The following is a 51169-nucleotide window of genomic DNA, read 5'->3' on the forward strand; positions in this document are numbered from 1 at the left end:
ACCAGCGGCGCAGTCGTGGTCAACGCCGCGACTTTTGCGGCGAACCAGACCATTCTGGACAAATTCGCGGGCGGTTTTTCGGTCGTGGACGCCGGCGCGAATCTTCTGGCGCAGGTTGACGTGTTGAATAGCCATGCCGGCCATATCAATGCGGTGACCTCAACCAGCGGCCCGGTCGCGGTCAATGCCGCCACTCTTGTGAAGGACCGGACCATTCTGGACAAATTCGTCGGCGGTTTTTCGGTGGTGGACGCCGGCGTGAATCTTCTGGCGCAGATCGGCGCGCTCAATAGCGATGCCGGCCATATCAATGCGGTGACCTCGACCAGCGGCCCGATCGCGGTCAATGTCGCCACTTTCCTGGCGGACCGGACCATTTTGGATAAAGTCGTCGGCGGCTTCGTCGTCAGCGACACCGGCGCGAATATTCTGGCGCGGATCGGCGCGCTCACTAGCGATGCCAGCCATATCAATGCGCTCAACTCGACCAGCGGGGTCCTTGGGGTCTCTGCCGCGACTTTTGCGGCGAACCAGACCATCCTGGACAAAACCACCGGCGGCTTCGCCGTTGTCGACACGGGCGCCTATATCATGGCGCAGATCGGCGCGCTCAAAAGCGATGCCGGCCATATCAGTGCGGTGACCTCGACCAACGGCCCGATCTTGGTCACTTCGGCGACTTTTGTGGCGGACCAGATCGTTCTGGACAAATGCGCCGCCGGTTCCGCCGTAAAGGACACCGGCGCGAATGTTCTGGCGCAGATCGCCACGCTGGCGAAGGACGCCGGCTCGATCGCGTCGGTCACGCTGTGCGATTCCACTGCGGGGTCGCCCGACGTTCTGAAGCTTTCGGCAGCCAATGCGGCGGCCGACGCGGCCGTTCTCGCCAAGATCAATTCGCCCTATATCCTCGATACGATCGACGTTTCCGGAACGGCCGCGACCGGGCATGGCTCGAATCTCACCTTCTGCATTGGCGGCGCCGCGCTCTCAAGCGGCCCCGGTCAGCCAAAACTGACGGTCACGGGCGGAGGTTCAGGCGATACGTTCCTGTTTACCTCGAATTTCGGGTCGGTCGAAATAACCGATTTCGCGAAATACCAGGGCGCCGCCGCCCCGGACAAGATTTATCTTTCGACCGCGGATTTCGCCAACTGGCCGACGCTGCTGGCGCACGGGCAGCAGATTGGCGCCAATACGGTGTTCACCGCCGGCAACGGCTCCAGCCTGACCCTTGACGGGGTTTCGCTGACAAGCCTAACCGCCAGCGGGGCCGCGCAAACGGGGATCAAATTCTACCACGCCTGACTCGGCGCTGGATTTTCGCGATCCGCCGCTTTCTCTCCGGGCGCCCAGTTCAGGCGCCCGGATTTTTTTCGCCCGCCTCGATTCCCCTCGGCGCAACGGCGCTCCGTGCGGCGGTTCGCGCGCCCGTCACGCCGACGTTCCCGTTGAGCGCCCTTGGACGGATGCTGCGTTTCCATGCAACGTACGGATGAAAAGGCCAATTCATCGCGTTCCGTCCAACCGGAGGCGAAGGAAGTCATCGAAACAATAATGGCTTCTTGTGGCTGCGGACAATGGGAACAAAAATCCCCGATGCGCTGGCGCGTGCGTCCAACGGTGTTTTCAGCAGCGTTTTAAGAATTATGGCAGAGGGGCCTTATTTCGGTTCGCATCGCCTCATGAGCATCCAAGGTCAATAGGCGTTCTTGCCGTGCAGAACGACAATGACGGTGCGGAACAGGATCGAAAAATCGAGCGCCAGGCTCCAGTGCTTGACGTACCAGAGATCGAGGTCCACGCGACGCTGAATTTTCTCTACCGTGTCGGTTTCTCCCCGCGCGCCATGGACCTGCGCCCAGCCCGTCATCCCGGCCTTGACATGATGACGGAAGACGTAATTGTAAGCGTATTCGGCAAATTCCTTGTCATGCGCCATGGCGTGAGGGCGCGGCCCGACGACCGACATTTCTCCGCGCAAAACATTGAATAATTGAGGCAATTCGTCGAGGCTGGACTTTCGCAGGAAGCCGCCGAGCCGGGTGACGCGTTTGTCGTTCTTGGTGGCCTGACCGACCTTTTCCCCATCTTCGGCGACGGTCATCGAGCGGAACTTGAAAATCTTGAAGGGCCGACCGTTAAATCCGCTTCGTGTCTGGCGGAAAAACACCGGGCCGGGCGAATCGAGCTTGATCGCCAGGGCGACCAAGCCGAGCAGGGGCGCCAGCAGCACCAAAGCAGTGGCAGCCACGACAATGTCGAAGGCCCGTTTTGCCGCCCTTTCGCCGAGACCAAGGGGTTGGCGCTGGATTTCCAGCGCGATGGAAGAGCCGAGTTCGTAGCGCGGATTGGAAACAAGGTCCGCCAGCACGGGGTCGGGAAGCATGGTGACGGAAATCGGCAGCGCGCGCAGCGCAGTAGCCGCGGCCACGAGATCGACAATGCTGCCGGCGCGAGGCGCCAGGAAAATATCGTCGATATCCTGGCCGCGCACGAAAGCAATGACTTCCTCAAGCGTAGCGGCGCTATCCTCGGCGCTCGGGCCGAGCTGAAAAATCTTGAAGACAAGATAACCGTGCCGGAGGAGAAGATTGGAAGATTTTCCCGACTGTGGCTCGTCCCAGACAATGATGACGGCCTTGCGTCCCTTGATTGCGCCGTTGGCCAGCGCCCTGGGCAGATAAATCCGCCACAATTGCCGATGCACCAGCAAGGCCGCCCCGCCAATCGCCCAGAACGACCAGATCGTTTCGCGTGAAAGCTCCTTGCCGACTCCCCAGGTGAAGACGCCGCTCGCCAGCAGCAGGAAGGCGCCGCACCAGGTGCCTAAAAGGCCGCGCACCTGGTCGCCGAACTCGATCAGGCGCGGCGGCTCGTAGAGTTTGCGGGCCCACATCGACCCGACAAACAGTACGGCGACAAACACCGCCCCCGCCATGTTGCGCGAAACCTCGCTTTCCGTCTCAGAATCGGTGAAATGAAACAGGGAGCCGGAAATCAAGGCGGCGACGATGACAATAAGAATATCGGCGCCAGCCGCAAACAATGGGATTCCACGATAGGTGACGGGCAGTCGAAACGAGAAAGGCCCCTTGCCATCATCCTTGGACGCGCCACCCTCGGGATGGGAGCTTGCATCGGTTGTCAATTCGGACCTCGTAGGCTTGGGAGTTATGTCGGTCATGGCGCCAATCGGTCATGGCGCCAATCGGTCATGGCGCCAATCGGTCATGGTTGGCCTGCGTTTGGGGTCGGCGCCCCACCGTTTTCGAGTCTCAAATTTACCTCTTCTTCTTTCTATACGACTATTTTTGGGATAAGCGAAGACACGGACTCGTCAAGAGCCTTTTGCCGGTTATTGTGCGGTCGTTCTGTCGCCCGCCGTGGCGCGACAGCGCCGTCGATGGCGGCGCTTCGTGATTTTGGGTGAAAAGCCATGAATTCGATCTTCGACATCGTTTCCGTTGCGTTATTTTTTTGCGGCGTTGCGGCATTTGTCTTTTTGACGGACCGGCAACCGGCAACCGTCAGCCGGCTGCTGGTTTCCGGCGTCGCCGTCGCCGTCGGCAACCAGCTCGGCAATGCCGACCATGCGTTCCTGGCCGGCGCTCTGTTCGTCGCGGCCGCCGTTTACGCCTACATCGTCGTCCATTCGCATCCCGCCTGACCGCCGGCGGTCGACCAGAGCCTAACGCGCGCTGATTTTGCAATTCGTATCATTTTTTCGTTAATTCATCTCAATACGCGCCGCCTCGGTTGAACCCGGGGCGATGCAATGGCTAGACTCAAAAATAGATTCTCGGTCCGGCTTGGCCGGCACTGAAAATTTTCGATTTCAGCGATTGGGTGGAGAGCGGCGATGGCGGCGAATACATATACATGGGGCGGCGGAAGCGGCAACTGGACCGTCCCCGGCAACTGGACTCCGTTGCGCCCCAGCTATCCTGGACAGAGCGGCACGAGCGACATTGTCACGATCGGCAGCGTCGGGCCCGGAACCATAACCTACGACCCGTCGTCGGCGACCATCGGGTGGCTGACGCTGTCCGGCTCAAGCGAAACGCTCGATTTCAGCGGTACGAACAATTCGCTGACCATTAATATCACCGCATTTCGGAATCCCGCTTCAAACGCGCTGATCGCCGGTACGAACAATACGCTGTCGATGAGCGGCACGAACCAGACGCTGACCATCAATCTCGGCGGCTGGTCGACGACGCTGCTGAGAGGCGCCGGGGATGTGCTGGCTCTCGGCTCCAACACGCTGAGGGTCGACAGCGCCAGCGGGACGCCCGATTTCTATCTGTCCAGTGGCTTGCTCACGCTCGCCGGCGGCTCGGTCAATATCACCAGAGCCACGTTGAGGTTGGAGTCGGGGGCCACGATTTCGGGCCACGGAACCCTCTACTCCGACAGCATCATCTCTACCGGGAGCGGCACCGGCGGCGCGCTCACCGCGAGCGGCGGCGTTCTGAACGTCTCGACGACCAACCTCATTCAAAACCATATCGTGCTCGGGGTCGACGCCAGCGTCGCCAGCGATCTCGAAATTTTCGGCATCGCGAATCAAGCCGCCGCGATCGACCTGCATGACGGCAATCAGACGCTGGGACTCGGCAACACCGGCGCCCTGACCATTACCGCGAAGCAAGTGGTGACCGGCGGAACCGTCAAGCTCGATGGCGGGACGGCGTCGTTGACCGATACATATGGTGTCAATCTCGGCGGCGGAAGCTTCCTGTCCGGCGCCGGCACGGTGACGGTCGGGTCAGGAACCGGAGTTCCTGGACCCGGATCGGGTTTCAACGGCGGCGGAACCGTTACTGCAAAATTTGTGTCGCCCTTGTCATATACGCTCACCTTCAACGGAGGCGTCGATCAGACCGGTTCGGCGACCAACTTCAGCATTGAAAGCGGGGCGACCCTGGCCTTCAAGGGGTTGGTAGGGACGAGCGGCGGCATCTCCCCGACCGTCAGCTTCCAGACGGACTTCACTGCTGTCGAGACACTGGATCTGTCCGCCGCGCCCTTGGGCTCGTTTTTCGGGAATATCCAGAATTTTTACAAAATCAATTTGATCGGCAGCGATCGGATCCTGATCGGCGGCTCCGCCACAACCAACCAACTCTTCTACACGGACGTCAACGGCAACGTCTATACAGGCGGCGATGACACCGCCTATACCTATGTTACCGTAAAGGACGGCTCGACGCTCATCGACCGCATCAACATGGGTTCTTATCACAACGCGACGAGTGTCGGATTTAAGGGTATTACGGAACGAACGACTCTGGAGACGACCGATACCATCTGCTTCATGGCCGGCACGATGATTCGCACCCCCGGCGGCGAAGTCGCGGTCGAGACGCTCAAGCGCGGCGATCTCGTGCTGACCGCCGACGGGCGCGCCGAGCCGGTCTCCTGGCTCGGACGGCAGACCGTCTCGACGCGATTCGCCGATCCGCTGCGCGTCTTGCCGATTCGCATCATGGCCGGCGCGCTGGCCGAGAACGTGCCCGCTCGCGATCTGCTGGTGTCGCCCGATCACGCCCTGCTCGTCGATGGCGCGCTGATCAACGCCGGCGCGCTGGTCAACGATGCGTCGATCCTGCGCGAGACGGCGGTTCCCGTGATCTTCACCTATTATCATGTCGAACTCGACGATCATTCGCTGATTCTCGCCGAAAACACTCCGGCGGAAACCTTCGTCGACAATGTCGAGCGGCTGGCCTTCGACAATTGGGCCGAGCACGAGGCGCTTTATCCCGAGGGCAAGTCGATCACGGAATTGCCCTATCCGCGGGCGAAAGGCCGCCGCCAGGTCCCGGTCTATGTTCGTGTCCAGTTGGCCGAGCGCGCGGAAATCATCGGCGCCTCGGTCGCGGTCGCCAGCGTCGCCTGACGCCAACCTCTTCGGCTGAGGCGGGAACGAGGAAAAATAGCAAGGCGGCGCCGAAAGGGGCCGCTTTTTTTTGCGCCTGCACAAAGTGTCGCCAGTCCGACGAAAGGCAAAAATCCCAGGATTTCCGATTTTCGCGCGCTTGCTGGCCCGGCCGCGGAAATTTTGGCGACGAGGCCCTCGCGGTCCGGCCCGCCCGATTCCGGACGTCGCCAGCGGCCGGGGGCCGGGCCGACCCAGACAGGGCGGCGCCTGTTTATCGTCGGCAAAAGGTCTGGCGTTCGATGGCGCCGCCCCGACGGCGATGGTTTGTCACCGCTCCGGCGGGTCCATTCCGCGGTCGCCGTTTATCGCCTCGCGGCCGGAACAGCGTCCGTAACATATTGAATTATAAGTATAACTGGCAAATTTTGCGGCTCGAGCCGCGAGTCAATCAAGCTTCGGCTCAGGGAATTTACGTAGCGGCCTTTTAGGTAGAAAAAAACGATTGTTTTTCAGTATGTTAGAATTTTTCTACTGGACGTTGCCGGGGCCGGCGATGCGTTTGGCGGCAATTATGCCCGGGCGGCCTTGACCTAAGGCCAGGTAATCGATAATTTGGTTTTAAAGGCGATGGTTTATCTTCTGGTAGGCAAACCGCGCTGAAATTGGGACTGGGGGTCAATATGAAATACGGATTACTCGCGGGCGTCGCTTTGCTCGCCACAGGGTTGGCTGTGGCCGCTCCGGCGCAAGCTACCACGATCATCACATTCGACGGTTATTCCACCTCCGCTGGCAGCCCTAACTCGGGCGTGGACGCGCAGGGAAACCCTTGGCTCTGGAATCATACGGGCTCAGGCTTCTCGGCCTGGGGCGCCCCGGGACTTTACCAGGGCACCTCGGTTTTCAACACCACGACCGGCTATATCGCAGAAGACTTCGCGGTCTCCTTCGTCGACTTCGCCGGCGCCAAGATCGACACGAGCCCTTCGCCGGGCCCTACCGGTGTTAACGATCACACCCGGTTCTCGTCCTATGTCGGCGGCGTTTGGTATGCGTGGATACCCACATACGATGGCAACAAAAATGTGACCTTCAACGCCCCGTCGCTCGCCGCCGATCTTCACAACGGCGACTTGTACTTCGTCAACGTCGTCTTCCAGGAAAAGAACTTGTCCGGCGCGAATGTCGGCTTTACCGCCGCATTCTCGGCCGCCGTTCCGGAAATCTCGACCTGGGCGATGTTGGTCGCGGGCTTTGCCGGTCTGGGCTTTGTCGGGCTTGGCCGCAATAAAAAGGCGCGCATCGCCGACGCGTGATCTTTAACGCAAAATACGGAAAAAGGCCGATGATCCATCGGCCTTTTTTTTGTGCCTTCGCCCGAAGCCGGGGCGAACCCTTTAATCCGCTGGCTTGCCCGAGGCTGGCGAGGCAGCGCCGGCGCGGCCCGGAACCGGTGTACTTTGACCGGGAACTGATCTAGTTTGTCGCCGGTTCGCGGGTCCCGCGCCATGCGAGACAGGTCCCTCGCAAGGTTCCGGCGACTCGTCAGGCCGGGAGGCGGCCGCGCCGGGGGTTTTAAATAACATTGGTCGCGATTCTGGAAGGTTTGGAGTTCGGTTCATGGCGGAAGTGCTCAATACCCAGCAGCCCCCCGAAATCGGGGGGAGACATTTGCTGGATAATGCCGCCCAGGAGTTGGTGCGGCTCGCCAAGCTCTCCGACCAGCAGATCGGTCAGATCGAAGCTTATGGCAAGGCGCATGGCGTCAGCTTTCTCGAAGCCGCCGTCGCCATCGGCGCCGTGAAGCGCGAAAATCTGATGACCGCTCTCTCCCGGCAGTATAATTATCCGATCATTGGCGACGATGTCGGTCTGCCGGAGCTTTCGCGCGAACTTGTCATCGGTCATGAGCCTTTTGGCGCCGCCGCCGAAATCATTCGTTCCATCAGAACGTCGATTGTGTCGTCGGCCGTCGCGCAGGGAGTAAGGTCTTTCGTCATCATCGGCTCCCGCGAAGGCCAGGGCGTCAGTTTCGTCGCCGGCAATCTCGCCGTGGCTTTCGCGCAAATGGCGGTGAACACCTTGCTGGTCGATGCAAATCTTCGCGACCCGCGAATCGCCGGCATGTTCGGCCTGGACCCCAATCGGGAGGGACTTTCGGACGTCCTGTTGGGCATGGGGATGGACCATCCCGCGATCGCCAAGGATGTTCTGCCCGGGCTTTCGGTCCTCCCAGCCGGAGGCGTTCCTCCGAATCCGCAAGAACTGTTGTGCGGCGGCGAATTCATGGCCCTGACCGCCAAATTTTCGGTCGATTATGGCATCGTGATCTATGATTCATCCAATGCGATGGATTACAGCGACGCCTATGTCATCGCCTCCCGGGTCGGCGCGGCCATCGTCGTCGGGCGCCAAAATCATGCGAGTTTCAAGGACTTGAAGCTGGTGTCCGAAAAGCTGCGGGAGCATCAGTGCACGATCGTCGGCGCGATCGTCAACGACTTCTGAGCGAGCTGAAGATCAATCGGGCGCCACTGAAGCCTGGCTGGCCAGCCGGTTCAGATAATGATCGGGACGCCCGGTTTCGCCGATCACGCCCGCGCGCCAGCCCGACAGCGCCGCGCGGAAATTGCGCTTGGAGCCAACCGCCAGAAACTCCGCCGAACGCGCCAGGACCATGGCGACGGTCCAGAAATACCAGCCGGGGTAGTTCTTGCGCACGAACAGCAGGCGGTTGCGAAAATCCAGATAGACCGCCAGCTGGGAACGGGAGGCCCTTCCGCTCGCCGAACCGATGGTGGTGCCGCCGGCATGAGGAACCACCGATCGGTAGGCGTAGCCGACGCCGTGGGTCGCCTTGGCGTGCAGACCCCAGTCGAGATCCTCGAAATAAAGGAAGTAACGCTCGTCCATCAGACCAATTTTTTCGAGACACGGACGGGTGATATAGAACGAAGCGCCATGGGGGCTGTCGATCCGGCGCTCGACATCCAGTCGATCGGGCGCCGGCGTCGCCGGAGCGTAGATATCGACGCCGGTGGTGCGCGCATGCCAGCAGTTCCAGCTCAGGCCGCGCGAACCGACGACATCGGGCCGGTCCATGAACATGATGCGGCTGCCGACCATGCCCTTGCTATATTCTTGCGCGTAATCGACCAGTTCGGCCAAGGCGGCGGGCGTCGGCTCTGTGTCGGGATTGAGCACCCAAAGCCCCGGCCAGCCGTTCTGTTGCAGCAAAAAGCGGATCCAGGCGTTGATCCCGCCGGCGTATCCGAGATTCTCCCGCGCCTCGCCAATTGTGACGTCGATGGTTTGCGCCAGTTGGAGCCGGCAGGCCCGCAGGAAGGGAGCCCCGGGACCGTCGAGCGCCACAGGGGCGCCAGGGCAGGGGACATCCTCGGCGGAAAGCGTGGCCAGCAGCTTTTCATAGGCCTCGCGGCCGCCGTTTTCGCAAATGAACACCGAGAATTCCGGTTCACGCGGCGCTTTCGCCAGGGCGCGCAGGCAGGCGGCGACGTCCGAGGGATTGCGAAATCCGACGATGACGATAGGTATGGCCGCGTTGGGCAAAATGACGTTCCCTTATAATGACGTTCTCTTGTAATCACGCGTCGGTGCAATGACGCGGCTTTCACCCGAGCAGAAGGCGGAAACCCTCGCGGAAGCGCCAGAACCGGATGGCGAACAGGATGGCGATCGCCTTCAATTTGAACTGAAGGCCTTTTTCGCCGTCATAGGCAAGCGCCTGCGGCACATGGGCGAAGGCCGACGCCGGCAGCGCCAGAGTCCGCACGATCCAGCGAAGCCGCCAGCCGGATTTCTCCTGCATGCCGACGAAGGATTCCTTCGCCAGCCGTCGCCATTTCCGTGTCAGTTCGCTCCAGTTGCGGCGCGCGGGATGGCTGACGCCCGCTTCGGCGGCGCACACCCAGCTGTAACCCATCTTTCCGGCGCGCTTGCCCCAGTCGAGATCCTCGGCGTAACCGGCGCGAAAACCGCCGACCCGGTCGAAAACGGCGCGCGGCGCGAACATGTTCGCGGTCACGGCGTAGCCTTCCTTTTCGATATAGCGGCGGTAGTTGAAGGCGAAAATCTTTTCAAAAGCCTCAACCGCCGTCGGATGGGCCGGATCGGCGACATCGACATCGACGCGGCCGCCGACCAGATCCGCCTTGGCCAGGGCGGCGACGCCGTTACGCAGCCAGTCCGCTTCGGGGCGGCAATCGGAATCGATAAACGCCAGAATGGCGCCGCGCGATTCGCGAACGGCGGCGTTGCGCGCCTCGGCGGCCCCCTGCAAGGCCGCGTGGATCACCCTGACGCCGGGGCCGCAGGCTTCTATCACGGCATCCATGCCGCAGGCCGAATTGTTCTCCGCGACGATGATTTCGAACCGGTCGCGCGGAAAGCTCTGCTTCTCCAGCAGAGCGATGCAGACCTTCAGATTGTCGAGGTCGTTATAGTGGGGAAGGATGATGGAAACGAACGCGTCGTCACCTTTTGAAGATGACGGCGCTTTTTCCGCGCCGGCTTGCCATTGGGACGAAGTTTGCAGCATGAAATCACGCCTTGATGTCGGATTCTTGCCCAAAAAGCTATTCCGGGAAGGGCGGCAGGCGCTCCCGGAGGAATTCAATCGCGGCTCCACAATTTCTGGCTGCGGCGACGATCAGAAGCCGCCCCTCAGCGCCCGATCCGGATCCCCGATGAGGAACCGCCGCGTTTCGCTATCGACCGAATGGAGGAAATCTTTCAGAAAACGGGTTTGCAGTGCATAGGCCTGGTCCTCGGGCAATCCGACGGTCGAAAGGCGAACCAGCGCGCCGTCCGAGATATATCCGCGCAATCCATATTCGACTTTCAGGACCTGCCGCTCCACGGCGTTGGTTGCGACCGTGTCCCCGATCCGCATCCAGTAGGTGATAGGCTCTTGCCGGTTCTCGCGCTCCGCCAGAAGATGTCTGACCGGAAGATTGGGGAGACCGTCGCCCAGGTCGAGGTTTACGGTGGTCAATCGCTCGACCCGGAATCCCTGCGCCGCGTAGCAGATTTCCGGGCGATGCAGCTGCAGCCGATCGCTCTGGCTGGCGCCATAGGCGACGAGAAACATGACCAGACGACCCTCGGGATCTCGATAGCCTCGCGCCAGTTCGGCATTGTAGATCTGTTTGGACAGGGTGTCGGAGCCTGGCGGCTCGACCATTCTGACCTGCGGCTCGTAAGTCCATTGTCCGAAGCTCTTCGGGATCATCCGCTCGAGCTCTTCCTGCGTTGGCGCCTTCCCGAGCTTACGCTGGGGGATCATCGCCTGGGCGGCCACTGCGGCCCCCAGGATCAAGGCGATGGCGGCGATTATGTTGACGCTCCGAATGTTCATCACAACTCCCGACAAGCCAACTCCAGGATTTTCAAATCGATCTCGCGGGAAGGGGATGCGAGCCGTTGATCTCTACGACCGCCGGCTCCAGTTCGCTCAGTCATCCATTTCCACAGCGACCTTAAGCAAAATTTCGTTGGCTCGCCAACCGAAATTTTTCTGGATCATCTTGTTTCAGATGGACTTTTCCCGAAAACCGGCTGTCAAAAGATTTCAGGTCGAAACAATCCACCCGGTTCACGACCGCGCCAGAGCGTCGCCGGACGCGGGCGGACGCGGACCGCGCCAGCGTGGCAGCCGAATCCGACGGATCAGGTTCGACCAGCGCGAAGGCTTCTTGGGTTTTATGTCGATCATGACGCCGAGCAGGGGCGCATTGGTGGCGAAGGGAAGATCGTCCGCCGCGCGCAGCCGGCGGTCGAGCGCTTCCGCGATCAGAGCGAGCAACAGGCCAAGTCCGAGCCCCAATATCGCCGCCAGGGGGACGATGATGAACGGCTTGGGAAAGGCGATGCTGGTCGGCGGCGCCGCAGGATCGATCAAGGCGATATTGGAGAAGGAAAGTTGACTTTGCAGCCGCGCCTGGCTCGCCGCCCGCTGCAACCGCTCGAGTTCATCCTGATGGAACGCCACTTCCCTGGTCAAGGAAATCAGCTGTTCCCTTTGCCCCTGGACGCCGATCATATTGTTCAAGCGATCTGTGTAGACTTTTTGCAGCGTCGCCACGCGTTCGGTTTGGTTGGCGATGCGCTCGGCGAGCTTGCGGCGGTAATCTTCGATCGCCTGCTGGGTTTGTTTCTGCAGCGACGCGCGCAGGGCGAGCTTCTCGAGCAGCTTTGGGTTGTTGACGCCGACGTCGACTTGCAGCCGGGCGACATCGGCTTCGATGTTGGAAAGGCTGGCATGAAGATTGTTGATCGTCACAATGTCGATCGACTGGGGGTCGCTCGCGGCGGCGGTGGTCGGAGCCGGCGCGCTATATTGGTTCTGCAGCGCGACCAGCCCGGCCTTGGCCTGGGTCAATTCGGTGGTCGCGGCCATGAGCTGCTCGTTTTCCGTATCCCCGGCGGTAGGAATGAGCGTCTTGCTGTCGCTCTGGAATTTCGCCAGTCGATTACGCGCCGCCGCGAGGCGGTCGCGGACGTTTTCGAGCTGAGGCGCATACCAGTCCGAGGCTTTCGTCGACGCAGCGACCTTCGCTGCGATCGCGGCGTCGTTGAAGGCGGACATGAAGGCATTCGCCAGCGAGGCCGACTGTTGAGGGGAAGCGCCTTTGTAAGTGATGGTGAGAACGTTCGATCCCAGCATGAACTCCGCTTTGACATGTTCGCCGAGCTGATTGGCCAGCCACTGCTGGATATCGATCAGTCCTGAATCCGCCGAGCCGGCATAGTTGGCCTGCGCCCCGGGATCGGACGCCATGTTCAGACGTTTCACGACTGAGACCGCGACCTGGTTGCTCTTCGCCAAAGCGATGAGATTGCCCTGCATGATCATGACGCTGTTCGCCGCGCTCCCGCCGGCAACGCCGCTGACCGGATCGACCTGGCCCGGATCGATGCTCGCCATCGCCGTTGCATCGTAACGGGAAGGAATAAGCAGCAGCAGCAGCAGGGCGCCGGCCATGGTCGCGAGGAAGGTCAAGCCGACAATCCAGCTTCGCCGCTGCAGGATTTTCAGAACCAGATTGAGTGACATGGGAGCGACGCCCTCGTGTTAGAAAATGCGTTCATTGACGATGATTGTGTCGTTAGGAAGGACCGGGTCGTCGAGACCGGCGGAAATTTCTTCGATCACCCCATTATTGATGCGGCGAATTTTCAAACGCCACCAATCCGACCCGAGCGGCGCGACGCCGCCGCCCACCGCGAGCGCCTGACGAACCGTCAAATGAGGCCGGTTGATCGGAAATTGTCCCGGCCTGTTGACGTAACCATAAAGATAGAAGACCGAACCCGGCTCGACATAGATGGAGGCGTTGTTTTCGAGAATCAATCCCGAACTGGAGCGACCCGAGAACAAATCGAGGGCATTCATTCTCACGGTCCTGCCGCCGTTATGAACGACAATGGTTCCGGCGCCGGCCTCTTCCCGGATCCCGCCCGCGCGGGCGAGAACCTGGAGAACCGTGGACGGACGATCAAACGTAAAGGTTCCCGGCGTTCCGACGGCTCCGAGCACGGAGACCTCCAGGCCGAAAGTCGCCAGTTCGACCGAGACCTTGGGATTCTTCACCAATCCCTTCTGGAGGAGAATATTGGCTATTTTCTCGCTCAGGGCGCCGGTTGTGAGGCCGGCCGCCCGGACCCGCCCCGCATAGGGAAGGGAAATCGTTCCGTCGGGCTCAACGCGCGTCGTTACGTTGAGTTCCGCCTGGTAGAGCACGGAAATCTGAAGCACGTCATTGGTGGTCACGACCCGGCCCCGGTCAGCCAGGACGGGCGCGGAACTCCAAAGGCAGCAGAGCAGCGCAACGACCCATGGCAAGATTATGTTTCGCATTTCGCGGCGTCCTTCTGACACTGCCTGTTTCCTTCTTTTGTTTAGCCTCTATCGAGGCCGATAGTCGAGACCTAACGTCACAATGCTGGAATTGACGTTGCCGCTGCCGTTCAATGCGCTGGTCCCCGTGGATTGGCGCTTCGTTTGGTACAACGACAAAACCAGCGAAGTGAAAGGCGTTATGGTGTATGCGGCGCCGAGCGTAACGTTCATGACATTACTGGGTCCATAATAGAGGTTGCCGAAGTTTCCTCCCGCCGTCCTTCCGGGGGCGGTCGACGTCGACATGCCGAGCGACGCCGACAAATTCACTTTCGGCGTCAAGGCATAACTGAAGCTCGCCGCCTGCGCCGTGGAGGTCTGCGTCGCCGAAGTCGTGAGGATCGACGTCGGCGCGGCGACGGTGCGACTCGAACTGAGCGTCAGGGCCCATTTCGACGTCGGGTGATAACTCAGGGAGATCGAATAAACCGGCGACAATGGTCCGTTGGTTCGGTTGCCTGACGCTGACGTCAAATCGAGACTTTCCGAAACTCCACCCATGATGGAAAAATTAAAAATTTGAGAGGATTGGTTGGTGTAGACTACAGTATAATATGCCATATGCACAAATTGAGGGGCTCCCGTAATAAGGGTTGTTAAAGGCGTCCTGTTTGTATAATTTGTATTTGAATATTTTATAAGGGCTTGAACGCTATCCAAAGAGGGCCATTGATACTGCAAGCCGCTTTGAAAAGAATTTGTATTATTGTTCAAAGGTATTGACTGAAATTGTGAATGACGCGTTGAAAGCGCATTGGCGTTCAAAATGACATCGATGTTTTGATAAAAATGGCATTGGCCGCTTTCGTTGAACGATTGCGTTGTCAAATTATCTATGCCTGGGCCAAGCTGCTCCTCCTGCAGAGCTTGCGTCAGCGCGTTTACGACCATCAATTTTCCGTCGCAATGAGAACCCCACTTCCAGTTGACGCCGCCGTCGAACGAATGATTGTGAATATCGTCGATGGTGTCGTGGTGATAATTGGTCGTGGTTTGAGTCAAATCGAAAAAGAACTGTTGATTTTCTATATAGAATTTGCTCGAGACGCCGAGATTGGTCCGCACAAAGTAGTCGCCCCTGAGCTGGCCCGGCGGCAGGCAACCGAAGAACGGCAGGGTAGTGCAGCGTCCAAGGGACAGCTGGGACTGGGATAAATTATAAATATTGCTGTTATAGCCGCCCGATTCACGCGCGAAAATCTGGATCGGCAAATCCGACCAGTTGAAGTTCACCGGGAACCAGGCCAAGCGCGCGGGCGACAGCCAGTCAAAGCCAGATGTGACAAAGCCTCCGCCGGACGCGGCAGCGGCGTCCTGGCCGAAGGCGATTCCGTTCGTATAAAGAACCGTCGCCAACAGAACACCGAACCTTCTAAGCCACATATTTTCCCTGCCGCCATCGTCCACAGCGATGGAAGAGCCCATCCCGATCCAGAACCGTACCGGATCGGCCAGGATCGCGTCTGGCCAACCCGATGGCGAATTTACGCGTGCGCGATCGCCAGCCTTGGCATTGGATACCACAAAACGCAATGGGTTGGAGCAAAAAGCAAACCTTTGGTTGATGTAAAGCGGAGGCTGTGTCGTTGGCGCAACGATTCGTGCAACGCTCCCACGAGGATTAACATGTCGGAAAAATTGTGCGAATCTTTGGCTCAATTTGACGTGTTAACCTTAAAATGTAGTGTTTTTTCGACGCCGCCAGAGCCGCGGCGAGCAATCCATTCGGTCGCTGGCCACTCCGCGCGCGTTCGGGTTCGATCGGCGGAATAAGGGCGATGACAGGCGACGAAACCATGGAGCGGGCGGGCGGCGTGACGCAGGCAAAAAGATGATTTTTGTTGTGGTTTCGGTCATTCGACGGTAGACGACAGCCGTTCTGGTCTTTATTGGCTTGGTCATAACAAAGTACGGGCGGTCTTCTCGCCTCACCGGCCGCTGTGATTCAGGGAGTCGCAAAAAATGGCGTTCAGGTTCAAAACATCTGGCACTATGTCCAGGGGGGCGCTGGTCGCCGCGTCGGTCGCGATTTTGTTGCTCGCCGGATGCGGAAAAAAGAACGCGGAACATCCGGTCGGCCAAGTGATCGCCCACGTAGGCCAGGACGAGGTCACTCTGCAGGAACTCGAAAACGAATTCCGGCTGGCCAATGTTCCCGCCGACAAGCGCGACGATGGGGTCACGAAGAGGGCTCTCATGGAAATCGTGACGCGAAAAGCGGTCGCTCGCCAGGCCGTCGCCGCGAAGATCGATCGCGAGCCGACGATTCAGCTGGATTTGTTGCGCGACAAGGAGCAGATGCTCGCGCGCTCCCTGATGCAGCGGAGGCTTTCCGGTTTGGTGGCGGGCGTCGGCCAGTCCGACCTCGATCAATATATTACCGCGCATCCGACGCAATTCGCCAAGCGGGTGGTTTTCCTCACCGACCAGATCGAGATTCCCCCGCAGGCCCTGACGGCGGAGCTTGGAGCCGCCACCAAGGACGCCAAGTCGTTGGCGCAGGTAGATCAGGCGCTGACCGGACTGAAGATCGCGTTCCGGCGCTCCACGGGCGCGCTCGACAGCGCCAGTCTTCCGCCTCAGGTGTTGCAGCAATTGCAGTCCAAAAATAGCGATGACGTTTTCTTCGTCCGGACAGGCGGCGGTGGCGTCTTCTTCAAGATCACGGAAACGCAAAACAAGCCATTGACCGGAGCGGACGCCAATAATCTGGCGCGTCAGTTGATCGGCAAGGAAAAAGCAGAGACCCTTTCCCAGCAGGTCAGCGCGGACGCCCTCAAATCGGCGACCTATGAGGGCAATTACGCAAAGATAATGAGTGATGCGGCCAAGGATGGGTCGAAAGACGCGTCGCCCAAGGATGCGTCGAAAGATGCCGCGCCCGCCGGCGCGCCGGCGAAATAGCGACGCCAACCAGCGCGGCGGAATCAATCCGGGGGGAGAGCGGATTTTCTCTCTCCCCGGAACCGCGCCGGCAAGCGACCCGCAGACACGTCATTTTGAGGTTCAAGCCTATTAACGAAAAGAGTGGGATTTTTGGACGAGAACCGCGGGGCGCCATAGGCCTGAAAATGTTTTCGGTAGTTTTTTCAAACAAGGTGGATGTCGTTTGGCGTGATCCCAAGGGCGCGTTAGCGAACAAGACGCCAGCTATCAGAAGACCTGGAGCACGTTCGGTGAACGGAAGTGTTTTGAACGCTGTTGGGAAGTCCTGGAACCCATTCCTTTGTTGAGTTTTTTTGAACGGGCTCGATGCCTTCCCGGTCGGCCGGATCGTGCGCGCACCCGGACGCGACGCAACGGTTTCGGAATTTAGCGTTGACGGCCCCGCTGTCATTTGGCTGTAAAAATTGCGCTGAATGGATGAGTGCGCGCGCCTTGCGGCGCAAGGGCGGTTCGCCGCGAACGCGCGGAAGGTTCAGCGCCTCGCCGTCTCACCCGCCGCATTCGCTGCCGGCGTCACGAAATGGATCGAAATGAAAATATCGCTCATTGGCTCTGGTTATGTGGGCCTTGTTTCCGGCGTATGTTTTGCCGATTTCGGCCATATCGTGACCTGCGTGGACAAGGATGCGTCGAAAATCGAGGCGTTGCGCCGCGGCGAAATTCCGATTTACGAACCGGGGCTCGACGATCTTGTCGCGCGCAACGTCAAGCAGCAGCGGCTGGTTTTCTCGACGGACCTGCCGACGGCGGTGGCTGAATCCGACGCCGTCTTCATCGCCGTCGGCACCCCGTCGCGGCGCGGCGACGGCTATGCGGATCTCTCCTATGTCTATGCCGTCGCAAGGGAAATAGCTGCGGCGATCAAGGGGTTCACTGTCGTCGTCACCAAATCGACTGTTCCGGTCGGCACCGGCGACGAGGTCGAGCGCATCATTTCGAGCGCGCGGCCCGACGCCGATTTCGTCGTGGTCTCAAATCCGGAGTTCTTGCGCGAAGGTGCGGCGATCGACGATTTCAAACGGCCGGACCGGGTCATCATCGGCACCCTGGATCCGCGCGCGCGCGACGTGATGAGCGAAGTCTACCGACCGCTGAATCTCAACCGTCCCCCGCTGTTCTTCGTCGACCGGCGGACCTCCGAACTGATCAAATATGCCGCCAACGCCTTTCTGGCGACCAAGATCACCTTCATCAACGAAATGGCCGACCTGTGCGAGAAAACCGGCGCCAATGTGCAGGATCTCGCGCGCGGCATCGGCATGGACAATCGCATCGGCTCGAAGTTCCTTCACGCCGGTCCCGGTTACGGCGGCTCTTGTTTCCCTAAGGATACGACGGCGATCGTCAAGACCGGCCATGACTACGACTCGCCGCTGCGCATCATTGAAACCGTGGCTCTGGTCAACGAGCAGCGCAAGCGCGGCATGGCCAAAAAGGTCGTCGCCGCCTGCGACGGATCGGTCCGCGGCAAGTCCATCGCCTTGCTGGGCCTGTCGTTCAAGCCCAATACCGACGACATGCGCGACGCGCCGTCGCTCGCGCTGGTCACGGCGCTGGAGGATTCCGGCGCCCGGGTGCGCGCTTTCGACCCTGTCGCCATGGAGCAGGCAAAGCCGCTGATGCCGAATGTGACTTTCTGCGACGATCCCTATTCCTGCGCCAGGGGCGCGGAAGCTTTGGTGATCGTGACCGAATGGGACGCCTTCCGCGCTCTCGACCTGGACCGTCTCAAGCAGGAACTGGCCAGCCCGACCATGGTCGATCTGCGTAATGTGTACCGCCCGGAGGAATTGCGTCGGCGCGGCTTCCGATACGCAAGCATCGGCCGCGTCTGAGGCCCTTCGCGATTCCCGCGCTGCGGAGCGCGAGAGGGGCCTTGGCCGGAGCTTTCGGGCAGGCGGGACACAACCGGGAGTAGCGCGAATGAGGCTTGCGGCGCCCGCCGGCCGGCTCAGGTTGCGGTGTCTCAGCCGAACAGCCAGCCTTTGCCGGCGCCGAGCTTGCGGTAATCCGCGTAGCTTGTGACCGCGCGGTGCGGCGCGAACTGGATTTTCGTTTCCCGCGCTCCGAATTGGAACGCAAAGGCGCCGGTTTCGAGGCCTTCCGCCCGCCATTTGACGGGCCATGCCAGGATGCGCGCCGCTTCGAGCATTGGCGAGCGTAGGGATGATGACAACATGGGAAATCCTCACTATTGGGGATCGCAAGCCGAAAATGGTTTGGCTATCGGGCTTGCTGTTGTTCAAAAATTAGCTTGTGCCTGTTGAAAATTGTGTAAGTAAAAATATAAAATTATGTCATGCGCCTTGCATCACGTATTCTTTCAATTGAAGGGATTAATATATTTATGATAAGGTAAAATATATGAAATATCAATGAAATTTTGCAAAAAAATAAAATAAAATGTGACAAATAAGCATAAATATTATGTATTATTGTATAAAACTTAGAAAGCGTCCTGTTTGTCACGCGAATCTGGCGGCGACAGTCGTGAAAGCGATTGGCTGCCGACCCCTTGTCGGCGGCGATACCGGTTTATATTTCATTGTTTTACGGCAGGAGCGGCTGTGCGGTCGCCGCCTGGGCGACGGTCCGGGCATTCCAGCGGATCGGAAGCCTAATCTATGCTGTGACTGGGCCGCGAAAAAGCCGATTGCGGACCCGGCCCGAAAAAAGCCTTGCTCCATCCGTAAAAATACTTATGCCACAAAAGGAATGACGCTTGAACGGGTATTCACGATGGACGCAGCGCATTGGTTTGGTTATAAACTGTGCTGTTTTTCCGGTCCCGCCGAGTGAAAGTCGGTTGCACGGCGGCAAAGTCAGGACGAAGCTTGGCGCGGGCGCATCTTTGAGCGTTGTCTGAACGATCGGCGGGGAAGGCATCGGCGGTCGAGGCAGCGGGAAATGGCGAATTCAGCGCCTGGATAGACGAGGTTTGGGTCTAAGAGGTTTGGATTGAAGAGGTTTGGATCGACCGGACTTTTCAAAACGAATGTTCAAAACGATGAATTTATTGGGCGCCCCGTGCGCCGCTCGGGCGAGGAACGATGGCGCTGACAGATCGTAAAGGCATAGAGGCTTCAGTCGGATTGGGCGCCCGGCTTTCGGCTTCGTGGCCGAGCTTGGCCATGGGCGCCGCCGTTTTCGCAGCTTTCATTCCCACCTTGATCCGGCTCTACAACGGTCCCTGGCAAACCGAGCAGGAGGGGCATGGTCCGATCGTGATCGCGGCGGCAGGCTGGCTGGCCTGGCAGGCCTATCGGAACTTCCGCCCCGAAAATTCCCGGCCGGCCTATGTCGCGGGATGGCTGGTCCTGTTGCTGGGACTGGCGGTTCTGGTGGTGATGCGCTCGCAGGACGTGCTGATGCTCGAAACAGCGGCGCAAATCCCGATCATCTGCGGGGCCGTGCTGCTGGTCTCGGGCTGGCAGGGGTTGAAAGCCTTTGCCTTTCCGATCGCCTTCCTGCTGTTCGCGGTGCCGCCTCCCGGCTGGATGATGGATATTTTCACCGTCCCGATGAAGCTGATCGTTTCCGACTGGGCTACCGAACTGCTCTATCGCCTGGATTTCCCCATTGCCCAGAATGGCGTGATGATCATGGTCGGGCCCTATCAGCTAATGGTCAAGGACGCCTGTTCCGGGATGAACTCGGTTTTCGCGCTTTCGGCGATCGGCTTTTTCTACGTCCACGAATTCATCCGCAATTCTCCGGTGCGCGTGGCCGTCATGCTGGCCTCGATCATCCCGATCACGGTAGCAGCCAATTTCGTTCGGGTGCTGGCGCTGATCCTGATCGCCTATTATTTCGGGGTCGAAGCGGTCGAGGGCGTGTTTCACGATCTCACCGGCTTCCTGCTGTTTGCCGTCGCGCTCGCCCTGTTCTTTCTGCTCGACGTGATCCTGATCGGCGTCGGCGCGTTGTTCCGTCGGCTTACGGGCAAGGGACGCCCAGCAAGCAAGGCGGCCTGATACCGTCGGCTCTTGAGAAAAGCGATGTCGTCCGCTCGGACTGGAGCGGCGCAGACTGACGCCGCCTTCGCCAGCGAGACAAAGGGCATGATCGTCCGGTTCAGGCTTTTTCGAGATAGCTCGGGTCGTGCGTGGCGAGATCGTTCCAGCGGCCGAACGTTTCGGCAAGATCGTCCGCCAAAGGCTGGAAGGCGTAATCGAACTTTTCTCCTCCGGCGAGGCGCCGCGCGACATCATTGACCTGCGCGGCGCACAGGCAGAGGCGCAAGGCCTGCATCTGGCCTATGGCGACGGGTTCGCCAAGATGGATGATCCTCTGGCCATGGCTGCGCTCGAAGTGGAGGCGCGATTGCCTGGGCCATTTCTCGGGCCATTTCTTGGGCCGCCGTCCGGGTCGCGCGGTTGCAGGCGTCGCCTGAGTCGTTTTAGGGTTGCGCAAGGCGCGAAAAAGCTTTTCGGCCGAAATGGCGGCGCCGCGATCGTCGAAAGTCAGGATCGGAAATATTGTCCGGACATGGGCGTTTGGACGCCAATCGTAGTCGGCGAGTTTCAATTGCGGCGACGCCGCAAGATGGGAATGGACCTCCTGCGCAAAACGCGCGGCGATCCGCTCGCGCAAGGCGGCGTCGAGGGCGAAATAGGCTTCGAGTTCCGCCAGTGCGCATTCCCAGCGCAGGCCGAGTCCGATATTGGCAAGTGTCGAAAAATTTCCGCGCAGATTTTCGCGCAGCAGCGGCGACCAGTCGAGCGCCGCCGAATAATCGGCGAGGCCTTCCGGCAGAACCATGTCCTTGAGGCGCGCGGCGAGCGCCGGCGGAACCAGCACGGCGCCAGAAAAAGGCGGTCCGCCGGCGAATTTCGATCCGCTCAGCAGCACGATGCAACCGGCGTCGAGGTCGGCGCGAAGGGTCTCGCGCGGGCAGCGCAATTGCCCGGCGTCCACCACGACCAGCAGGTTTTCGGGGAAAGCCCGGGCGAGCGCCGCCGCCGCGCGACGCGACGGGCCGGACTGGCCGGTTTCCGAACAATCGGCGATATGCAGAATCACATCCCGGCCGGCCGCGACCAGCACCGTGACCTGTGCCGTGACTTGTCCTTCGATTTCGGCGGCCTCCAACGGCGCGCCATAACGGTCGCGCAATTCGAAACGCTCCAATTGCCGTCCGGCGACCGGAAAGCCCGCGAGCGCCGCGCCGCTTGAAACCTGCGATGCGAAGGGGGCGGAGCCGAGGAAATGCCGGCCATCGGCGGCGAGCGCGACGCCCGTGTCGGCTTCGCGCGACGCGACGACGAGGTTGGTCAGCGGACGGACAAGAAGCTTCTGTGCCATTGCGAGCAGGATCAGTTCGGCCTCGGCGCTTGAGGCGCAAAGCGCTATTTCGCCGCCGGGCGGGGAAAATAGATCGAACAGCCGCCGCCGGATGTCGTCGAACCAGGCGGGAAGGGACTTGCCGTCCTTGCCACCATGGCGTTCTTTTGCGCGCATCGTCAGTTCGAACGCCCGCAGGGCCGCAGCTTTGCCATGCGGCGAGACGGCGGTCGCCGTCGCCGAGGACAGGAAGATTTCGCTCCCCTCGGGGCCGGCGGAGAAGCCGAGTCCGTTGCGTCCGGTCTTGGGTTCATGGCCCAGCCTTTCATCGCCGCCGCTCGCCAGTAGTGTTTCGAAAAGCGCGGTTTCGCCACCCGTGGAGGGGTGAGATGCCGGGTTCGAGGCTTGCGCCTGTCGCGACATTTCGGTCAGTTGCATCGATTTTGCGAGATTTTTCACTGGGATCCACCGTTTGGCGCGCCCGAATTGATAAGAACGTCTAACCGTCTCCAGCCTTAAAATTCGTTAATTTTATTTACCGATGGGCGAAAGGCGAAGCGCCGGGTGCTGCCCGGCGGCGTTCGGGCTTTGGCGGATTGGCCGCTAAGGCCTATTAATTAAACGAATTTTCCGAAACGGCCTGGCCGCGAAAAATTCCCTGTGGGTGACCTGTGGAAAGGTTGCGCTCCGGCGCCCGCCGCTGGCGGCCCGCCTTCCGGCGCCACAAGGGGCCGTTTGGCGCGCCGCAAGGGCGAAGGGGGGGCGCCTTGCGTTCTGTCGATTATTACGCATAGGTTGCGACCCCATGTTGACTGCCTCCATTGCCAAGCTCATCGCCTTCTGCGTCCGTCACGCCCGCGTCGTCACGGCGGGCGTGTTGCTGGCCGGCCTGCTGGCGACCGCCTACGCGGCGGTCCATTTCAAAATCACTTCCGACACCAACGCCCTGCTGTCCGAGCATCTCGACTGGCGACAGCGCGAAAAGGCGATTGAAAACGCCTTTCATCGTTTCGAGGCGCTCTATGCCGTGGTCGACGCGCCGACGCCCGAACTCACGGCGCAGGCGGCCGCCGAATTGACGCGGCGTCTGCAGGCCGACAAAACGCACTTCGTCGAGGCCGTCAATCTCGCCGGTTCGGCGTTTTTCGCCCGCAACGGCCTGTTGTATCTGCCACTGGACGCCCTGCGGACCAGCCTGTCCGGGTTGGAGGAAGGCGCGCCGCTGATCCAGGATCTCGCCTCCGACATGAGCCTGCGCGGCCTTGTCGCGGGTCTCGAAGACGGGCTGATCGGGGTCAATGCCGGGCGAACGACGCTCGACGGCATGGCGGGCCTGTTCGACGCGGCCTCCGCCACGGTCGAGGCGGAACTGGCGGGGCGTCCCGCCTTTTTTTCATGGCGCGTCCTCGCCCAGGGACGCCCGGCGACGGCCAGCGAGTTGCGCGAGGTGATCCAGATTCGCCCGGTGCTCGATTTCGCTCAGGTGCAGCCGGGGCTCGGCGCCAGCGAGGCGCTGCGAGCGACCGCCGCCGAAGTGGCGCCGCTATATCATGCGCGGGTGCGGCTCACCGGCCCGGTCGCGATGGCCGACGAGGAATTCGGCACGATCAAGGAAAACGCCGCGCGCAATGGACTCATCACCGCCGCCATTGTGCTGCTGATCTTGTGGCGCGCGCTGCGCTCCTGGCGGCTGATCGGCGCGGTCGCGCTCAATATCGTGGTCGGACTGGCGATCACGGCGGCGGTCGGTCTCGCCATGGTCGGCGCGTTCAACCTGATTTCGGTCTATTTCGCCGTGCTGTTTGTCGGCATAGGCATAGATTTCGGCATTCAATTCGCGGTGCGCGCCCGCGCCGAGAGGCACGAAATCGATAATGTCGCCGAGGCGGTGAAGCGCGCCGGCCTGCATGTCGGAGCGCCGCTGACCCTTGCCGGCCTCGCCACCGCCGCCGGCTTTCTCTCCTTCCTGCCCACCGATTACAAGGGTGTGTCCGAACTCGGGCTGATCGCCGGCGTCGGCATGCTGATCGCCTTCGGGGTCTCGGTGACATTGCTGCCGGCGCTGATTGTGTTGTTCGGGGCCCCCGGCGAGCCGGAGCCGCTCGGCTATGCCGCGCTCGCGCCCGTCGACGCGTGGATGGCGCGCCATCGCAAGGCGATCCTCGTGACGACCGGCGTGGCCGTGGTCGCCGGCCTGCCGCTGTTCACCCGGCTGCGCTTCGATTTCAACCCGATCAACCTGCGCGACCAGCGAACGGAGGCGGTGGCGACCTATCTCGAATTGTCGCGCGATCCGCAGGCCGGGGTCAATTCCATCGAGGTTCTCGCGCCTTCGCTGAGCGAGGCGGACCGGCGCGGCCTTGTCGTCGCGCAATTGCCCGAGGTCGCCCAGGCGCGCACGCTGTCGAATTTCGTCCCCGAACAGCAGGAGATGAAACTGCCGCTGATCGCCGCCGCCGCCAAAATCCTGGGCCCGGCGCTTTCGCCGGCGCGGACCGAGACGCCGCCGACCGACTCGGAAAATATCGACGCGCTCAAGGAGGCGGCGGAACGCCTCGTCGAGGCCGCCGACGATCCGCACAACAGCGGGCAGACCAAGGGGATCGCGGCGGCGAAGCGCCTGGCGCTGGCGCTCGGCGCGCTGTCGCGTGAAAATCCCGGCCAGCGCGAGCAGGTCGCCATGGCGCTGCTTCAGCCTTTGAGTCTCGATCTCGAGGGGCTGCGCGCGGCGCTGGCCGCCGAGCCCGTGACTCTGGCGACGCTGCCGCCGGAACTCAAGCGCGACTGGATCGCCGCCAACGGCGCGGCGCGGCTGTCCATTGCCCCCAGCAATCTTTCGGACGACAACGAGGTTTTGCGCCAGTTCGCCCGCGCCGTGCTCAAGGTCGAGCCCGACGCGACCGAGGGGCCGGTGTCGATCTTGCAGGCGGGCGACACCATCGTGCGCGCCTTTTTCGAGGCCGGGGCATGGGCGATGCTGTCGATCGCGCTTCTGCTCTTTGTGGTGCTTCGCCGCGTGAGCGATGTGGCCCTGACGCTGATTCCGCTGATTCTCGCGGGCGTGGTGACGCTGGAGATCACGGTTCTGATCGGCATGCCGCTCAATTTCGCCAATATCATCGCCTTGCCGCTGCTGCTCGGAGTTGGAGTCGCGTTCAAGATTTACTACATCATGGCCTGGCGAGAGGGGCAGACCAACCTGTTGCAGACCAGCTTGACCCGCGCGGTGATGTTTTCGGCGGCGACTACGGCCACGGCTTTCGGCAGCCTATGGTTTTCGAGCCATCCCGGCACGTCGAGCATGGGCAAGCTGCTCGCGTTGTCGCTGGTCTGTACCCTGGCCGCCGCTGTGCTGTTCCAGCCGATACTGATGGGCAAGCCGAGAGAGACGGCCGCCGACCCGGACGAACTCTCATGAACAAGGTCTTATGACGAGGAAAATGGGCATGAAATTCAGGCTTATTCTGCTGCCACTGCTGCTTGCGGCCGCAGCCCCGGCCCTCGCCGGTTCGGGCACGGCGGAACAGCAGGACGCCTGCCGGCCGGATGTGCGCCGCTTCTGCCATAAGATTCGAGCCGACGCCGGCGACGGCGAATTTCTCGCTTGCCTCCAGGCCAACCGCGCCCGACTATCCGTCAATTGCCGCGCCGTGCTGGAAAGTCACGGCATGTAGGTTGTCGGCGCTTTGGCCCGAAATTTTCCACAGACTTGGGGCACAGTTTTGCAGGATTGCGATTCGTAGCGGCGCCAAAGCCAACACAGGCGTGGTTTTTGCGCCGCATCATGCCGGGGCTGCGGTCTGCAGGCGGCTCCGGCGATCCGCCGGTCGATGGATTGGCGCAGCAGGAGATTGACGATGGGGCTGTTTTCCGATTTCGCGGTCAAACCGAAACTTTCCCGTACCCCTTCGATCGCAGGCTTGCTGCTCGCCGTCCTTGCGGCGCTGGCGTTTGGCGGCGGTCGGGCTTTGGCCGAATCGCCGCCGGGTCCGAGCGCCGTCGGTTTCTGGCAATCCACTTCCGACGACGGCAATCCGAGCGGCTGGTTCTTTTTCACCGAAAAGAACGGCGTAGCCGAGGGACGGTTGGTCAAGATGTTCAAGAAGGCCGGCGAAGCCCATCCGGTGGATACCTGCGTCAATTGTCCCGGCGCGATGAAAGGCGCGCCCATGCTCGGCCTCACCATCGTGACCGGCATGAAGCGCCACGGCCTCAAATATGACGAAGGCCATGTTCTCGATCCGCGCGACGGCTCGGTCTATAACGCCCAGATGGAAATCAGCCCGGATGGGCAGAAGCTTTTCCTGCACGGCTATATCGGCATGCCGGTGCTGGGGCAGACCAAAACCTGGACAAGGCTTCCCGACGACGCCATTCCGGCCGCCGCCCTGCCTCCCGACCCGATGGCGACGGTCGGGAAGAAGTCCGCCGCGCCAGCCAAGGCGCCGTGACCGACGCATTGCTCGACCGCGAATGCTTCAACTCGCGGCCGGCGCCGATTCCGCCAGCAATGACATGCGGACCAGTTCCGAAAGGCTCGCCACCTCAGCCTTGGCCATCAGATTGGCGCGATGCGTTTCGACCGTGCGCACGCTGATGCCCAACTCGAAGGCGATCGTCTTGTTGAGCTTGCCCTTCAGCAGTCCGGCCAGCACATCCCTTTCGCGCACGCTCAGCCCCCCGAGCTTTTCGCGCGCCGCCAGGGCCTCGGCATCGCCGACGCGCCAATCGCCGCGCCGCGCCAGGGCCGAGCGCACCAGCGAGACGATCAATTCGTCGTCGAATGGCTTTTCGATGAAATCCACCGCGCCGAGCTTCATCGCCTTGACTGCCTGGGGCACGTCGGCGTAGGCGGTCATGAGGATAGTCGGCAGCAGGACGCGCCGGCTTTTCATTTCCTCCAGCAATTCGAGGCCAGTCATGCCGGGCATGACGATATCGCTGACCACGCAACCCTTGGGCTCCGGATTCTTTTCGAGAAATTCCGGGGCCGAGGCGTAAAGCCTGACGGGGAGGGAGTCGCCCTTCAGCAGCAGCGCCAGCGATTCGCGCACGGCGGGATCGTCCTCTATGATGTGAACCGTTCGCTCATCGGGCATGGGCAGGCTCTTTCGTCAAAAAGCGCGCGGACGCCGGCTACTCTGCCCGGTCGGTGAGGGCAGGAAGCCGGAGGTTTTTTTGCAACCGCTACATATGCATATTGCACGAAATTTTCCAGAACTTCGTGCCAACAAGTTGAATCGGCTGACAATAAATTATCGCTTTGCCGTGGACGGGATGCTTTCCGGCGTCGACCGAACCAAACAGCGCCGCTCCGGCCGGCTCTTCGGCTGGCGTTGGGGGAGGACGATCCATTGAGCGGCGAAAATTCCCCCACCGAAGCCGGGTCGCGATCCGGCGGCGCGCTGGGCCTGCGCTTTTTCGAGGGCTTGACAGGCCTGCCGCTGCACTGGCGCATCGTCGCCTCTGTTCTGGTCACCGTGGCCGCCTGTCTGGTTCGCCTTGCGGTAAGCCAACAGCTTGGCGATCGGCTGTTCTACTTCTCCTTTTATCCGGCCATAGCCGTCACCGCCGTCCTGCTCGGCTCCATTCCAGCATTTGCGGTTGTGGTGCTGGCGATCCTCGCCAACCATTGGCGGTTGGGCGCCGCGTCTTTGCCGCCCCTGAACGATCAGACCAATCAGTTGCTGCTCGGGGTTTTCATCCTCAACAGCATGGTTGTGATCTTCATGGCGCGGCTGCTGTTCGATCTGGCCCGGGCGCGGCGCGCCGGCGAGGACCTGATCCGCATCAACGCCGAACAGCTCGGGCAATTCGTCGAACAGGCGCCGGCGGCCATGGCCATGTTCGACCGCGACATGCATTATGTCGCCGCGAGCGCGCAATGGCGCCTCGTCCATCGCCTGCCGCGCGACCTCATCGGCAAGTCGCATTACGATTCGACGCCGGGAATCAAGGACGAATGGCGGCAGGCTCACCAGCGCGCCCTGGCGGGTGAAACGGTGGAAAACGAACAGGATCTTTTCGTCCGCAGCGATGGCGTCGAGCTTTGGCTGCGCTGGGAAGTGCGTCCCTGGCGCTTGGCGCAGGATGGCATTGGCGGAGTCGTCATCTTCGCCGAGGATATTACCGAGCGGATTAGAATTCAGGAAGCCCTGCGCGCCAACGAAAGGCGGCTCAACGCCATCGTCGATGCGGCGATGGAGGCGATCGTTTCGTTCGACGCTTCCGGCGCGATCCAGTCCGCAAATCCGACGGCGCTGGAAATGTTCGGCTATGAAAGGGAAGAACTGCTTGGCCGCAACGTCCAGATGCTGCGTTCGGAGCTTCATCTGGCGGAACAGGACAGGCCGTTCGCCCCTGACCATGGCGAGGGCGGCAAAAGGGTCGCCGGACTGCGGCGCAGGATCGAGGGCCAGCGCAAGGACGGCTCGGCTTTCCCGCTCGAACTGACGATCTGCGAGGCCCCGATCGACCAGAACATGCTGTTTGTCGGCTTCCTGCGCGATCTCAGCCCGATAGAGGAGGAAAAGCGCCGCGTCAACGCCCTGCGCGATGAGTTGGTGCATATCGCCCGGCTCAACGACATGGGCGAGGTCGTCGCGAGCCTCGCCCATGAAGTCGGCCAGCCCATCGCCGCGATCCTCAATTTCTCCGCGGCGCACCGCCGCGCGATGGCAGCGACCGGAAAGTCGCCGGAACCCGACCTCATCGCCAAGATCGAGGCGCAGGCCCGCCGCGCCGCCGAAATATTGAAACGCCTGCGCGGCTTCATCGAAAAGCGCCCGCCCGAACAAAAGGCCGAGAGAATCCACGACCTGGTCGACGATGCGATCCGGCTGGCCCTGTTGCGTTCACGCGCCGAGGTTGTGCATGTTCCGCCGGCCAAGGGCGACGGCGACTTTCTGGTCTTTGCCGACGCCACCCAGATTGGACAGGTGTTGATCAACCTGTTGCGCAACGCCGACGACGCGGTGTTCGACGAGGCAGAGCCGGAAATTCTTATCGAAATCTCCGCCGACGGGCCGGACAAAGTTCGCGTCAGCGTCGCCGACAATGGCGCCGGCGTCGATCAGGAAGCGCTCGAACAACTTTTCGCGCCGTTTTACAGCACCAAGAAATTCGGCATGGGCGTCGGCCTGTCGATCAGCAAATCGATTGTCGAAAGCCACAATGGCGCCATTTCCTACCGTCCCAATGCGCCGCGCGGCTCGATTTTCGAATTCACTTTGCCGATCGACCGCCCGGACGGCAAACCGCCGGCAGGGGCCTGAAACCGCCAAGAGGCGGCGTCAGTTCGGGGCCGGTTTTTTGGGCAAGAGCGGGGCCGCCGCGTCGGAACGATGGATCAGCCCGAGGGCGTCTGGGACCAGGGTTGCGTCGTCCCACGCACCCGAGAGGTTGAAACCCAGTTGCAGCGGTTTGGCGTCGGGATCGCCGGGGGGCTGATGGCTGGCGACGGCGCGCAGGTCGACGGTTCGTTCGGCGATTTGCGCCTTGCCGGAAAAATTGGCCGTGAGGCGCTCGCCGCGCGCGAACCCTTCCTCGACGTCGGCCTGTCCTTGTTGAATGCCGAATTTCGCGCCGAGTTGCTCGAAGGCGGTGCGGCCCGAACGCAGTTCGACGCCGGCGGTCAGCGGCCGGCGCTCCATGCGGCGGAAGGCGAGGCTGAGGTCGAGCCCGTAGATTTCGCCCTTCTCGACCGCCAGTTCGCCGCGCGCGTCGAGGCGGCTCGCCAGTTCATACCAGGAGTCGCCGGAGGTTTCGAAACTGAGGGTGGCGCGCGCCGTTCCGCTCAGCGACTGGCGCTTGAACCCGTCCCACAGCAGCGCGGCGACATCGACTTTTTCCGCGAAGGCCGACCCGCGAATGTCGAGTCCACCGGCGTTTTCGGCGATGATGGCGCGCGCCCGGACCTGTCCCGAATAGGCCGAGGCCTGCGCCAGCGACAGGTCGAGCCGGCCGTTTTTCAATATGGCGGAGAGGGCGGCGTCGTCGAACTGGAAATCGCCGAGACGGGCGTGCGCAGCCGACAGGCGCAGATCGAGATCGGCGGCGGCGAGATGCGAGGGCCAGAAAATTTCATGGCTCCACTGGCCGCTGGCGGAGGCCGCGGGCAGGGCCTCGATCAGCGGCTCCAGATTGACTGAAGCCCCCGCGAGGGTGGCGGAGATCAACGGCCGTTGTCCGTCGAGACGGATCGAAGCGGCGCCATCGAGGGCGTTGCCGTCAATCGATACCGCGATGGCGGGAAAGGCGATGAGGTCGGGATCGAGGATCGCCTCGCCCTTGATCGAGAGCGCGCCATAGCGGCCGGGCAGGGGCAGGGTCAGGTCGAGCCATTGCGCGGCCTGGCGAAGCGAGGGCGCGGCGCCCGAAACCCGTCCCTTGAAATGCGGGCGCGGCGCCAGGGCGAGGGCGCCGTTGATGTCGATCTGGAAGGCGTCGGCGTCGACGCGCAGGGTGACCTTGCTTTCCTTGCCACGCGGCCATTGGTCGGGCTGCGCCGCCCAGAGCGCGAACCGCGCCGGTGGACGATTCTCGCCGAAAGCAGGCAACTGGCAATGGCCGATCAGCGACAGAGGCGCGCCGGCGCGGCTCCAGTCGAGACGCGCCTCGATGGCCTCGGCCGCCAGATCGGTCTTTTCCGCTCCCGGCCGGCGCAGCAGCAGCTTGCCGCCGACGACCTGCACCTCTCCCAGCGCCATTTCCGGCGCCGATCCGACACCGCCGGGCGTTTGGCCGGCTGGGGCGAAGAAGGCATGGGCCAGGTCGATGGTGAAGACGGCGTCGGCAAGGATAGCGCGCGCCAGTTCGAGGCGGCCGGTCAAAAGGCCAGCGAGGCCGAGATCGACGCGCAGGCTGGAGGTCGATATCTGCATCCCGCCTGAGCCCTGTTCGAGTTCGGCGTCGTAGATGCGGATATGCGGGCGCGGCAGCACCGCGAAAACCGAACGCCCGTGTGACGCCAGCCTCATGCCGGAGGCGCCCGCGATCTGGCTTTCGATGGCGAGAATCTGGGCGTTTTGCGACACGGTCCAGGGCGCGGCGGCCAGGGCGGCCAAGAGCGCGACGAAGGCGGCCAGAAACCATTTTACATTGAATTTCATCCGGGCACGATAAACGTCCGGACTGCCGCCGCAAACAGCAAAAAAGGAGTTTGTGTCATCGCCGGACCGGAGCGGTCGCGACCCGGGATTTCCTCGCGTCCGCCGGCATGGTTTGTTCGATGGCGGGTCCCGTGACCGGGCGGCTGGCGAGAGCGCCCTGGCCCTCGCCGCCGCGCGGGGCGAGGCGGGCGGTTTCGGCCTCGACGATGGCCATGAATTTCTCGCGGAAAACAGCGCGGGAAAAACGCTGTGCGTTGGCGCGGCAGTTTTCCGGGCTGAACCGGGCGCCAAGCCGCTCGAATTTCTCCACCGCCTCGATAATCGCGACCTCGCTCTGCTCGAAAAAAAACAGACCGGTGGACCGCGCCCGATCCGGCCCGAGCACGGTTTCGAGCGCGCCGCCACGTCCAAAGGCGATCACCGGCGCGCCGCAGGCCTGCGCCTCGACCGGCATGATGCCGAAATCTTCCTCCGCCGCGAAAACGAAGGCGCGGGCGCGGCGCATGTGGTCCCGCAGGCTGGCGTCGTCCTGAAATCCCAGGATTTCGACATTGGGGGTCGCGATCCGGCGCACCGTCGCCATTTCCGGCCCGTCGCCGATCACCACCAGCCGGCGTTGCGGCATCAGAGCGAAGGCGGCGACGATCAGCGCCATGCGCTTGTAGGGCGCCATTCGCGACGCCGCGAGGTAGAAACCTTCCCGCTGCGCGCCGAAAGGCAGGTTCGCCAGATCGATGGGCGGGTAAACCACGTCGGCCTCGCGCCGATAGGCTTTGGCGATGCGCCGCGCGATATAGGCGGAATTGGCGATCATCCGGTCCGGACCATAGGCGGTGCGCACGTCCCACAGGCGCAGATAATGCAGCAGCGCGCGCGCCAGCAGGGAGCGAAAGCCTCGGGAAAACCCGGATTCGGCGAGATAGGTGTGCTGAAGATCCCAGGCGTAGCGCATCGGCGAATGAATATAGGACAGGTGGACCTGATCCGGTCCGGTGATGACGCCCTTGGCCACGGCGTGCGACGAGGAAATGATCAGATCGTAGCCGGACAGGTCGAATTGCTCGATGGCGCAGGGCATCAGCGGCATCAACAGGCGATGCCGCGTTTTCGCCCCCCAAATGTTTTGCAAGAAACTCGTGGTCACCTTGCGACCGCGCAAAAAATCGGCCTGGCCGGGGGGCAGGGCGCAGATCAGGGTGAAAAGGTCGGCCTCCGGAAACAGGCCGAGGATCTCCTCCACGACCTTTTCCGAGCCCGCGCGCGTCACCAGCCATTCATGAACGATTGCAACCTTCATTTCCGGCCCGCGCGTCAATGCAACCGGAAGTATAGGCGCGCGGCGTTAATTAACGGTAGCGCCGGAAAAATCCGGCGAGGCCGGCGGCGCTGGCGAGGAGCCAGCCCGCGATCATGGTCATGCCGCCGGTCGGCGCGGCCATGGGGAACAGCCGCGCGCCGCGCAAGGTCAAGAGCGCGACATCGGCGGAAAACAGCGTCGCGCCAAAGGCCAGCGCCAGCGCCGAGGCGAGCCAGAGCCGGCTGCTTCCCGAGGTTTCCTTCGCCCGCGCGGAAAGGGCGAGCACCGCCGCCGCATGGACCAGCAGGATCATCGCGACATTGGCCAGACGCGCGCCGCCGCCGATATGGGCGGCGACCGCCGCCGCCGCGACTCCGCCCGCGCCCATCAGGCCGGCGAGCGCGGACAGGGCGTCGATGATTTTCTGCATGGGGGGCCTTTATCGATCGGCTAAGAAATTGCGCGTCATGGTTGTATCGGTCCGGCAGGGCGTCCAGGTCCGGCGCGGGGGGCATTCATGAGCGAAGCGGAACCCAAGATCAATATCGTCCTTGCGGTCGATCACGCCTCCGTCACCGGCGGCCAGGCGAAAGTGGCGCTGGAAAGCGCGCTCGGCCTCAAGCGGGCGGGATTCAATCCTGTGGTCTTCGCCGCCGCTTCGCCGGTCGATCCGCGTCTGGCGCTGGCGGCAGTCGAGGTGGTCTGCCTCGACCAGCCCGACCTGCTCGCCAACAGCTCAAAAGCCGCCGCCGCGCTGCAGGGAACATGGAATTTTCACGCCGCCGAACAATTGCGGCTGGTGTTGGCGCGGCTGCCGCGAGAAAACACCATTGTCCATGTCCATGGCTGGGCCAAGGCGCTGTCAGCCTCGATCGCCCGGCCGATCCGGCGGTCCGGCTTGCCCGCCATCTATACGATGCACGAATATTTCATGTTCTGCCCCAATGGCGGCTTCTATGATTACCAGCGCCATGACGTCTGCCAATTGGCGCCCCTCTCGCCGCAATGCTGGGCGACCCATTGCGATTCCCGCACCTATCCGCGCAAGATCTGGCGCGGCCTGCGTCAGACGGTGATGCAGCGCGTCGCCCGCCTGCCGGAGATTTTCGACGATTTCATCCTGATCTCGCGCTTTCAGGAGAACGTCGTCGCCGGCCGCCTGCCGTTGGGCGCGCGCGTCCACGCCCTTTCCAACCCGATCGATTGCGTGGATCTCGGCCGCAAGAGCGAACCGGCTTCCGGCGATTTCCTGTTCGTCGGACGCCTGTCGCCCGAAAAAGGGCTGTTCTGTTTCGCGGAAGCCGCGCGAAAAGCCGGGATCGTTCCGGTTTTCGCCGGCGACGGCCCGGCAGCCGAGGCGTTGCGCGCCCGCTATCCCGAAGCGCGGCTGCTTGGCTGGAAATCGCCTTTGGAGGTCAAGGCGCTGATGCGCAAGGCCCGCATCCTGGTTTTCCCCTCGCTGTGGTTCGAGGGCCAACCGCTGACCGTGTTGGAGGCCATGGCGATGGGAACGCCGGTCATCGTCTCCGACGGCTGCGCCGGACGCGAGGAAGTCGAAGATGGCGTCACCGGCCTGTGGTTCGAGAGCGCCAATGCGGATAGACTGGCGCGGGCGCTGGAAATGGCCCGGGACGACGCGCTGGTCGCGCGGATGTCCGACGCCGCCTATGACCAATTCTGGAGCGATCCGCCGACGCTGGCGCGCCATGTCGAGCGCCTGGGACGGGTCTATCGGGAGATGTTGGCGCGGCGCCGCGCGGCGGCCTGAACCGGCCTTTGGCCGATTCTGGGCTGTCTGGAGACGGAACGGGGAGAAAATGGCGCGTTGGCCGCAGGGAGGTCCAATTCTGGCGATTTTGGCGGCGGCGGCCGGCATTTTCGCGCTTTATTCGGTCTATCTGGCGCGTGAGGCCTGGATCGCCGGCAGGATCGCGGCGCTCTCCGGCGCCCCTGCGGGCGGCCATTCCTGCGCGGGGGCGGAAAGCGGCCTGCGCCGCCTCTATCTGATTGGCGATTCGACGCTGGCGCGATGGCCGGCGAAAAGTTTCGGCGCCGGCTGGGAGGTGATCAATTGCGGCATTGGCGGCGAAACGGCGGCGCAATTGGCGCGCCGTTTCGAAAATTTCGATTTCGTCCGTCCACAGGACGCGGTCCTGATTGCCGCCGGACTGAACGATCTCGTCGCGGCGGCTTTTTTCGATGGCGCCAAGGCGAAGGAAATACGTGAACAAACGACCCGGGGACTGACGGGCCTGGCGCATGCGGCGAGCCTGCGAAGCCGGCATGTCTTGCTCGCAACCCTTGTCCCGCCTTCGCGCCCGGATCTCATGCGTTGGCTGGTGTGGAAGGAATCCGTGCGCGATCTGGTTGCCGAAGCCAATGGCGCGTTGCGCGGGGCAAAGCTGGACGGGCGGATCGAAATCGTCGATTTCGCCGCCGCGCTCGACAGCGCCGACCGGCGCACGCCCGACATTTTTCGCGCCGACACGCTGCATTTGAATGAGGCTGGCTACGCCAGACTGGCGGAGGCCGTCCGTCGCGCCCTCCCGGACCCATGAATTCCCGGTTAAATCGCTGCGATCCGGTTTCGCTCCATGCGGGATCGCCCGATCCGTCAACCTGCCGGCCAGCGCTCTTTCCCCGCGCCCTCGTCACCGCGCCGGCAGGAAGCCGAGCTTGTGCAGCAGCAGGGGCATGGTCAGACCCTGCGCCACGACGGAGAACACCACCACTGCGAAAGCGGCGACAATGATTTCGTCATGGTAGGGAAAGGACAAGGGCAGCGAAAGCGCCAGCGCCAGAGCCAGCGCCCCCCGCAGCCCGCCCCACCACAGCACATGCTGCTCCGCCAGCGGAATGGCCCTCGGCGAAGGACGCAACATCAGGCAGAGCGGATAGACCGCAAGCGCCCGGCCGACCACAACCAGCGCGATGGCGATGGCGATGGCCGCGACGGGAAAGCCCTGGAACGGAATGGCCGCCACCCTCAGGCCGATCAGCAGGAAAATCAAGGAATTGGCGATGAAAGCGGCGAATTCCCAAAAGGCGATGGTGAAGGCGCGGCCTTCCGAGGAAATCTTGTTGTCCTGGGCTTCGGGGCGCAGCACGCCTAGATTGCCCATCAACAGGCCGGCGGCGACGGTGGCGAGAACGCCCGAGGCGTGAAAACTTTCTGCGAGCAGGAACGAGCCATAGGCCGCAACAGTGGTCAGGGCGGTCTCCACCAGATGGTCGTCGATCCGCCCGGCGATCAGAATCGCCAGTCCGCCGCAGGCAAGGCCGACCGTTACGCCGCCGCCGATCATCGAGGCGACGATTTTGGCCATTTTCAAAGGAGAGAGCGGGTCGCCCGCCGTCGCCGCCACAAAGGTCAGCGCCAGCGCGAACAACACCGCCGCCGCCGCGTCGTTGAACAGGCTCTCGCTCTCGACCAGCAGTTTCAAACGGCCCCCGATGCCGGTGTCCTTGAACATGGCGAGGACGGCGATCGGATCGGTCGCGGCGATCAGGGCGCCGAACACCATTGCCGGGCCAATCGGCCATGCCAGCAGCTTGATCATTCCGAGCGCCACCACCCCGGCGGAAACGAGGACGCCGAGCGTGGCGAGAACGAGCACGGGCGCCATGTCGCGCCGCAGTTCGCTCCAGTGGATGGAGAGCGCGGCCTCGAACAGCAGCGGCGGCAGAATGATCTCGAAAATGAAATCGTGCGTCAGCATGGCGCCGGTTTCGACGCCTGTCAGGGCCATGACGACGCCGGTGAACACCAGCCCGACTGTGTAGGGCAGATGAACCCGCCGGGCCAGGATCGCGACGACGATGCCCACGCAAAGATAGCCGATGGTGTGGGCCAGAATATCGTCCATGAAAAACCCTTCGTCCGGCCCTCGACAGGGAATCGGCACCGCACGTTACGAAGCGATGAAAAAGATGCAAGTTCGATCGGGGCTTTGGTCTGCGGGAACGTCAATCCCTGCAAGCCGGCCCGCCCTGCGACAGCCAGCGGCGGCGGGCCGCCTCTATGCCCCAGACCGCGCCAAGCGACACGTAGAACATCCGCCAATGGTCGAGATCGATCTGAAAACCCTGCAGGAAAAACACGAAAGTCGCGGCAAACAGCACCTGCGCCGGCCGCGTCCAGGGATGGTGGGTCAGCGACTGGCGGAAGCCGACGAAAATCGTCGTCAGGGTGAGCAGGATAAAGCTGAAGCCGCCGAGCCAGCCGTTGGAGGCGAAGGCGTTGATATAGGAATTATGCGGCTCCAGCCCGAAGGTCAGCCGGAATCGCAGCGGCCCGAAACCGTTCGGGCGCTCCAGCAGCATCGGGATCGAGCGAATCTGGTTGCCGAAACGCCCGTTCGGCCCCTGGTCATAATCCTGCGCGACGGCGGCGCGCTGGAAGAAGAAGTCGCGCACGCTGTCCACCGACAGCGCCGCCATCAGAGCCGCCGCCGCCAGCAGCGCCACGCCGGCGGCGCCCGAGACGATGCGCAGCCGCATTTTGGTCGAATCCGCCGTCTTGAACAAAAAGGCGACGACCAGGACCAGCGACACGATGGCCGCGCCCCAAGAGCCGCGCGAAAACGAAAGGAACAGCGCGGCGAGGATCAGGGCGAGTCCTGGCAGCGCAAGCCAGATCCAGCGCCAGCGCCCGAGCAGCAGCCTTTGCGTCAGATAAAGCAGGCCGGTGACGAGATAGGAGCCCAGCACATTGGGGTCCTTGAACGGGGCCATGGCGCGGCCGTCCTTGATCCATTCCTCGCCGGCGCCGAAAGCGCCAAACCAGCTGACGACGGCGATGGCGGCGGCGATGACGCAGGAAATCGTATAGCCGACCAGCAGCAGGTCGAGCCGCCGGCAGGTATTTTGCGACAGAAACAAAGCAAAAAACACCCCCGTCGAGGTGATGAACGTCGTGTGGGCCATGAAGTCGATCGGATCGGCCTCGTTCCACCAAGGAATCAGCGAGAGGAAGCCGCCAAAAGTCCAAAGTTCAAGGAACAGGATGAAGGGAAACACCGCGCGATGCAGCGTGAACCCGCCCAAAATCCATAGTCCGGCCGTGATCAGGATCAAGAAGTCATAGGGCGAGGGCTCGATGAAGACGATCGAGCCAGCGCTGACGGTCAGAAAGAAAAACCCGTCCACCAGCCGGCCATAGTCGAATCTCCGCCGCGCGCCGCGCGGCGTCGGCCCCGGCATCGCCAGATCGGTCACGGCGCGGCCTCCCACGCCGGCGCCTTGAACGTGGCCCGGCGCTCCAGCGCTTCGTCATAGGCTTCGAGGATGGCGTCGACCATGGCGGGGAGCGCGAATTTCCCGGCGACATGGCGCGTCAGCAGCGCATGTTGTTCGGCCTCGATCGGCGGGTCGGCGTCGATCGCCGCGATCATCGCTAGCGCCAGCGCGGCAACATCGTCAGGCGGGATCAGTTTTTCGCGCAGCGGGCCGAAAATCTCGGGCAGGCCGCCGACATTGGTCGCGATGACGGTTTTTCCCGCGGCGATGGCTTCCAGCACGATATAGGGCAGGGATTCGCGGCGGCTCGGCGCGACCACGACGCGGCCAAGCGCAAAAGCCGCCCGCGCCTCGCGCGGCGCGGCGAAAGAGACGGGACCGGCTAGGCCGTAAAGTGCGACAAGCGAGGTCAGCCGCTCCCGTTCGGCGCCCGATCCGACCACGACGAGGCGCGGCTTCCGCTTCCCGCCGGCATGGATTTGCGCCATGGCCTCGATCAGAAGGTCGACGCCCTTGAAGACGGATAATTCGCCGACATAGACGAAATCGGCGGCGTCCGGCGCGGCTTTTACACTGGCGAATTCCTCGCGCCGCAGGCCGTTCCTGACGACGCGCTGCAAGGCGGCCGTCGGTCCGACGCCTTGCCGGAAGGCCCGGGCGATGAAATCGCTTTCGAACAGCACGAGGTCGGTCCGTTTCGCCGCCAGCCGCTCGACCGACATATAGAAGCCATGGCCCTGCTGGCGGTGAAAACTGCCGCCATGCGGCGTGTAGACCCGGATCGCGCCGCCGGCGCCAGGCAAGAAGCCGAGCGCCCGCGCGTAAAGCCCGCCTTTCGAGCCGTGGCCGTGGACGATATCGGGCGCAAGGTCGAGGGTTTGGCGATAGACATGGACGGTGGCCGGGAAGTCGCTCCAATGGGGTTCGCGGCGCATCGGCAAGCGGGTCACGCCGAGGCTCAGATGGGGCGTCAGTTCGTCGAAGCGCCGACGCGCGACTTCTCCGCCGGTGTCCGCGTCGGCGATGACGCCGACCGTATGGCCGCGCGCCGCCTGTTCGCGACAAAGGTCGGCGACATGGCGGAACAGGCCGCCGACCGGGGCCCTCAGCACATGGAGAATGCGCAGGCTGCGCTGACGGGAGTGCATCTGTCCGGCTTCCTGAAACCGGATGGTTTTATCGCTGGAACATTAAAAAACCGGGCGCCGGACAGGCGCGCGATCGCGTTCAGAAAAACCGCTCCTGAATAAGAATCGTGTCGCCGGGTCTGACCGGCTGGTTGATCGGCGCCTCGAAGGTGATCGTGCGACTGTCCTCGTTGCGCGTCAGTTGCGCGCTGTCCTTGCGGGCGCGCGGCGAAAAACCGCCGGCGATGGCCACCGCCGTCTCGACCGTCATGCCGTTGACGAAGGGATATTGGCCCGATGTCGTGACTTCGCCGAGCACGAAGAACGGCCGGTAGGCCTCGACTTCGACCGAGACGCGCGGCTCGCGCACATAGCCGTCGCGCAATTTTCGTTCGATTTCGCGCGAAAGCTGCGCGGTGGTGCGGCCATTGGCGGGAACCAGCCCGATCAACGGCATGGCGATCTGGCCGGAACTGTCCACCGCGAAGGAATTGCTGAGCGAATCCTGGCCGAACACAATGACGCGGACCCGGTCGCCGGGGGCCAAAGTATAGACCGTGCGGGGCTGCGACTGGATCTCGACGACGTCGTTGCGCGGATTGGCGCAGCCTTGCAGCGTCGCGGCCATGGCGAGGCAGATCAACAGAATGGCTCGGCGCATGGGCAGTGACCTGATCATTAAAGCGTTTTTTACGGATAAAAGCGCTCTGGCGACCGCCGTGGCCTCGCGATTTTTCAGCCACACTATCGGCTTATGGTTAACCGAACCTTGTTGGCGGACCGGTCTCCATTAACCCGGTTTCAACCATGATCGACCTAGGCTGGGGCAGGGCGACGGAGTGGGCGATGGGTACGAAACAGCTTGAATTCCGGGCGGAGGAAGGACCCGACGAAGTCGATCTCGACGGCGTGCTGGCGGCTCTTCGCCGCAACAGCGCGCGGATCGCCGCCGTGACGCTCGCCGCGACGGCGGCGGCGCTGCTGTTCTGCCTGATGGTCAAGCCGCGCTATCTCGCCGAATCGCGGATTCTCGTCGAGAATCAGGAAAGCTATTTCACCCGGGCTGATCCCGACGGCTCGCGCCTGGCCGATGCGCCGGCGCTGCTCGACGCCGAGGAGATCAACAGCCAGATTCAACTCCTTACCTCGCGCGATCTTGCCCGCAAGGCCATTGCCGTCCTCGGGCTCAAGGGCGATGCGGAATTCGACGCCGCCGCCGAGCAAGACAATTTCTTAAAGCGCGTTTTGTCGGCGCTGGGGGCGGGCGCGTCCGACCGGGCGCTTGAAGACCGGTTGCTGACCCGTTTCTTCGACCATCTGACCGTGATGTCGCCGGCCAAGACCCGGGTGCTGCAGGTTGAGTTCACCTCGCGCGATCCCGATCTCGCGGCGAGGGCCGCCAATGTCGTCGCCGATCTCTATATCGAGCTCAAGGGCGAGGCCAAGCGCGACAGCGCCATCCAGGCGGCGCGCAACCTGAAGCCGCTGATCGCCGCGCTGGAGGCGCGCGCCGCGCAAGCGGACGCCAGGGTCGAGGAATATCGCGCGGAAAACGGCCTGTTCGACAATGGCCAGAACGCCACCGTGCCGGCGCAGCAATTGGGCGAAATCGCCGCGAAGCTCGCTGAGGCGCGCGCCGCGCAATCGGAAGCCGAGGCGCGGGCGCGGTCCTTGCGCGACTTGCTGCGCGAGGGCCGTCTCGCCGACGCCGGCGACATATCGAGCAACGATCTGGTGCGCCGCATCGCCGAGCAAAGGGTGGTCGCGCGCTCCCAGCTCGCCTCCGAATCGCGCACGTTATTGCCGGCCCATCCGCGCATCAAGGAGCTGAAGGCGCAACTGGCCGAACTCGACAAGCAATTGCGGCTGGCGGTCGACAAGGCGGCGCGCGGCCTCGATAATGACGCGCGCGTCGCCGGCGGGCGGGTCGATAATCTCGCCGCGCTGTTGGAGGACCAGAAACGCGCGGTCGCCGTGTCCAGCGCCAGCGAGACGCGGCTGCGCGAATTGCAGCGCGAAGACAAGATTCTCAAGGACCAGCTCGCCAGCGAGGCGGCGAAATATCAGGCGGCGCTGGCGCGCGCCGATTCCGGGTCGGCGCCGCCCGACGCGCGCATCATTTCGCGCGCCTTGGCGCCAAGCCAACCGGTGTTTCCAAAAAAAGGACCGATCGTGATTTTTGCCGCCTTGGCCGGGCTGGCGTTCTCGGTCGGCTTCCTCGCGGCGCGCGAAATGACCCGGCAGCGCCGGGAGGAGGCGCCTTTGGCGCCGCCGGCGCCGCGCGAAACGGTTGGCGCGCCGGCCGCCGCGCCCGAAGCCGACCTTCCCGCACCGCCCGAGCCGGCGCCTGTGTTGCAGCGGCTCAAACAGGCGGTCTCCGATTTTTCGACGCCAGCTTTGGCGCTCGAAGGCGCGGAGGCGGTTCTCGACGCGCCGGAACCTCAGGCGGAGGGGCAAGCGGCTATGCCCGACGGCCAAAAAATTTCGGCGCCGGTTCTTGCTGAGCTCACGGCGGCCTTGCCATCCGAGCCGCCTGTCGCACAAGCGGCCCCGGCGACGCGCGAGGCCCGGAAATGTTCGCCGGTCCTCACCGAGCGGATCGCCCGGGCGGCGATTTCCGGCGGCGTCAAGGTGCTGATCGTCTGCGCCGAGGACAGCGCGCCCGCGCGCCCCAGCCTCAAAATCGCGCGGGCTCTGGCGAGGGAAGGCCGCGCCATGCTCACGCAGGTTGACGAGGAGGATGTTTTCCTGCACGCCGCCCTCGAACAGGCCGACGGCGCGGGAATCGCCGGAGAATCGCAACCGGGTCTGGCGCAATTGCTCAAGGGCGAGGCCTCCTTCGCGCAGGCCATCTACCGCGACGCGGCGTCGCGCCTGCACATCGTCCAGGCGGGCGGCCCGGTCGAGACCGAAGACGGCGATCTCGGGCTTGTTCTCGACGCGCTGGCCGCGACCTATGATTTCGTGCTGATCGCCGGGGGCCGGGGCCTGGCCGCGACCTCGCTCGCCGCCGAGGCCGACCTGACGGTGATTTTTGCCGGCGACGCGCGGATGCGGGAATATCTGCGCGACGATTTCACGGAGGCCGGAGCGCGGGAAGTCATCCTCGCCGCGTTGGATTCGGGCGGCGAGGCGGTCGAAATCGCGGCGTGAGATATGATCCCGGCGACTTTGACTTGGACGCCCGCCCAGCCTTTAATGGCCGCCATCAAACCGGAGGCCTCCATGAGCGAATTCGCCGATATCCAGGTCGAGACCATCGACGGCGCGCAGCAGAAACTGGGCGATTACGCGGGCAAAGTCCTGCTGATCGTCAATGTCGCCAGCAAATGCGGCTTTACGCCGCAATATGCCGGGCTGGAGGCGCTGCAACGCCGCTTTGCCGCGAAAGGCTTCGACGTGCTGGGCTTTCCCTGCGACCAGTTCGGCCATCAGGAGCCCGGCGACGAGAAGGAAATCAAGAGCTTCTGCACGCTCAAATATGACGTGACCTTCCCGCTGTTCGCCAAGATCGAGGTCAATGGCGAGGGCGCGCATCCGCTTTATCGCTACTTGAAGAAACAGGCCCCCGGCCTGCTCGGCACCGAGGGCATCAAATGGAATTTCAGCAAGTTTCTGGTCGGTCGCGACGGCCGGGTCCTGAAGCGCTACGCCCCGACCGAAAAGCCGGAGGATATTGCGGGCGACATTGAAAAGGCGCTGGGGTGAAAGCCTTCACTCGCCCCTTCGCGCGCCAAGATCGCGGTAATAGTCGGAAATCTGCTCGAACCAGATGTGGCGCGATTCGAGATGGTCGGCGCCAGCGACGCGTTCGGGCAGGCGCAGATCGCTGACCAGGGCGTCGATTTCGCGCCGCGCCGATTTCTGCGAGGCCGTCAGGGTGTGATGGAACTCTTCGAGCGCGTCGAGCGCGGTCAGGCCGAGCGGAAACAATTCGCGAAAGATCACGCGGTCATGCAGCCCTTCGGCGACGCGGAACCGCAATTCCACCGCGAGTTTGCGAAGGGTCTGGTCGACCTGGCGCGCATTGTTGGTTTGCAGCGTCGCCACGCGATTGCGCACCATGATCCAGTCGATCAGGCCATTGTCGACGAGGCGGCGCTTGCGTCGCGCCTCCAGCACGATTTCGGCATATTGCGCCACCATGCCGCGCTGGCTGCGGTCGTGATGCACCCGCGACAGCACGTCCATGTCGATAAAGCTGTCGTTCATCGGCGAAATCAGCGTGTCGGCGAGCGAATGGGCGAGTCGCATCAGATAGGAATCGCTGGCCGGCGTGTCGATCACGACAAATTCATAATCATGCTCGACCTCGCCGATGGCTTCGGCGAAGACCGCGAATTCGGCGGTCTCGCTGTCCTGCCGGTTGGGTGATTCGCTGCGGTCGGGGGCGAAATGTTTCGGCAATTCGACCTTCCATGGCGCGGTCCTGGCCCAGGAGGCGCGATTTTCGAAAAACCGCGTCAGCGTGCGCTGGCGGATGTCGAGGTCGATGGTGGCGACGCGATAGCCTGCCTTCATCAGCGCGACGGCAAGATGGATCGACAGGGTGGACTTGCCGGAGCCGCCCTTTTCATTGGCGACGACAATCACATGGGCGGCGCGCAGTTCGGGCGCTTCGTCAGCGTCGAAGGTCATTATCCGATTTGCGCTCCAGAATGGTTAACCGTTGCTTAACGCCAAAGGCTTCGCGCGGCAACGGGACTTCAGGCCGAATAGATCCAGTTCTGACGCCTGAGCAGCCGGTCCGGGCCGGACGCGCGCATCACGAGGTCGCGGGCGAACGCCTTGAACCCGGACAGGTGATAAATCTCGCCCTGGTCGCGCGAAGCCTGCTGGATGCGGCCCGCGCGGGCTTTTCGCGCGGAGGAATATTCCGCCAGCGCGCCCGCCGCGTCTTTCGGTCGGGCCTTGACCGCGCCCGCCAGGGCGCGCGCATCCTCGATCGCCTGCGCCGCGCCCTGCGCCAGATAGGGCAGCATGGGATGGGCGGCGTCGCCGAGCACGGCGGTGCGGCCCCGCGCCCAGGGATCGATCGGCGGCCGGTCGAACAGCGGCCAGCGCAGCCAATTGTCGCCGGCGCCGATCAGGTCGAGCGCCTCGCGCGTCCAGTTCCTGAAACGGTTGAGCAAAAATTTCCGGTCGCCCTGATTGTTCCAGAAATCGCCGGCCTCGCCATCGCCGCGCCAGCTGTCCTCGACCAGAGCGACGACATTGACCACCTGGCCGCCGCGCAGCGGATAATGAACGAGATGCGCCCTGTCGCCGAGCCACAGATTGGAGGCGGGGCGGCGCATTGCCTCCGGCAGGCCGTCGGCGGGCAGCAGGGTTCGCCATGCGGTATGGCCGGTATAGACGGGCCTGTCGTTTTCATCGCCAAGCAAGCGCGAGCGCACCACCGAGCGCAGGCCGTCCGCGCCGATCAGCGCTTCGCCGGCGGCGCGACGGAAATCGTCGTTGTCGCGATAGGTGACGGCGACGCCGCGCTCGTCTTCGATGAAACCGGTCAGCGTGGCGTCGGTGCGGATTTCGATGAGGGGGCTTTTTTGCGCCTGTTGCAGCAGGGCCGAAAGCAGGTCGGCGCGATGCACGTTCAGATAGGGCGCGCCCCAGCGTTGTTCGGAGTTTTCAAGCGACAGACGGGCCAGATCGGCGCCATCGGTCCCGCGCCGGATGCGCACCATTTGCGGGGCGACGGCGGCGCCGTCAAGCAGTTCCAGTACGCCCCAGTCGCGCAGGATGCGGCAGGCGTTGGGCGCGAGCTGCAGGCCGGCCCCGACCTCGCGGAACGCCGGCGCGCGCTCCAGCACGAGGCAGGCGCGATCGATTTGCGCGAGCGCCAGCGCCGCCGACAGACCGCCGACGCCGCCGCCGGCGATCACAATGGGGTCACGCGAAGTCAAGGACATGCTCCGGCCATGAAAACCCTTCGCGGCGCATTTTCAGGCGGCCAAATTCACGCGGCTTGCGCCAAAACTTCGCATTCCGCCGGGTCGGAATGGCCGTGCAGCGCTTCGTCATAAACGTAAAGGGTCGAGCAATAGGGGCAAATCGCCTCGCCGTCCGAACCCATGTCGATATAGACATGCGGATGGTCGAAGGGCGCCAGCGCGCCGATGCACATGAATTCCCTGGCGCCGACGCGAATTTTGGGCAGGCCCGGCTGGTTGTGGAAATGCGGAATGGCGTGGTCCGACATGAACTCGATCCTGATGCGAGGCGCGGTCCGATTTGGGGAGGCGAGGCGCCCCCGATCGGGAACGGGAAAGCGCGCAGCTTAATCAATCGAGGTCGTTTTGGGTAGGGGCCTTTCGCTTGCCGGTCATGCCCTGTTCTTCCCTATCCGGCGCGCCACGCCATGGCGTTGGGCGCCGGATAGGGAATTTCCGCGCCGAACAGATGCAATTGAACGCCTCGCCGAACAAGGCCTCGGCGCCGTTGCTCAAGCGCAGGAACCCGTCCCATTTGCTCAGGCCGGATTTGAAGAACGGCACGGCCAAAGCCAGCCGCAGCGCGGTTTGCGCCAGATCGGCGATTCTCGGCTGAATCGTGCGCCAGGACGGCAGTTCCAGCGGCGGATTTTGGGTTCGCGCGGTCATTCCGGCTCTACTTCCTGCTCCGTGAAATCGATAATCGCGCCGATGAGCGTCAGCTCGACCAGGGTCTGGCCGAAATCGAAAGTTTCATCGCTTTCGCCCGCCCGCCGAGCCGCCTCGCCAAGGGTTTTCCCCTCAAGGCAAGCGCGGAGGAAGGTCGCGGCGCCAGGCGGGCAGGGTTTGACCACCAGTTCGGCCGCGGGCCGCATCACCAGCGCGGTTTCGCCGCGCCACTCCCGCACGGGCGTCTCATGAACCTGGGCGATGGCGAGGATCGGCCAGTTCGAGGCGACCAGCGCCAGCGATGGATGAAGTCTTACGCGCTGTTCGCCGATTCGGGCCGCATCGAGTTCGGCGAGGCGCGCCGCGCCGAAGGGCTCGGCCTCGGGCGCGCGCCGGGCTTTGAGGCAGGCCCAGTCGAGCCGGGCGCTGTCGGGCAGATAGGGCGTTGCGCCGATGCCGGGGAAGGTTTCGAGAAAGGCGTGAAATTGCGCGCCATATTCGCCGAGAACCGGCGAGCGCGGCGGGAATTTTTGAATGAACAGCCGGGCGAGGCCGGCAAAAGCCTCGTCGCCGACGAGCAGCGCGAGGGTCGGGAACTGCGCCTTGAGCGCGCCAATGGCCGCGACGGCGCAATTATTGCGGTAGACGGCGAAACGCGCGGGCAGATCGCAATCGGCGAAGAGTTGCGGCGGCGGCAAGGCGGGGTTTTCGAGGGCTTGCGCGAACCGGGCCTGCCAGTTCTCGACGATGGCCGTTCCTCCCTTCTCCCCTTGCGGGAGAAGGTGGCTCGCCGCAGGCGAGACGGATGAGCGGGCGCTGTCCCGCAAGGCCCTCTCATCCGCCGCTTCGCGCCCCCTTCTCCCGCAAGGGGAGAAGGAAAGTTCGCCCATCATCCCGCTCGCCTTGCTGGTCTCGGCGAACAGAACTTCCCATTCGGGCACGTCATTGTCCCATTCGATCAGCGTCGGGCGCGGCCCGGCGCGGCGCAGGACGTGCTGGTAAAGCGCCCAGACCTCGTCGCTGACTGCGCCGCCGTGATTGTCGATCAAAAAGGCGCCGCGTGCGTCCCGCGCCTCGGCGAAGCCGGCGAGATGGATTTCCTCGACCTGCGAAAGCGGAAAGGCGTCGAGATATTTTTCCGCCTCGAAACCGTGATTGACGGCGCTGACGTGGACATTGTTGACGTCGAGCAGCAGGCCGCAGCCCGAAAGCGCGGCCAAAGCTTCAAGAAACTGCGGTTCGGCGAGCCCATCGCCGGAAAAGCGCAGGTAAGTGGCGGGATTTTCGATCAGGATGCGCCGCCGCAGGACGGTCTGGGTCGCGTCGATCCGGTCGGCCAGACGGCGCAGGCCGGCCTCGTCATAGGGCAGGGGCAGAAGGTCGGGGAAGGCGCGGCCGGCAAAATCCGACCAGGCGAGATGTTCCGACACCAGCGCCGGCCGGTATAGTGCGACGACGCGCGCCAGCCGCGCCAGTTTTTCGGGGTCGAGCCGCTCCGACGAGCCGAGCGACAGGCCGACGCCATGGACGCTGAGCGGATAAATTTCGCCGATCGCCGCCAGCCAGCGATGATTGGCGCCGCCTTCGTTCATGTAGTTTTCGGCGTGGATTTCGAAAAAGCCGCAATCGGGCCGCGCCGCCATGACCTTGGCGAAATGCTCCGGCTTCAGCCCGGCGCCGGCGGCATGGGCCGCGATGCCGGTCAGGGGAAGGTCGAGCCGGGGCTGGAAGGTCATGGCGAGGCGGCTCCTGAAAAGATCAGCGCTTGGGGACGTTGCGTTCGAGCGCGGTGAGCGAGCCCACCCTGTCGCCGGGAATTTTCAGGGTCGCGCAGGTTCCCGCAGGCACGAATTTCCAGCTGTTGCCCTGATAATCGATGGCGGAGGTTCCGGCGCAGGTGGTTCCCGCGCCCGCCGCGCAGTCGTTGGCCCCCTTGAGGGCGACGCCGAAGCATTTTTCGGTCTTGCTTTCGGCCTGGGCCGGCGCGGCTGCGGCGAGCGCCGACAACAGCGAGGCGGCGAGGACGAGATCGCGGGAGAGATTGGCTTTGGTCATGGTCGATGCTCCAGAAAGGGTTGGGCTTTCGCGCCCAACCAACCTTACGCGACAGGCTGCGTCTTCGTTACGGCGGCGTCAAAAAATTTTGTTTCGTGCGGAACCGCAAGCGCGGCAGGTGCTTTTTTTGCCTTTCCATTGTAACAATTCGCCGCTCTCAAGCGACAACAGGTCATGAATGCAGGATTTGCAGGCGCAGGATCGGGAATGGAGTGCGGCCATGCGCGCCGCGCTGGCAGGCGACGCCGCCGCCTATGCCCGCCTGCTGACCGGCCTGACGCCCTTTCTGCGCACTCTGTGCCGGCGGTCCTGCGCGCGCGTCGGTCTGGCGACCAGCGAGGCGGAGGACGCAGTGCAGGAAACCTTGCTGGCCATTCATCTCAAGCGCCACACCTGGGACTCCAGCCAGTCGCTGACGCCCTGGATTGCGGCCATCGCGCGCAACAAGATCATCGATGCGGCGCGCCGGCGCGGACGCCGCGCCGAAACCAATATCGAGGATTTCGAACATGTCCTCGCCGCGCCGCCGGAGACCGAGCATTTCGAACGCGAGCAGGGCCGGCAGGACGCCCTGCGCCTGCTCGTCCAACTGACGGGCAAGCAGCGCGAAGCCATCGAGGCGGTGTCGATCCGTGGCGAGTCGCTGCGCGTCGCGGCGGTGAATCTGGGAGTGACCGAGGGCGCGCTGCGCGTCTCCGTGCATCGCGGCCTGAAAACGCTCGCCGCGCTTTATCGCAAGTCCAATACGTGAAAAAGATGCAGCCATGAACACCGATGACCTCATCGCCGCGCTGGCGGCCGATAATGACACCAAGGCGACGCCGCTGCGGCGCTCGTTCGCAGTCGACGTCGCGCTCGGCTTTACGGCTTCTGCTGCGTTTTTCTTCGCTTTCCTCGGCTTGCGGAAAACCTTCTTCGCTTCGCTCGACGACCCGCGGTTCCTGTTCAAATTCGTCTTCACCGCGACCATGGCGGCCTCGGGCCTTGCGCTGGCCCTGCGGCTGGCGCGGCCCGGCGCGGAGACCGGCGCGGCCGGACGGGCGGTCTGGCTCGCGCCGGCCCTGCTCGTCGCCGCCTGCGGGGTCGAACTGGCGACGGTTCCGGCGGACCAATGGTTTGCGCGGATGATTGGCCAGAATGCGATTCATTGCCTTATTTTGGTGCCGTTCATGGCGCTGGCGCCGCTGGCGGGATTGTTGCTGGCGCTCCGGAACGGCGCTCCGACCGACCCACATCGGGCCGGCGCGGCGGCGGCCTTTGCCGCCTCGGGGCTGTCGGCGACGCTCTATGCGATGAGTTGCCCCGACGACTCGCCTTTTTTCCTGGCGGTCTGGTATATGCTCGGCACAGCCATTGTCGTCGCTGTGGGCTGGTTAGCCGGCGGGCGCCTGCTGCGCTGGTAAGCGCGGCAAGTCTCGGAACAAATTCATGCAGGAATTCTTGTCCGACGGGGTGCGCCTCGCCTTTGCAGACGCCGCTCCGGAAGGCGAGGATCTCGGCGAGCCGATCATGCTGATCCACGGCTTTGCCTCCAACCACGGCGTCAACTGGTTGTTTCCGCAATGGGTCAAGACGCTAACCAAGGCCGGGCGGCGGACCATCCTGTTCGATAATCGCGGCCACGGGCGCAGCGAAAAACTTTATGAACCGGCGCTCTACCGGCCCTCGATTTTGGCGCAGGACGCGGTCAACCTGCTCGATTATCTCGGGATCGGACGCGCCGATGTTATGGGCTATTCGATGGGCGCGCGGATCGCCGCTTACATGGCTCTGGCCGCGCCAGAACATGTGCGGGGCCTGGTTCTCGGCGGGCTTGGAATTCATCTGGTCGATGGCGCCGGCCTGCCGATCGGCATCGCCGACGCCATGGAGGCGGAATCGCTGAGCCAATTGACCGATCCGATGCAGATCATGTTCCGTGCTTTCGCCGAGGCGACGAAAAGCGACCTGCGCGCTTTGGCCGCCTGCATGCGCGGCTCGCGCAGCGCCATGAGCGTGGCGCAGGCGGCGGCGATCGAGGCGCCGACGCTGATCTGCGTCGGCTCGCAGGACGATGTGGCCGGCGACCCGCTGGCTCTGGCGGGCCTGATGAAAAACGCCCGCGCCCTGGTTCTGCCGGGCCGCGACCATAATCGCGCGGTCGGCGACAAGGAATACAAACAGGGCGTGCTGGCTTTTCTGGAGTCGCTGCCGCATTAGATTCGCGGCAAACGTGTTATGATCGTCTTGTCCGGTCCGGGGAGTTTTGGATGGCGACCATCGGCAATGTTTGGCCGCTCACAATCGACGATCCGGATCAGGTGTTCGCGCAAATCCGTTTCGAGGCGGAAGAAGCCTTGCGCCGCGAGCCGGAGGTTGGCGGCCTGCTCGCTTCCTCGGTGCTCAACCATGCGACGCTCGAACAGGCGGTGGGGCGCAGGCTGTCCGCGCGTCTGTCGCATCCCGATCTTTCCGGCGACGTCATCGAGCGGAATTTCCTCGATCTCACGGCGCGCGACGCCTCGCTCGGCGAAGGCGTCCGCGCCGATCTCCTCGCCGTCGCCTACCGCGATCCCGCCTGCCACCGCTTGATCGAGCCGCTGCTTTATTTCAAGGGCTTCCAAGCCTTGCAGACCCATCGGCTGGCCCATGCTTTATGGAACGCCGGCCGCAAGGATTTCGCGCTTTACCTGCAAAGCCGCTCTTCTGCGGTTTTCCAGACCGACATCAACCCGGCGGCGCGGATCGGCAAGGGCGTGTTTCTCGATCACGCCACCGGGCTCGTCGTCGGAGCGACGGCGGTGATCGAGGACGATGTGTCGATTTTGCACAGCGTGACGCTCGGGGGCACCGGCCTCGAAACCGGCGACCGCCATCCGAAAATCCGCCGGGGCGTGCTGATCGGCGCCGGCGCGAAAATCATCGGCAATATCGAGATCGGCCAATGCTCGCGCATCGCCGCCGGATCGGTGGTGCTCAAGACGGTTCCCGCCCATGTCACGGTGGCGGGCGTGCCTGCGCGCATCGTCGGCGCCTCCGGCTGCGCCGAGCCGGCGCGGGAAATGGACCAGATTCTCGTTGTAAAGAATGGCGACGAACGATTTCCCGACACGCCCGGTTAACTTTGCGCCCTTGCGCGAGGGCCGGCTTTTTGGCAAGCCTCGCAACCGGAACAGTGGATGGAGTGGGGTTTTGGACAAGAGCGAATTGCGCAAATTGCAGGAATTCTTGCGAAACTCCTTTTCCGCGCCGGACATCAAGGTGGGGCTCGATCCCAAAAACACCGAGCAGGCGAACGTGACCTTCGGCGAACGGGTGATCGGCACGATCGCTGTCGACGACGAGGATGGCGACCGCTCCTTTTCCTTCGCGATGAAGATTCCGGTCGAACGCGCGGCTTTGCAGGATTACCTGCGCCGCCTGTTCGACAATGAGGAGCTGAAGATCGTGGGGCGGCTGAAGAAAACCGATTCGGTCGAACTCAATCGCGGCGAGGATTTCCTCGGCGTGGTGTCCGCCGACGACCCCAAGGGCAAGTCGTATACCCTGCAAATGGCGATCCTCGATTTCGATCTCGAGGACTTGTGATCGTCCGCCCACGGGAGAGCCGCGCATGAGCATTTTCACCCTCGACGGCGAGGCGCCTGACCTGCCGGCCGACGGCCGCTATTTCATCGCCCCCGACGCCAATGTCATCGGCCGGGTGCGGCTGGGCGTGGACGCCAGC

General features: G+C 63.0%; 44 protein-coding genes and 3 pseudogenes. 22 read left to right on the plus strand and 25 right to left on the minus strand.

The window, feature by feature from the left end:
• Positions 1 to 1308: hypothetical protein (locus QZY01_RS19875; protein ID WP_294540658.1), on the plus strand; the 1308-nt coding region annotated here is incomplete at its 5' end.
• Positions 1309 to 1699: 391 nt separating this feature from the next.
• Here the strand turns inward: QZY01_RS19875 and QZY01_RS19880 are convergent.
• Together QZY01_RS19880 and QZY01_RS19885 are read right to left on the minus strand one after the other, a co-directional pair.
• Positions 1700 to 3049 (minus strand): undecaprenyl-phosphate glucose phosphotransferase, encoded by a 1350-nt coding sequence (locus QZY01_RS19880; protein ID WP_294540660.1) that lies wholly within the window; start codon positions 3047 to 3049, stop codon positions 1700 to 1702.
• A gap of 423 nt (positions 3050 to 3472) precedes the next feature.
• Positions 3473 to 3655 carry a hypothetical protein gene (locus tag QZY01_RS19885; RefSeq protein ID WP_294540661.1) on the minus strand — a complete coding sequence of 61 codons (183 nt, stop codon included), beginning with the start codon at positions 3653 to 3655 and terminating at the stop codon, positions 3473 to 3475.
• Between the two features lie 207 nt (positions 3656 to 3862).
• Here QZY01_RS19885 and QZY01_RS19890 point away from each other — a divergent pair, with 207 nt between their 5' ends.
• From QZY01_RS19890 to QZY01_RS19900, 3 genes are all read left to right on the plus strand, one after another.
• Positions 3863 to 5905, plus strand: a complete 2043-nt coding sequence (locus tag QZY01_RS19890; RefSeq protein ID WP_294540663.1) for a Hint domain-containing protein — start codon at positions 3863 to 3865, stop codon at positions 5903 to 5905.
• Positions 5906 to 6549: 644 nt separating this feature from the next.
• On the plus strand, positions 6550 to 7203 hold the full coding sequence (locus tag QZY01_RS19895) for a hypothetical protein (protein WP_294540665.1): 654 nt from the start codon (positions 6550 to 6552) through the stop codon (positions 7201 to 7203).
• Positions 7204 to 7507: 304 nt separating this feature from the next.
• Positions 7508 to 8395 carry a hypothetical protein gene (locus QZY01_RS19900; protein ID WP_294540667.1) on the plus strand — a complete coding sequence of 296 codons (888 nt, stop codon included), beginning with the start codon at positions 7508 to 7510 and terminating at the stop codon, positions 8393 to 8395.
• 12 nt (positions 8396 to 8407) lie between these two features.
• On the opposite strand, the gene QZY01_RS19905 is transcribed toward QZY01_RS19900, so the two are convergent.
• From QZY01_RS19905 to QZY01_RS19930, 6 genes are all read right to left on the minus strand, one after another.
• Entirely contained in the window at positions 8408 to 9457 is a 1050-nt protein-coding gene (locus tag QZY01_RS19905) for a glycosyltransferase family 2 protein (RefSeq protein WP_294540669.1), read from the minus strand.
• A 61-nt stretch (positions 9458 to 9518) separates the two neighbouring features.
• Positions 9519 to 10445, minus strand: coding sequence for a glycosyltransferase (locus tag QZY01_RS19910; protein ID WP_294540671.1), 927 nt, complete (start codon positions 10443 to 10445; stop codon positions 9519 to 9521).
• 111 nt (positions 10446 to 10556) lie between these two features.
• Positions 10557 to 11264 carry an exosortase-associated protein EpsI, V-type gene (gene epsI, locus QZY01_RS19915; RefSeq protein WP_294540672.1) on the minus strand — a complete coding sequence of 236 codons (708 nt, stop codon included), beginning with the start codon at positions 11262 to 11264 and terminating at the stop codon, positions 10557 to 10559.
• Between the two features lie 237 nt (positions 11265 to 11501).
• Positions 11502 to 12962, minus strand: coding sequence for a GNVR domain-containing protein (locus tag QZY01_RS19920; RefSeq protein WP_294540674.1), 1461 nt, complete (start codon positions 12960 to 12962; stop codon positions 11502 to 11504).
• Between the two features lie 18 nt (positions 12963 to 12980).
• Positions 12981 to 13766 (minus strand): polysaccharide biosynthesis/export family protein, encoded by a 786-nt coding sequence (locus tag QZY01_RS19925; RefSeq protein ID WP_294540676.1) that lies wholly within the window; start codon positions 13764 to 13766, stop codon positions 12981 to 12983.
• 48 nt (positions 13767 to 13814) lie between these two features.
• Positions 13815 to 15341, minus strand: coding sequence for a hypothetical protein (locus QZY01_RS19930; RefSeq protein WP_294540678.1), 1527 nt, complete (start codon positions 15339 to 15341; stop codon positions 13815 to 13817).
• A gap of 429 nt (positions 15342 to 15770) precedes the next feature.
• Between QZY01_RS19930 and QZY01_RS19935 the strand changes: the two genes are divergently transcribed.
• Entirely contained in the window at positions 15771 to 16712 is a 942-nt protein-coding gene (locus QZY01_RS19935) for a hypothetical protein (RefSeq protein WP_294540680.1), read from the plus strand.
• Between the two features lie 572 nt (positions 16713 to 17284).
• Positions 17285 to 18589 carry a UDP-glucose/GDP-mannose dehydrogenase family protein gene (locus QZY01_RS19940; protein WP_294540682.1) on the plus strand — a complete coding sequence of 435 codons (1305 nt, stop codon included), beginning with the start codon at positions 17285 to 17287 and terminating at the stop codon, positions 18587 to 18589.
• Between the two features lie 131 nt (positions 18590 to 18720).
• Here QZY01_RS19940 and QZY01_RS19945 read toward each other — a convergent pair whose 3' ends face one another.
• Positions 18721 to 18933 (minus strand): hypothetical protein, encoded by a 213-nt coding sequence (locus QZY01_RS19945; RefSeq protein ID WP_294540684.1) that lies wholly within the window; start codon positions 18931 to 18933, stop codon positions 18721 to 18723.
• Positions 18934 to 19244: 311 nt separating this feature from the next.
• Between QZY01_RS19945 and QZY01_RS19950 the strand changes: the two genes are divergently transcribed.
• The gene (locus QZY01_RS19950) at positions 19245 to 19553 is read left to right on the plus strand and encodes a hypothetical protein (protein WP_294540686.1); all 309 of its coding nucleotides are present in this window, start codon (positions 19245 to 19247) and stop codon (positions 19551 to 19553) included.
• Positions 19554 to 19885: 332 nt separating this feature from the next.
• On the plus strand, positions 19886 to 20728 hold the full coding sequence (xrt, locus tag QZY01_RS19955) for an exosortase (protein ID WP_294540689.1): 843 nt from the start codon (positions 19886 to 19888) through the stop codon (positions 20726 to 20728).
• A 100-nt stretch (positions 20729 to 20828) separates the two neighbouring features.
• Here xrt and QZY01_RS19960 read toward each other — a convergent pair whose 3' ends face one another.
• Positions 20829 to 22496 carry a hypothetical protein gene (locus QZY01_RS19960; protein WP_294540691.1) on the minus strand — a complete coding sequence of 556 codons (1668 nt, stop codon included), beginning with the start codon at positions 22494 to 22496 and terminating at the stop codon, positions 20829 to 20831.
• A gap of 346 nt (positions 22497 to 22842) precedes the next feature.
• On the opposite strand from QZY01_RS19960, the gene QZY01_RS19965 reads away from it, so the two are divergent.
• From QZY01_RS19965 to QZY01_RS19975, 3 genes are all read left to right on the plus strand, one after another.
• The gene (locus QZY01_RS19965; RefSeq protein ID WP_294540693.1) at positions 22843 to 25455 is read left to right on the plus strand and encodes an MMPL family transporter; all 2613 of its coding nucleotides are present in this window, start codon (positions 22843 to 22845) and stop codon (positions 25453 to 25455) included.
• A gap of 28 nt (positions 25456 to 25483) precedes the next feature.
• Positions 25484 to 25711 carry a cysteine rich repeat-containing protein gene (locus tag QZY01_RS19970; protein ID WP_294540695.1) on the plus strand — a complete coding sequence of 76 codons (228 nt, stop codon included), beginning with the start codon at positions 25484 to 25486 and terminating at the stop codon, positions 25709 to 25711.
• Between the two features lie 183 nt (positions 25712 to 25894).
• Positions 25895 to 26488, plus strand: coding sequence for a DUF2147 domain-containing protein (locus tag QZY01_RS19975; RefSeq protein WP_294540697.1), 594 nt, complete (start codon positions 25895 to 25897; stop codon positions 26486 to 26488).
• Positions 26489 to 26515: 27 nt separating this feature from the next.
• Here the strand turns inward: QZY01_RS19975 and QZY01_RS19980 are convergent, their stop codons facing one another.
• A complete protein-coding gene (locus QZY01_RS19980) occupies positions 26516 to 27136 on the minus strand; it encodes a response regulator (protein WP_294540699.1) in 621 nt (206 codons plus the stop codon).
• Positions 27137 to 27391: 255 nt separating this feature from the next.
• On the opposite strand from QZY01_RS19980, the gene QZY01_RS19985 reads away from it, so the two are divergent.
• On the plus strand, positions 27392 to 29311 hold the full coding sequence (locus QZY01_RS19985) for a PAS domain S-box protein (protein ID WP_294540701.1): 1920 nt from the start codon (positions 27392 to 27394) through the stop codon (positions 29309 to 29311).
• A gap of 18 nt (positions 29312 to 29329) precedes the next feature.
• Here the strand turns inward: QZY01_RS19985 and QZY01_RS19990 are convergent, their stop codons facing one another.
• The 3 genes from QZY01_RS19990 to QZY01_RS20000 are packed head-to-tail and all read right to left on the minus strand — an operon-like array spanning position 29330 to position 32874.
• Positions 29330 to 31147 (minus strand): AsmA-like C-terminal region-containing protein, encoded by a 1818-nt coding sequence (locus tag QZY01_RS19990; RefSeq protein WP_294540703.1) that lies wholly within the window; start codon positions 31145 to 31147, stop codon positions 29330 to 29332.
• Between the two features lie 55 nt (positions 31148 to 31202).
• On the minus strand, positions 31203 to 32444 hold the full coding sequence (locus QZY01_RS19995; RefSeq protein ID WP_294540705.1) for a glycosyltransferase family 4 protein: 1242 nt from the start codon (positions 32442 to 32444) through the stop codon (positions 31203 to 31205).
• Between the two features lie 49 nt (positions 32445 to 32493).
• Entirely contained in the window at positions 32494 to 32874 is a 381-nt protein-coding gene (locus QZY01_RS20000; protein WP_294540707.1) for a DUF423 domain-containing protein, read from the minus strand.
• Positions 32875 to 32961: 87 nt separating this feature from the next.
• Here QZY01_RS20000 and QZY01_RS20005 point away from each other — a divergent pair, with 87 nt between their 5' ends.
• Together QZY01_RS20005 and QZY01_RS20010 are read left to right on the plus strand one after the other, a co-directional pair.
• Positions 32962 to 34212 carry a glycosyltransferase family 4 protein gene (locus tag QZY01_RS20005; protein WP_294540709.1) on the plus strand — a complete coding sequence of 417 codons (1251 nt, stop codon included), beginning with the start codon at positions 32962 to 32964 and terminating at the stop codon, positions 34210 to 34212.
• Between the two features lie 49 nt (positions 34213 to 34261).
• Positions 34262 to 35002, plus strand: coding sequence for an SGNH/GDSL hydrolase family protein (locus QZY01_RS20010; protein WP_294540711.1), 741 nt, complete (start codon positions 34262 to 34264; stop codon positions 35000 to 35002).
• 93 nt (positions 35003 to 35095) lie between these two features.
• On the opposite strand, the gene QZY01_RS20015 is transcribed toward QZY01_RS20010, so the two are convergent.
• From QZY01_RS20015 to QZY01_RS20030, 4 genes are all read right to left on the minus strand, one after another.
• The gene (locus QZY01_RS20015) at positions 35096 to 36310 is read right to left on the minus strand and encodes a cation:proton antiporter (protein ID WP_294540713.1); all 1215 of its coding nucleotides are present in this window, start codon (positions 36308 to 36310) and stop codon (positions 35096 to 35098) included.
• A 100-nt stretch (positions 36311 to 36410) separates the two neighbouring features.
• A complete protein-coding gene (locus QZY01_RS20020) occupies positions 36411 to 37661 on the minus strand; it encodes an O-antigen ligase family protein (protein ID WP_294540715.1) in 1251 nt (416 codons plus the stop codon).
• Positions 37658 to 38830 (minus strand): glycosyltransferase, encoded by a 1173-nt coding sequence (locus QZY01_RS20025; RefSeq protein ID WP_294540717.1) that lies wholly within the window; start codon positions 38828 to 38830, stop codon positions 37658 to 37660. Before QZY01_RS20025 ends, QZY01_RS20020 begins: the two co-directional genes overlap by 4 nt.
• A 79-nt stretch (positions 38831 to 38909) precedes the next feature.
• The gene (locus QZY01_RS20030; protein WP_294540719.1) at positions 38910 to 39470 is read right to left on the minus strand and encodes a polysaccharide biosynthesis/export family protein; all 561 of its coding nucleotides are present in this window, start codon (positions 39468 to 39470) and stop codon (positions 38910 to 38912) included.
• Between the two features lie 185 nt (positions 39471 to 39655).
• On the opposite strand from QZY01_RS20030, the gene QZY01_RS20035 reads away from it, so the two are divergent.
• Both QZY01_RS20035 and QZY01_RS20040 read left to right on the plus strand, forming a co-directional pair.
• Complete coding sequence (locus QZY01_RS20035) at positions 39656 to 41962, plus strand: Wzz/FepE/Etk N-terminal domain-containing protein (RefSeq protein WP_294540721.1); 2307 nt, start codon at positions 39656 to 39658, stop codon at positions 41960 to 41962.
• A gap of 72 nt (positions 41963 to 42034) precedes the next feature.
• Complete coding sequence (locus tag QZY01_RS20040; RefSeq protein WP_294540723.1) at positions 42035 to 42517, plus strand: glutathione peroxidase; 483 nt, start codon at positions 42035 to 42037, stop codon at positions 42515 to 42517.
• Positions 42518 to 42523: 6 nt separating this feature from the next.
• On the opposite strand, the gene QZY01_RS20045 is transcribed toward QZY01_RS20040, so the two are convergent.
• The 7 genes and pseudogenes from QZY01_RS20045 to QZY01_RS20070 all read right to left on the minus strand — a co-directional run bounded on the left by QZY01_RS20045 (position 42524) and on the right by QZY01_RS20070 (position 47463).
• Entirely contained in the window at positions 42524 to 43447 is a 924-nt protein-coding gene (locus QZY01_RS20045; protein WP_294540725.1) for a division plane positioning ATPase MipZ, read from the minus strand.
• A 68-nt stretch (positions 43448 to 43515) separates the two neighbouring features.
• On the minus strand, positions 43516 to 44712 hold the full coding sequence (locus QZY01_RS20050) for an FAD-dependent monooxygenase (protein WP_294540727.1): 1197 nt from the start codon (positions 44710 to 44712) through the stop codon (positions 43516 to 43518).
• Positions 44713 to 44765: 53 nt separating this feature from the next.
• Positions 44766 to 45008 carry a zinc-finger domain-containing protein gene (locus tag QZY01_RS20055; protein WP_294540729.1) on the minus strand — a complete coding sequence of 81 codons (243 nt, stop codon included), beginning with the start codon at positions 45006 to 45008 and terminating at the stop codon, positions 44766 to 44768.
• 152 nt (positions 45009 to 45160) lie between these two features.
• Positions 45161 to 45336 (minus strand): annotated as a pseudogene (locus QZY01_RS20060) (DoxX family protein); the annotation flags it as partial.
• Positions 45337 to 45404: 68 nt separating this feature from the next.
• Positions 45405 to 46301, minus strand: coding sequence for a DNA-binding domain-containing protein (locus QZY01_RS23885; RefSeq protein ID WP_342394918.1), 897 nt, complete (start codon positions 46299 to 46301; stop codon positions 45405 to 45407).
• Positions 46296 to 47144 (minus strand): annotated as a pseudogene (locus QZY01_RS23890) (DUF692 domain-containing protein); the annotation flags it as partial. The pseudogene QZY01_RS23890 and the gene QZY01_RS23885, both read right to left, overlap by 6 nt.
• Positions 47145 to 47166: 22 nt before the next feature.
• Entirely contained in the window at positions 47167 to 47463 is a 297-nt protein-coding gene (locus QZY01_RS20070) for a DUF2282 domain-containing protein (RefSeq protein ID WP_294540733.1), read from the minus strand.
• 178 nt (positions 47464 to 47641) lie between these two features.
• Here QZY01_RS20070 and QZY01_RS20075 point away from each other — a divergent pair, with 178 nt between their 5' ends.
• The 6 genes and pseudogenes from QZY01_RS20075 to QZY01_RS20100 form a co-directional block, all read left to right on the plus strand.
• The gene (locus tag QZY01_RS20075) at positions 47642 to 48214 is read left to right on the plus strand and encodes a sigma-70 family RNA polymerase sigma factor (RefSeq protein ID WP_294540734.1); all 573 of its coding nucleotides are present in this window, start codon (positions 47642 to 47644) and stop codon (positions 48212 to 48214) included.
• Positions 48215 to 48227: 13 nt separating this feature from the next.
• Complete coding sequence (locus QZY01_RS20080) at positions 48228 to 48866, plus strand: NrsF family protein (protein ID WP_294540735.1); 639 nt, start codon at positions 48228 to 48230, stop codon at positions 48864 to 48866.
• 25 nt (positions 48867 to 48891) lie between these two features.
• Positions 48892 to 49662 (plus strand): alpha/beta fold hydrolase, encoded by a 771-nt coding sequence (locus QZY01_RS20085; protein ID WP_294540737.1) that lies wholly within the window; start codon positions 48892 to 48894, stop codon positions 49660 to 49662.
• Positions 49663 to 49712: 50 nt separating this feature from the next.
• On the plus strand, positions 49713 to 50564 hold the full coding sequence (gene cysE / locus QZY01_RS20090; protein ID WP_294540739.1) for a serine O-acetyltransferase: 852 nt from the start codon (positions 49713 to 49715) through the stop codon (positions 50562 to 50564).
• 70 nt (positions 50565 to 50634) lie between these two features.
• On the plus strand, positions 50635 to 51030 hold the full coding sequence (locus tag QZY01_RS20095; RefSeq protein WP_294540741.1) for a DUF3126 family protein: 396 nt from the start codon (positions 50635 to 50637) through the stop codon (positions 51028 to 51030).
• 25 nt (positions 51031 to 51055) lie between these two features.
• Positions 51056 to 51169: pseudogene (locus QZY01_RS20100) on the plus strand (gamma carbonic anhydrase family protein); the annotation flags it as partial.

The organism is uncultured Rhodoblastus sp. (genome assembly GCF_903903185.1).
GTDB lineage: Bacteria > Pseudomonadota > Alphaproteobacteria > Rhizobiales > Beijerinckiaceae > Rhodoblastus.

Coding starts and splice junctions, on each gene's coding strand:
- QZY01_RS19885 (WP_294540661.1), bottom strand. CDS start 3,655: ATGGACGACGATGTAGGCGTAAACGGCGGCCGCGACGAACAGAGCGCC.
- QZY01_RS19890 (WP_294540663.1), top strand. CDS start 3,863: ATGGCGGCGAATACATATACATGGGGCGGCGGAAGCGGCAACTGGACC.
- QZY01_RS19900 (WP_294540667.1), top strand. CDS start 7,508: ATGGCGGAAGTGCTCAATACCCAGCAGCCCCCCGAAATCGGGGGGAGA.
- QZY01_RS19910 (WP_294540671.1), bottom strand. CDS start 10,445: ATGCTGCAAACTTCGTCCCAATGGCAAGCCGGCGCGGAAAAAGCGCCG.
- epsI (WP_294540672.1), bottom strand. CDS start 11,264: ATGAACATTCGGAGCGTCAACATAATCGCCGCCATCGCCTTGATCCTG.
- QZY01_RS19920 (WP_294540674.1), bottom strand. CDS start 12,962: ATGTCACTCAATCTGGTTCTGAAAATCCTGCAGCGGCGAAGCTGGATT.
- QZY01_RS19925 (WP_294540676.1), bottom strand. CDS start 13,766: ATGCGAAACATAATCTTGCCATGGGTCGTTGCGCTGCTCTGCTGCCTT.
- QZY01_RS19935 (WP_294540680.1), top strand. CDS start 15,771: ATGGCGTTCAGGTTCAAAACATCTGGCACTATGTCCAGGGGGGCGCTG.
- QZY01_RS19940 (WP_294540682.1), top strand. CDS start 17,285: ATGAAAATATCGCTCATTGGCTCTGGTTATGTGGGCCTTGTTTCCGGC.
- QZY01_RS19945 (WP_294540684.1), bottom strand. CDS start 18,933: ATGTTGTCATCATCCCTACGCTCGCCAATGCTCGAAGCGGCGCGCATC.
- xrt (WP_294540689.1), top strand. CDS start 19,886: ATGGGCGCCGCCGTTTTCGCAGCTTTCATTCCCACCTTGATCCGGCTC.
- QZY01_RS19965 (WP_294540693.1), top strand. CDS start 22,843: ATGTTGACTGCCTCCATTGCCAAGCTCATCGCCTTCTGCGTCCGTCAC.
- QZY01_RS19970 (WP_294540695.1), top strand. CDS start 25,484: ATGAAATTCAGGCTTATTCTGCTGCCACTGCTGCTTGCGGCCGCAGCC.
- QZY01_RS19975 (WP_294540697.1), top strand. CDS start 25,895: ATGGGGCTGTTTTCCGATTTCGCGGTCAAACCGAAACTTTCCCGTACC.
- QZY01_RS19980 (WP_294540699.1), bottom strand. CDS start 27,136: ATGCCCGATGAGCGAACGGTTCACATCATAGAGGACGATCCCGCCGTG.
- QZY01_RS19990 (WP_294540703.1), bottom strand. CDS start 31,147: ATGAAATTCAATGTAAAATGGTTTCTGGCCGCCTTCGTCGCGCTCTTG.
- QZY01_RS19995 (WP_294540705.1), bottom strand. CDS start 32,444: ATGAAGGTTGCAATCGTTCATGAATGGCTGGTGACGCGCGCGGGCTCG.
- QZY01_RS20000 (WP_294540707.1), bottom strand. CDS start 32,874: ATGCAGAAAATCATCGACGCCCTGTCCGCGCTCGCCGGCCTGATGGGC.
- QZY01_RS20005 (WP_294540709.1), top strand. CDS start 32,962: ATGAGCGAAGCGGAACCCAAGATCAATATCGTCCTTGCGGTCGATCAC.
- QZY01_RS20010 (WP_294540711.1), top strand. CDS start 34,262: ATGGCGCGTTGGCCGCAGGGAGGTCCAATTCTGGCGATTTTGGCGGCG.
- QZY01_RS20015 (WP_294540713.1), bottom strand. CDS start 36,310: ATGGACGATATTCTGGCCCACACCATCGGCTATCTTTGCGTGGGCATC.
- QZY01_RS20025 (WP_294540717.1), bottom strand. CDS start 38,830: ATGCACTCCCGTCAGCGCAGCCTGCGCATTCTCCATGTGCTGAGGGCC.
- QZY01_RS20030 (WP_294540719.1), bottom strand. CDS start 39,470: ATGCGCCGAGCCATTCTGTTGATCTGCCTCGCCATGGCCGCGACGCTG.
- QZY01_RS20035 (WP_294540721.1), top strand. CDS start 39,656: ATGGGTACGAAACAGCTTGAATTCCGGGCGGAGGAAGGACCCGACGAA.
- QZY01_RS20040 (WP_294540723.1), top strand. CDS start 42,035: ATGAGCGAATTCGCCGATATCCAGGTCGAGACCATCGACGGCGCGCAG.
- QZY01_RS20045 (WP_294540725.1), bottom strand. CDS start 43,447: ATGACCTTCGACGCTGACGAAGCGCCCGAACTGCGCGCCGCCCATGTG.
- QZY01_RS20055 (WP_294540729.1), bottom strand. CDS start 45,008: ATGTCGGACCACGCCATTCCGCATTTCCACAACCAGCCGGGCCTGCCC.
- QZY01_RS23885 (WP_342394918.1), bottom strand. CDS start 46,301: ATGATGGGCGAACTTTCCTTCTCCCCTTGCGGGAGAAGGGGGCGCGAA.
- QZY01_RS20070 (WP_294540733.1), bottom strand. CDS start 47,463: ATGACCAAAGCCAATCTCTCCCGCGATCTCGTCCTCGCCGCCTCGCTG.
- QZY01_RS20075 (WP_294540734.1), top strand. CDS start 47,642: ATGCAGGATTTGCAGGCGCAGGATCGGGAATGGAGTGCGGCCATGCGC.
- QZY01_RS20080 (WP_294540735.1), top strand. CDS start 48,228: ATGAACACCGATGACCTCATCGCCGCGCTGGCGGCCGATAATGACACC.
- QZY01_RS20085 (WP_294540737.1), top strand. CDS start 48,892: ATGCAGGAATTCTTGTCCGACGGGGTGCGCCTCGCCTTTGCAGACGCC.
- cysE (WP_294540739.1), top strand. CDS start 49,713: ATGGCGACCATCGGCAATGTTTGGCCGCTCACAATCGACGATCCGGAT.